Annotated in this window: 50 protein-coding genes and 1 tRNA gene (2 of these 51 cut by a window edge); 27 read left to right on the plus strand and 24 right to left on the minus strand. The window is 74.6% G+C overall.

The annotated features are described in order from the left end of the window. The 4 genes from ACIQI7_RS19880 to ACIQI7_RS19895 all read left to right on the plus strand — a co-directional run. Positions 1-739: the 3' portion of a PucR family transcriptional regulator gene (locus ACIQI7_RS19880; protein WP_401111531.1), read on the plus strand. The gene continues 377 nt to the left of window position 1, outside the view; 739 of the gene's 1116 nt are visible here — the last part of the coding sequence; its start codon lies beyond the left edge, outside the window; the stop codon is at positions 737-739. A gap of 206 nt (positions 740-945) precedes the next feature. Next, positions 946-1560 carry a hypothetical protein gene (locus tag ACIQI7_RS19885; RefSeq protein WP_401111534.1) on the plus strand — a complete coding sequence of 205 codons (615 nt, stop codon included), beginning with the start codon at positions 946-948 and terminating at the stop codon, positions 1558-1560. A 108-nt stretch (positions 1561-1668) separates the two neighbouring features. Continuing rightward, positions 1669-2523: a methyltransferase domain-containing protein gene (locus tag ACIQI7_RS19890; RefSeq protein WP_401111537.1), complete on the plus strand. Its 855-nt coding sequence runs from the start codon at positions 1669-1671 to the stop codon at positions 2521-2523. Positions 2524-2530: 7 nt separating this feature from the next. Beyond that, positions 2531-3583 carry an aromatic ring-hydroxylating dioxygenase subunit alpha gene (locus ACIQI7_RS19895; RefSeq protein WP_401111539.1) on the plus strand — a complete coding sequence of 351 codons (1053 nt, stop codon included), beginning with the start codon at positions 2531-2533 and terminating at the stop codon, positions 3581-3583. A gap of 505 nt (positions 3584-4088) precedes the next feature. Here the strand turns inward: ACIQI7_RS19895 and ACIQI7_RS19900 are convergent. From ACIQI7_RS19900 to ACIQI7_RS19930, 7 genes are all read right to left on the minus strand, one after another. Further along, positions 4089-5783, minus strand: a complete 1695-nt coding sequence (locus ACIQI7_RS19900; protein WP_401111542.1) for an FAD-dependent oxidoreductase — start codon at positions 5781-5783, stop codon at positions 4089-4091. 61 nt (positions 5784-5844) lie between these two features. Beyond that, positions 5845-6756, minus strand: a complete 912-nt coding sequence (locus ACIQI7_RS19905; RefSeq protein WP_401111544.1) for a diiron oxygenase — start codon at positions 6754-6756, stop codon at positions 5845-5847. A 227-nt stretch (positions 6757-6983) separates the two neighbouring features. Next, positions 6984-8246, minus strand: coding sequence for an RNA polymerase sigma factor (locus ACIQI7_RS19910; RefSeq protein ID WP_401111547.1), 1263 nt, complete (start codon positions 8244-8246; stop codon positions 6984-6986). After that, positions 8243-8620: a YciI family protein gene (locus ACIQI7_RS19915; RefSeq protein WP_387757890.1), complete on the minus strand. Its 378-nt coding sequence runs from the start codon at positions 8618-8620 to the stop codon at positions 8243-8245. Before ACIQI7_RS19915 ends, ACIQI7_RS19910 begins: the two co-directional genes overlap by 4 nt. Positions 8621-8774: 154 nt before the next feature. Further along, positions 8775-9797, minus strand: a complete 1023-nt coding sequence (locus tag ACIQI7_RS19920; protein WP_401111550.1) for an RNA ligase family protein — start codon at positions 9795-9797, stop codon at positions 8775-8777. A 100-nt stretch (positions 9798-9897) separates the two neighbouring features. Further along, positions 9898-11145: a 3-phosphoshikimate 1-carboxyvinyltransferase gene (aroA, locus tag ACIQI7_RS19925; protein ID WP_401111552.1), complete on the minus strand. Its 1248-nt coding sequence runs from the start codon at positions 11143-11145 to the stop codon at positions 9898-9900. A gap of 206 nt (positions 11146-11351) precedes the next feature. Beyond that, the gene (locus tag ACIQI7_RS19930) at positions 11352-11981 is read right to left on the minus strand and encodes a TetR/AcrR family transcriptional regulator (RefSeq protein WP_401111555.1); all 630 of its coding nucleotides are present in this window, start codon (positions 11979-11981) and stop codon (positions 11352-11354) included. A 122-nt stretch (positions 11982-12103) separates the two neighbouring features. Between ACIQI7_RS19930 and ACIQI7_RS19935 the strand changes: the two genes are divergently transcribed. Next, positions 12104-13516 (plus strand): amidase, encoded by a 1413-nt coding sequence (locus tag ACIQI7_RS19935; protein WP_401111557.1) that lies wholly within the window; start codon positions 12104-12106, stop codon positions 13514-13516. 53 nt (positions 13517-13569) lie between these two features. On the opposite strand, the gene ACIQI7_RS19940 is transcribed toward ACIQI7_RS19935, so the two are convergent. Together ACIQI7_RS19940 and ACIQI7_RS19945 are read right to left on the minus strand one after the other, a co-directional pair. Next, positions 13570-14217, minus strand: coding sequence for a response regulator (locus tag ACIQI7_RS19940; RefSeq protein ID WP_401111745.1), 648 nt, complete (start codon positions 14215-14217; stop codon positions 13570-13572). A gap of 107 nt (positions 14218-14324) precedes the next feature. Further along, a complete protein-coding gene (locus ACIQI7_RS19945; RefSeq protein ID WP_401111560.1) occupies positions 14325-15545 on the minus strand; it encodes a sensor histidine kinase in 1221 nt (406 codons plus the stop codon). A 210-nt stretch (positions 15546-15755) separates the two neighbouring features. Between ACIQI7_RS19945 and ACIQI7_RS19950 the strand changes: the two genes are divergently transcribed. Both ACIQI7_RS19950 and ACIQI7_RS19955 read left to right on the plus strand, forming a co-directional pair. Continuing rightward, complete coding sequence (locus ACIQI7_RS19950; protein WP_401111562.1) at positions 15756-15995, plus strand: hypothetical protein; 240 nt, start codon at positions 15756-15758, stop codon at positions 15993-15995. Positions 15996-16284: 289 nt separating this feature from the next. Then, positions 16285-17532: a hypothetical protein gene (locus ACIQI7_RS19955; RefSeq protein WP_401111565.1), complete on the plus strand. Its 1248-nt coding sequence runs from the start codon at positions 16285-16287 to the stop codon at positions 17530-17532. A gap of 48 nt (positions 17533-17580) precedes the next feature. On the opposite strand, the gene ACIQI7_RS19960 is transcribed toward ACIQI7_RS19955, so the two are convergent. After that, positions 17581-20424 carry an AAA family ATPase gene (locus ACIQI7_RS19960; protein WP_401111566.1) on the minus strand — a complete coding sequence of 948 codons (2844 nt, stop codon included), beginning with the start codon at positions 20422-20424 and terminating at the stop codon, positions 17581-17583. Between the two features lie 331 nt (positions 20425-20755). Between ACIQI7_RS19960 and ACIQI7_RS19965 the strand changes: the two genes are divergently transcribed. The 3 genes from ACIQI7_RS19965 (at position 20756) to ACIQI7_RS19975 (ending at position 25624) form a co-directional block, all read left to right on the plus strand. Beyond that, complete coding sequence (locus tag ACIQI7_RS19965) at positions 20756-21214, plus strand: peptidase inhibitor family I36 protein (RefSeq protein WP_401111569.1); 459 nt, start codon at positions 20756-20758, stop codon at positions 21212-21214. 140 nt (positions 21215-21354) lie between these two features. Beyond that, on the plus strand, positions 21355-25080 hold the full coding sequence (locus ACIQI7_RS19970) for an RICIN domain-containing protein (RefSeq protein ID WP_401111572.1): 3726 nt from the start codon (positions 21355-21357) through the stop codon (positions 25078-25080). A gap of 277 nt (positions 25081-25357) precedes the next feature. Further along, entirely contained in the window at positions 25358-25624 is a 267-nt protein-coding gene (locus ACIQI7_RS19975; RefSeq protein WP_401111575.1) for a hypothetical protein, read from the plus strand. 181 nt (positions 25625-25805) lie between these two features. Here ACIQI7_RS19975 and ACIQI7_RS19980 read toward each other — a convergent pair. From ACIQI7_RS19980 to ACIQI7_RS19990, 3 genes are all read right to left on the minus strand, one after another. Further along, positions 25806-25889 (minus strand) — tRNA-Leu (locus ACIQI7_RS19980). A 216-nt stretch (positions 25890-26105) separates the two neighbouring features. Beyond that, entirely contained in the window at positions 26106-26300 is a 195-nt protein-coding gene (locus tag ACIQI7_RS19985; protein ID WP_401111577.1) for a DUF397 domain-containing protein, read from the minus strand. Then, positions 26206-27153: a helix-turn-helix domain-containing protein gene (locus tag ACIQI7_RS19990; RefSeq protein WP_401111580.1), complete on the minus strand. Its 948-nt coding sequence runs from the start codon at positions 27151-27153 to the stop codon at positions 26206-26208. Before ACIQI7_RS19990 ends, ACIQI7_RS19985 begins: the two co-directional genes overlap by 95 nt. A gap of 162 nt (positions 27154-27315) precedes the next feature. Between ACIQI7_RS19990 and ACIQI7_RS19995 the strand changes: the two genes are divergently transcribed. The 3 genes from ACIQI7_RS19995 (at position 27316) to ACIQI7_RS20005 (ending at position 29248) form a co-directional block, all read left to right on the plus strand. Continuing rightward, positions 27316-27741: an ATP-binding protein gene (locus ACIQI7_RS19995; protein WP_401111583.1), complete on the plus strand. Its 426-nt coding sequence runs from the start codon at positions 27316-27318 to the stop codon at positions 27739-27741. Between the two features lie 14 nt (positions 27742-27755). Continuing rightward, positions 27756-28316, plus strand: a complete 561-nt coding sequence (locus ACIQI7_RS20000) for a hypothetical protein (protein WP_401111585.1) — start codon at positions 27756-27758, stop codon at positions 28314-28316. 62 nt (positions 28317-28378) lie between these two features. Next, positions 28379-29248 (plus strand): alpha/beta fold hydrolase, encoded by an 870-nt coding sequence (locus ACIQI7_RS20005; RefSeq protein ID WP_401111586.1) that lies wholly within the window; start codon positions 28379-28381, stop codon positions 29246-29248. 73 nt (positions 29249-29321) lie between these two features. On the opposite strand, the gene ACIQI7_RS20010 is transcribed toward ACIQI7_RS20005, so the two are convergent. Continuing rightward, entirely contained in the window at positions 29322-30233 is a 912-nt protein-coding gene (locus ACIQI7_RS20010; RefSeq protein WP_401111589.1) for a ribosome-inactivating family protein, read from the minus strand. Between the two features lie 225 nt (positions 30234-30458). Next, positions 30459-31175, minus strand: a complete 717-nt coding sequence (locus tag ACIQI7_RS20015) for an alpha/beta fold hydrolase (protein ID WP_401111592.1) — start codon at positions 31173-31175, stop codon at positions 30459-30461. A gap of 164 nt (positions 31176-31339) precedes the next feature. Here ACIQI7_RS20015 and ACIQI7_RS20020 point away from each other — a divergent pair, with 164 nt between their 5' ends. Both ACIQI7_RS20020 and ACIQI7_RS20025 read left to right on the plus strand, forming a co-directional pair. Continuing rightward, positions 31340-31855, plus strand: coding sequence for a hypothetical protein (locus tag ACIQI7_RS20020; RefSeq protein WP_401111594.1), 516 nt, complete (start codon positions 31340-31342; stop codon positions 31853-31855). Positions 31856-32045: 190 nt separating this feature from the next. Further along, positions 32046-33599: an AMP-binding protein gene (locus ACIQI7_RS20025; RefSeq protein ID WP_401111596.1), complete on the plus strand. Its 1554-nt coding sequence runs from the start codon at positions 32046-32048 to the stop codon at positions 33597-33599. 140 nt (positions 33600-33739) lie between these two features. Here ACIQI7_RS20025 and ACIQI7_RS20030 read toward each other — a convergent pair whose 3' ends face one another. Next, positions 33740-34522, minus strand: a complete 783-nt coding sequence (locus tag ACIQI7_RS20030; RefSeq protein ID WP_401111599.1) for an alpha/beta fold hydrolase — start codon at positions 34520-34522, stop codon at positions 33740-33742. Positions 34523-34628: 106 nt separating this feature from the next. Beyond that, positions 34629-35591 carry a GlxA family transcriptional regulator gene (locus tag ACIQI7_RS20035; RefSeq protein WP_401111602.1) on the minus strand — a complete coding sequence of 321 codons (963 nt, stop codon included), beginning with the start codon at positions 35589-35591 and terminating at the stop codon, positions 34629-34631. A 101-nt stretch (positions 35592-35692) separates the two neighbouring features. On the opposite strand from ACIQI7_RS20035, the gene ACIQI7_RS20040 reads away from it, so the two are divergent. Then, positions 35693-36289, plus strand: a complete 597-nt coding sequence (locus ACIQI7_RS20040; RefSeq protein ID WP_401111605.1) for a cysteine hydrolase family protein — start codon at positions 35693-35695, stop codon at positions 36287-36289. On the opposite strand, the gene ACIQI7_RS20045 is transcribed toward ACIQI7_RS20040, so the two are convergent. Further along, positions 36279-36803, minus strand: coding sequence for a hypothetical protein (locus ACIQI7_RS20045; protein WP_401111606.1), 525 nt, complete (start codon positions 36801-36803; stop codon positions 36279-36281). The genes ACIQI7_RS20040 and ACIQI7_RS20045 overlap by 11 nt on opposite strands. Positions 36804-36920: 117 nt before the next feature. After that, complete coding sequence (locus ACIQI7_RS20050; RefSeq protein WP_401111609.1) at positions 36921-37703, minus strand: SDR family oxidoreductase; 783 nt, start codon at positions 37701-37703, stop codon at positions 36921-36923. A 103-nt stretch (positions 37704-37806) separates the two neighbouring features. Between ACIQI7_RS20050 and ACIQI7_RS20055 the strand changes: the two genes are divergently transcribed. Next, on the plus strand, positions 37807-38739 hold the full coding sequence (locus tag ACIQI7_RS20055) for a sigma-70 family RNA polymerase sigma factor (RefSeq protein ID WP_401111611.1): 933 nt from the start codon (positions 37807-37809) through the stop codon (positions 38737-38739). A 124-nt stretch (positions 38740-38863) separates the two neighbouring features. Here the strand turns inward: ACIQI7_RS20055 and ACIQI7_RS20060 are convergent, their stop codons facing one another. Further along, on the minus strand, positions 38864-39439 hold the full coding sequence (locus tag ACIQI7_RS20060; protein WP_387757848.1) for a nucleosidase: 576 nt from the start codon (positions 39437-39439) through the stop codon (positions 38864-38866). Between the two features lie 346 nt (positions 39440-39785). Between ACIQI7_RS20060 and ACIQI7_RS20065 the strand changes: the two genes are divergently transcribed. The 10 genes from ACIQI7_RS20065 (at position 39786) to ACIQI7_RS20110 (ending at position 53444) form a co-directional block, all read left to right on the plus strand. Next, entirely contained in the window at positions 39786-41330 is a 1545-nt protein-coding gene (locus ACIQI7_RS20065) for a hypothetical protein (RefSeq protein ID WP_401111614.1), read from the plus strand. A gap of 21 nt (positions 41331-41351) precedes the next feature. Next, positions 41352-42302, plus strand: a complete 951-nt coding sequence (locus tag ACIQI7_RS20070) for a glutamate ABC transporter substrate-binding protein (protein WP_401111617.1) — start codon at positions 41352-41354, stop codon at positions 42300-42302. Positions 42303-42586: 284 nt separating this feature from the next. Continuing rightward, positions 42587-43954 (plus strand): hypothetical protein, encoded by a 1368-nt coding sequence (locus tag ACIQI7_RS20075; protein WP_387757844.1) that lies wholly within the window; start codon positions 42587-42589, stop codon positions 43952-43954. A gap of 5 nt (positions 43955-43959) precedes the next feature. Then, positions 43960-46539 (plus strand): tetratricopeptide repeat protein, encoded by a 2580-nt coding sequence (locus ACIQI7_RS20080; RefSeq protein WP_401111618.1) that lies wholly within the window; start codon positions 43960-43962, stop codon positions 46537-46539. A gap of 3 nt (positions 46540-46542) precedes the next feature. Beyond that, a complete protein-coding gene (locus ACIQI7_RS20085) occupies positions 46543-47862 on the plus strand; it encodes a protein phosphatase 2C domain-containing protein (RefSeq protein ID WP_401111621.1) in 1320 nt (439 codons plus the stop codon). A 109-nt stretch (positions 47863-47971) separates the two neighbouring features. Continuing rightward, entirely contained in the window at positions 47972-49327 is a 1356-nt protein-coding gene (locus tag ACIQI7_RS20090) for a VWA domain-containing protein (RefSeq protein WP_401111624.1), read from the plus strand. 73 nt (positions 49328-49400) lie between these two features. Continuing rightward, on the plus strand, positions 49401-50669 hold the full coding sequence (locus ACIQI7_RS20095) for an FHA domain-containing protein (RefSeq protein ID WP_401111626.1): 1269 nt from the start codon (positions 49401-49403) through the stop codon (positions 50667-50669). Positions 50670-50868: 199 nt separating this feature from the next. Continuing rightward, the gene (locus tag ACIQI7_RS20100; protein WP_401111628.1) at positions 50869-51786 is read left to right on the plus strand and encodes an ABC transporter ATP-binding protein; all 918 of its coding nucleotides are present in this window, start codon (positions 50869-50871) and stop codon (positions 51784-51786) included. Further along, a complete protein-coding gene (locus ACIQI7_RS20105; protein WP_401111629.1) occupies positions 51783-52919 on the plus strand; it encodes an ABC transporter permease in 1137 nt (378 codons plus the stop codon). The genes ACIQI7_RS20100 and ACIQI7_RS20105 overlap by 4 nt, the downstream gene beginning before the upstream one ends. Positions 52920-53039: 120 nt before the next feature. Beyond that, positions 53040-53444 (plus strand): globin, encoded by a 405-nt coding sequence (locus ACIQI7_RS20110; RefSeq protein WP_387757836.1) that lies wholly within the window; start codon positions 53040-53042, stop codon positions 53442-53444. Between the two features lie 59 nt (positions 53445-53503). Here the strand turns inward: ACIQI7_RS20110 and ACIQI7_RS20115 are convergent, their stop codons facing one another. The 4 genes from ACIQI7_RS20115 to ACIQI7_RS20130 all read right to left on the minus strand — a co-directional run. After that, positions 53504-54196 (minus strand): hypothetical protein, encoded by a 693-nt coding sequence (locus tag ACIQI7_RS20115; protein ID WP_401111633.1) that lies wholly within the window; start codon positions 54194-54196, stop codon positions 53504-53506. 29 nt (positions 54197-54225) lie between these two features. Beyond that, a complete protein-coding gene (locus ACIQI7_RS20120; RefSeq protein ID WP_401111636.1) occupies positions 54226-54669 on the minus strand; it encodes an acyl-CoA thioesterase in 444 nt (147 codons plus the stop codon). A 129-nt stretch (positions 54670-54798) separates the two neighbouring features. Then, complete coding sequence (gene ettA, locus ACIQI7_RS20125) at positions 54799-56463, minus strand: energy-dependent translational throttle protein EttA (RefSeq protein WP_387757831.1); 1665 nt, start codon at positions 56461-56463, stop codon at positions 54799-54801. Positions 56464-56727: 264 nt separating this feature from the next. Further along, positions 56728-57005: the end of a Cys-Gln thioester bond-forming surface protein gene (locus ACIQI7_RS20130; RefSeq protein ID WP_401111639.1), read on the minus strand. Its footprint extends 1156 nt past the window's final position; the window shows 278 of its 1434 coding nt (coding positions 1157-1434); its start codon lies off the right edge, out of view; its stop codon occupies positions 56728-56730.

Raw genomic sequence — 57005 nt, forward strand, 5'->3', positions numbered from 1 at the left:
CCTGTTGTTCGGCCGCGGCGACCTCGGCCAGCTCGCCGAGCGCGCGGAGCGGTTCGGGCTGCGGCTGGCGGGCGCGTACACGGTGGCGGTCGCGGTCGGCGACGAGCCGTTCGCGGACGTGCGTCCGCTGGTGCACCGGGTGGAGCGGGAGCTGGCCGGACGGTTCGGCGAGCGGAACGTCCTGCTGGCGGGCAAGGACGGCCGGCTGGTGTGCGTCGCCCCGGACTCCGACCGGGCCGTGCTGGAGGCCTTCGCCGAGCTGACGCTGCGGCCCGGCGCCGGCGGCCAGCCGGTGCGGCGGGTGGCCACCGGCCGCCGGCACTCGGGCCCGAGCGGGGTGCCGCGCAGCTACGAGGAGGCGCTGGACGCGCTGGACTACGCGCAGCGGCTGAACCTGCCGGCCCGGCGGCTGCGGGCCGAGGAGCTGCTGGTCTTCCCGGTGCTGATGCGCGACCGGTCGGCCATGGCCGACCTGGTGCGCAGCGTGCTGGGCCCGCTGACCGAGGCCCGCGGCGGCGCCCGTCCGCTGCTGGACACCATCGCCGTGCAGGCGGAGGCCGGGTACGTGAACGCGGAGGCGGCGCGCCGGCTGGGGCTGAGCGTGCGCACCCTGGGCTACCGGCTGGAGCGGATCAAGGCGCTCACCGGCTACGACCCCTCGGACGCGCTCCAGCGCTTCACCCTGGAGACGGCGGCCATGGGCGCGCGGCTGCTGAACTGGCCGGAACGGCCGCTGTAGTCCCGCTGCGGCGCACCCGCGCGGTGCTGCCGGGACCGTCCGGGGGCCGTCCTGTTGCCGAGCCGTTGCAGTGTCACGCGGGACGCGCGTACCAGGGTGTCAAGAGGGCGTAAAGATTGCCGGATCCTGGCAATGTGCGGCGGGGCCCGGCACTGCCATGATCTCCCCGGCGCCGATGCGCGGTGCCGGGGGAAGGACGGGGGAGCGTGGCCGGGTTGGGGGGATTCTTCGCGGCCGCGCTGGCCTTCCCGACGGCGCTGTTCAGCTTCGCGCTGGTGGTGGTGGCCGGGTACTGGCTGCTGATGCTGCTGGGCGGCCTGGTGCCCGGCGCCGTGCACGGGGGGCACGGCGGCGGGCACCCCGTGGACGTCGGGCACGGGCACGTCGGACACGGGCACGTCGGACACGCGGGGCACGGTGCCGGGGGGCACGGTGCCGACGACGGGTCCGACCGGCACGGGGCCGGCCACCACGCGGGCGTGCTGGACGCGCTGGGGCTGGGCGGGGTGCCCGTGACGGTGGCGGTGTCGCTGCTGGTCGCGCTCGCCTGGTTCGTCAGCCTGGCCGGCACCGTCCTCACCTCGGGGGCGCCGGCGCGCGGCGGCGTGTTCGCCGTCGCGCTGGTCGCCTCCTGGGCGGGCACCCGGGTGCTCGTCCGGCCGCTGTCGCGGCTGTTCCCGCAGGACCGGCCGGTCACCCGGAGGGACTTCGTCGGCCGGGTCTGCGTGATCCGGACCGGCCGGGTGACGGCCGGCTTCGGGCAGGCCGAGGTCACCGCGGAGGACGGCTCCACCGCGCGCGCGGCCGTCCCGGTCGGCTGAAGAGCGCCGCCGCCGAGCCGCTTGCCCTACGACCCTACGATTCCCCTCATCGGGGGCATCCGCGCGGGGGCGGGGTAGGGGTGGCCGGGACTGGGTAACCCAGCCGGCATGGGCGCTCAGGGACTCGATCTGACCGGGTTGCGCAGGGTGTACGGGCGGGCGGGGAGCCGGTGGTTCTACACCCGGGTGGCGCGCAACGCACGGCACTGGGGGTGGACGGAGCCGGGGCAGTCGAAGTGGCGGCTGTGGCGGGCGCAGCGGCAGTTGCAGGACGTGCTGGGGCGCAAGCTGGCGCTGCCGGCCGGGGCGCGGGTGCTGGACGCCGGGTGCGGGGCCGGGGTGGTGGCGCGGGCGATGGCGGTGCGCTTCGGGCTGGCGGTGACCGGCGTCGACGTGCTGGACTTCCACCTCGCCGAGGCCCGCCGACTCAGCGCCCGGGCGCGGATGGGAGGGCGGACGGCGTTCCACTGGGGCGACTTCCACCGGCTGCCGTTCGGCGACGGGGAGTTCGACGGCGCGTACTCGATGGAGACCCTGGTCCACTCCTACGACCCGGCCCGGGCGCTGGCCGAGTTCCACCGGGTGCTGCGGCCGGGCGGGCGGCTGGTGCTGCTCGGCCCGATGAGCACCGGCCCGCTGGACGAACTTCCGCCCCGGGCACGGGCGTTGCTCGAACCGTACCTGGACGCGATGACGATGGTGGGCGCCAAGGTCTACCACGCCGGCAACCTGCCCCGGCTGCTGGGCGAGGCCGGGTTCGAGGTGGAGGAGGCGCTGGACGCGACCCGGTACTACCTGCCCACCTCGGAGGCGGTGTACGCGTACTTCCGGCTGCCCTGGGAGGTGCTGCGACGCTTCGGCGATCCGGCCAAATGGCTCAACCTCCGTTCCACGGTGGAGATGTACGCCGTGCGCGAGCACGTCGCCTGGTACGTTCACACGGCCGTCAAGCCATCGAGGTGACCCTGCCGTGGAGGACCGCTCCGCCCCGCTGCCGTACCCGGGCGGCTGGTTCTGCGTCGGCCGGGCCCGGGACCTGCCGCCCGGGCGGGTGCGCACCGCCCGGCTGATGGGCGAGGACGTGGTGCTGTACCGGACCCGCCGGGGCGCCGTACGGGCGGTCGGCCCGCACTGCCCGCACCTGGGCGCGCACTTCGGGGCGGGCGGGACGGTCCGGGGCGAGGAGCTGGTGTGCCCGTTCCACGGCTTCGCCTTCGGCCCGGACGGCTCGTGCACCGGTTCGCCGGACGGCGTGCGGTTCCGGGGCTCGTTGGCCGGGCGCCACCTGCGCGAGCGGGACGGCATGCTGTTCGTCTGGTGTGCTCCGGGCGGCGGCCCGGGCGGCGGCCCGCCCGCGTGGGAGCTGCCGCCGGCGGTCGGGGTGCGGCCGCTGGCGTGGTGGAGCGGGGAGGTGCTCTCCCACCCGCAGGAGGTAATGGAGAACAGCGTCGACTTCCGGCACGTCCGGGTGCTGCACGGCCTGGACACCCGGGAGACGGCCCCGCCGGAGCCGGCCGGCCCGCTGTTCACGGTCCACCAGCGCACCACGACCCGGTTCCCGGGGCTGGGCGCGGTGAGCCTGGAGCAGCCGGTGACGCTGGTCGGGCTCGGGATGATGCGGCTGGTGGCCGAACTGCCGCAGCTGGGCAGCAGCCTGCGGGTGTGGGTGCTGGCGACGCCGGTCGCGCCCTGGCGGACCAGGGTGCGCATGGCGGTGACCGCCACGGCGCCGGTGCCGGGGGTCGGCGCGGTGCGGGCCGTCGACCGGGCGGCCTCCTGGGCGGCGCTGCGGGCCTCGGTGCGGATCATCAAGCAGGACCGCCCGGTGCTGGCCCACAAGCGGTACCTGGCGCAGCCTCGGCTCGTCCCCGGGGAGCGCTCGATCGGGCTGTTCCGCCACTGGGCGCAGCAGTTCTACCCGGGGTTCCACCCGGAGCCCGCCGGCCCGGGGCGGACCGGGGGCGCCGGGCTCCACTCCGGGCCCCCGGCCGGACTGCGGCCCGGGCCGGACGCCGCCGGCTGAGCCCCGGCCGGAGCGGCCAGCGACTCCCAGACCGGGTCGGGCAGCCCGGGCACGGCGCGCCCCTCCGCCTGCCAGCGGCGGGCCAGTTCGGCGTAGATGGGCGCCTCCGGACCGGGCTCCGCCACCGACGGGCCGGGCGCCGTCGCGCGCGGGCCGGGCACCGCCGCGGGCGGACCGAGTGCCGCCGCGGGCGGACCAGGCGCCGCCACGGGCGGGCCGGGCACCGTCGCGGGCGGCAACGGCTGCTGCGGTCCGTCCTGAACGCCGCGCAGGATCGTTTCTTCACCCGGCTGTCGTCCGGACGCCGACTGCCTCCCAAAACCACTCACACCCACCCAACGCACCCCGCCCGCGCCGGGACACGGCCACGTCAACCGGGCACGCCGCAGGTCAACCCCCTGCGGGGACCGGCCGGGTGCGCAGGAAGTCGGCCCACCCGACTTCCTGCGCACGTCCTGTCGGCCCGGGGCTCCACCCCGGGCCCGCTCCGTCCCCGGCCGCCCCGCTACCGCCGGCGCCCCGCCGCCAGCAGCTCGGGCACGCTGGCGAGCTTCACCCGCGGCCGCCCCTCGGCCTCGCCCCGCTCGCGCTCCGCGCGGTCCACCGCCCGCAGCTCCCGCAGCCCGACCGCGTCCGGCCGCCGGTGCCGCACCAGCCGTTCGAAGTCCCGGCGGCCCGCCTCCGGGGCGGGCAGCGCCAGGGCGACGGCGTCGTCCAGCAGCGCGCCCACGGTCTCCCGCGCGCAGGCCCGGTTGGCGCCGATCCCGCCGGCCGGCCCGCGCTTGGCCCAGCCCACCACGTACGTCCCGGGCAGCGGCCGGCCGGTCGCCGGGTCGACGACCCGCCCGTTGCGGTGCGCGACCGTCCCGCTCCGCTCGTCGAACGGCAGCCCGGGCAGCGGCACGCCCCGGTGCCCGATCGAGCGCACCACCAGCCCGGCCCGCAGCACGTCCGTCGCCCCGGTGCCCTCGACCCGGCCGTCCGCCGCCAGGGCGGTCCGCTCGACGGTCAGGGCCTCGACCCGCCCGTCCCCGGACAGCTCGACCGGCGCCGACAGGAACCGCAGCACGATCCGCCGCCCCGGCCCGGGCTCCGCCGCCCCGTCGTACGGCACCAGCGGCAGCCCGGCCAGCAGCGCCGCCTGCGCCGCACCGGCCCCCGCCCCCGCGCCCGCGCCCGACCCGGCGTCCGCGCCCGCCGCCTCGATCGCCGCCCGCACCTCCGGATGGTCCGCCACCACCACCTCGACACCCGGCAGCTGCCGCAGCGCCAGGAACTCCGCCCTGGTCCACGCCGCCTGCTCCGGCCCCCGCCGGGCGAGCAGCACGACCTCCCGGACCCGGCTGCGGCGCAGCGCGGCCAGGGCGTGATCGGCGATGTCGGTGGCGGCGAGCCGGTCGGGGTCGGTGAGCAGGATGCGGGCGACGTCCACCGCGACGTTGCCGTTGCCGATCACCACCACGCGCTCCGCCGACAGCTCCACCGCGTCGGCGGGCACCGTCGGTTCGGCGTTGTACCAGCCGACGAAGGCGGTCGCGGGCAGGCTGCCCGGCAGGTCCTCGCCGGGAATGCCGAGCCGGCGGTCGGCGGCCGCGCCGACCGCGTACACCACCGCGTGGTGGTGCGCGGCGAGCTCCTGGTGGGTCACGTCCGTGCCGATCTCCACGTTGAGGTGCATCCGCAGCCGGGGGTCGTGGAAGACGCTCGCGAAGCTCTCCGCGATCCGCTTGGTGGACTGGTGGTCGGGCGCGACGCCGTGCCGCAGCAGCCCGCCGGTGACGGGCAGCCGGTCGACCATGGTGATCTCGGCGCTGGTGCTGCGCAGCAGTTCCTGCGCGGTGTACCCGGCGGACGGTCCGGTGCCGACGACGGCGATCCGCAGCTTCCCGAGTTCGCCCGGCAGGCTGCGCGGGAAGCTGGGCGCGCCCCAGGCGTGGTCGCTGGGGTGGTCGCGGAACCAGTCGCGGTTGAGGTCGCCGAACACGGTGTCCGGCCCGCGCAGCCGGTCGACCGGGAACACCGCGTCCACCGGGCAGGCGTCCGCGCAGGCGCCGCAGTCGATGCACGCCCGCGGGTCGATGTACAGCATGTCGGTGGTGCCGAACTCCGGCTCGTCCGGGGTCGGGTGGATGCAGTTGACCGGGCAGACTGACACGCACGAGGCGTCGTTGCAGCAGGTCTGGGTGATCGCGTAGGCCATGGCCGGGGTGGGTCCTCGCTGCGCGTGGGGGATGGGAGGCGGAGGGGCCGCTGACGGACCGTCAGAGCATGTGAACCCGGCGGTAGATGGCCGCCGAGCGGCTGGTGAGCAGCCCGGTCTCGGCGAGGAAGGCCATCAGGTGCCGGGAGCTGGTGCGCATCATCGCCTTGCGGTGCTCGTTGGCCCGCACCTCGGCGAGCGCCCGCGGTACGTCGAGCCCGGCGGCCTTGTACACGCCCGGGTGCACCATGCTGCTGACGATGACGTACGCGCCCGCGGCGATGCCGGCGGCCGAGGTGCGCCGCCGGGCCGGGCCGGCGTGGCGCATCCGCTCGCGGATCTCCTGCCGGGCGAACTTCATGTGCCGGGACTCTTCGACGACGTGGATCCGGGAGGTGCCGCGGACGATCTCCAGCACGTTCTCGCCGCGCATCCAGTCGCGCTGCATGACGTCGAGCACCTCTTCGGCCACCAGGATGCCGCCGTAGGCGAGTTCGCCCTTGGCGAGCGCCTTGAAGGCGCGCCCGGCCTGGGCGATCACCTTGTTCGGGCGGTAGGCGGGGACGCCCATCTTCTCGCAGGCCCGGGCGAACATGATCGAGTGGCGGCACTCGTCGGCGATCTCGGTGAGCGCGAACCGGAACTCGGCACTGGCGGGGTTCTTGAGGTACTGGTCGCGCAGCACCATCTGCTGGAGGATCATCTCGAACCAGATGCCGGTGTTCATGATCGAGCAGACCTCGTGCCGGGTGAGGGTGACCCGCTGGCGCTCGGTCATCTCGTCCCACAGCCGGGTGCCGTAGAGGGTGCTCCACTCCGGGTTGAGGCCGTAGTGGCCCTCCGGGAGGGGGGCGTCCCAGTCGATCTCGGCCGAGGGGTCGTAGGAGAGGGTGGCGGCCGATTCCAGCAGCCGCTTCGAGACGTCGTCGTCGGACTCGGTGTGGCCGTGCCCCGTCTGCCGGGTGAGAGCCATGGCTGCCTCCAGGTGCCTGCTCCTGCGGGCTCCCGCTCACCCGCTTATTAGACGGACAGTACAATAAGAGCCGGTCGCCGAGAACCCCCTGCGCGACGGTGAACCGGCGCGGACGACGGCGGCCTGGATCCCCGGATCCGGGAGTCCCCGACCGCCGCCCGCACCCTCTCCGCCCTTCCCCGGTGCCGCCGCCTACGCCCTCGCCCTGCCACCCGCTGCGCCCGGGCTCACCCCGCCACCCGCTGCGCCCGGGCCACCAGGTGGCGGCGCTCCGGAGCACTGGCCGTACGGGCCGCCGCCTCCCGGTAGGCGCGGGCGGCGCCCGCCGGGTCGGTGCCGAGCCGGTCCAGCAGGTGCGCCCGGACCGCGAGCAGCCGGTGGTGGCGGGCCAGGCGCTTGTCCTCGGCCAGCTCCGCGACGAGCGCGAGCCCGGCCGCCGTCCCGTGCACCATCGCGACCGCGACCGCCCGGTTGAGCGCGACCACCGGGTTCGGGTCGAGGCGCAGCAGCAGGTCGTACAGCACCAGGATCTGCGGCCAGTCGGTGTCCCGCGCCGTCACCGCCTCCCCGTGCACCGCGGCGATCGCCGCCTGCACCTGGTACGGCCCGGCCTGTCCGCGCGTCAGCACCGCGGCGATCAACTCCAGCCCTTGGTGCAGCAGTTCCTGGTCCCAGCGGCCGCGGTCCTGCTCCTCCAGCGGCACCAGCTCGCCGTGCGCCCCGGTGCGGGCGGGCCGGCGGGCGTCGGTGATCAGCATCAGCGCGAGCAGCCCCGCCGTCTCGGCGTCCCCGGGGGTGAGCCGCAGCAGCATCCGGGTCAGCCGGATCGCCTCGACGGACAGCTGCGGCGCGGTCAGCTCCTCGCCGCCGCTCGCCGTGTAGCCCTCGTTGAAGACCAGGTACAGCACGTGGCGGACCTCGGCCAGCCGTGCGGCGTCGCCCTCCGCGGCCGGCAGTGCCAGTCGCCCGCCGTCCGCCCCGGCCGCCGTCTTCAGCGTCTGCTTCGCCCGGCTGATCCGCTGCGCCATCGTCGACTCGGGCACCAGGAACGCGGCGGCGATCTGCGCGGTGGTCAGGCCGCCGACCGCGCGCAGGGTCAGCGCGATCCGGCTCGGCACGGACAGCGCCGGGTGGCAGCAGAGGAACAGCAGCGCGAGCGAGTCGTCCGCCGCCGGATCGGGCGCGTCGGCCGGCGGCGCGAGCAGCGCGGACTGCGGCGTGGCCAGCGCCGACGCCTCCTCCCGGCGGCGGCGCGCCGACTCGCTGCGCACCTGGTCCACCAGCCGCCGGTCCGCGACGGTCACCAGCCAGCCCCGCGGGTTGACCGGCGTCCCGCTCCGCGGCCACTGCGTCGCGGCGGCCAGCAGCGCCTCCTGCACCGCGTCCTCGCAGGCGTCGAACGCCCCGCCGTGCCGCCGCACCAGCACGCCGAGGACCTGCGGCGCCAGTTCGCGCAGCAGGCCCTCGACGGCGACGGTCGTGCCGCTCACTCGCGCCCCGGGAGCTCGCTCGCGGCGGACTCGTGCATGACCGGCCACAGCTCCACCGGCTCCACGTCCGCGAACGGCATGTCCGCCGCGATCTGCTGGGCCCGCTCCAGGCTCTCGCAGTCCAGCAGGTAGAAGCTGGCCAGGTACTCCTTGGTCTCCAGGTACGGGCCGTCGGTGACCACCGGCACCCCCTCCGCCCGCCGCACCAGCTGCGCCGCCGCCGCGTCCGCCAGCCCGTACGCGCCGACCAGCTCCCCGCTCTCCCGGTACCGCGTGTTGAACGCCTCCTGCTTGGCGATCGCCTCCGGCCACGCCTCGGCCGGGAAGGAGTCCCACTTGGCCTGGTTGCCGTAGATCATCGCGACGTACTTCATCTCGGGTGTCCCCTCCGCCTCGCGCGCCCCGTCGGCGCGTTGTCACCTCTCAGTCGGAGCGGCGGAACCCGGCCTCGACATCGGCCGGGAACTTCTCGGAGATTTCTTCTTCCGCGCCCCGGGAGCTGCAGACGATCAAGGTACGGCAGCCCGCTCAGCCGCGCCGGTCCGCCCCGTCGAAGGCCGCGAGCGAGCGCGCGCCCGGTTCCAGCGAGCGCCGCAGGGCGGCGAGCACGGCGGGCTCCAACCCGCCCACGGCTTCGGCGAGTTCGTCCGCGATGTCCGCCGTGATCTCGGCCGCGACGGCGTCCGCCGGGGTGCGCGGGCCGAGTTTGCCGACGGCCGCCGCGGCCCGGGCGGGGGTGAGCAGGGCGGCGGCCCGGACGAGGAGCCAGGCGGGCACGCCGGCCGCGCCCTCCGGCGGGGGGAGGTACGGGCGGGCGCCGTCGTAGCGGTCGTCCTCGGCGAAGGCCCGCTGCTTGACCTTCACCAGTGGCCGGGCCGGACCCGGCTCGCGCCACTCGCCGGCCGGCTTGAGGACGTACCCCTCGGCGAGGTTGTCCGGCAGTCCGGGCAGGCCGAACAGGGCGGGCACCCGGCTGGGGAAGCGCGCCGGCAGGTCATGCAGGGTGTTCAGCGGGCCGTGCCCGAGCAGCGGCACGCAGGTGAGCCCGGCGGCCCGAGCGGCGGCGCGCAGCGTGCGGTCGGCGATCCACCACCGGCCTCCGGGCGTCTCGACGGTGGCGTCGAACGGCAGCCAGCACAGGCCGGGGGCGTACCAGACGCCGGTCTGCACCGGGTCGACGCCGGGGGCGGCGGGCACGTCGGGGTGCGGGTAGCGGCCGCCGGCCAGTTCGCCGTAGACCGTCACCACGGCCGCGGCACCCCACGGCCCGCGCACCGCGGCGGCGAACCGGGCCGCCGCGACGGACAGGGCGGCCCAGATCCGGCTCACGCCGAAGAAGCCGTCCAGCCCCTCGTCGTCCAGCAGTTCACGCCGTTTCGCGGGCCGGACGGCCCCGCCCTCGCAGACCACGGCGAAGTGCGCCCCGTGCACCTTCTCCGCCGCGGTCCACTCACGGCCGCCGGGGCCGCCGGAGCGGCCGCGCGCGGGGATCTTGGGGTAGGGCCGCAGTCCGGGCCCGTCGGACTCCGTCTCGAACACCGTCTCGGACACGAACGGCATCCTCGCCGCGCGGCCCGCCGGCCGGCAACCGGGATTCCGGCGGACGACCGGCCGGCCCGGGGGCCGCCGGGCCGCCTTGCGCCGGGCGGGCTCAGACCCCCCACTCCGCGCGCAGCCGGGCGAAGGCCTCGTGGAAGCCCGGGAAGGTCTTCCGCACGCAGCCCGGGTCGTCGAAGGTGATGCCGGGGGTGCGCAGCGCGGTGACGGCGAAGGACATCACGATCCGGTGGTCGGAGTGGGTGGTGATCCCGACCGGGCGCGGGGTGCCGGGCCGGATCTCGATCCAGTCCTCCCCGGTGGCCACCGGGACGCCCATCGCGCGCAGGTTGTCGGCGCAGGCCTCCAGCCGGTCGCACTCCTTGACCCGGGTGTTGTGGACGTCCTCGATCCGCACCGGCCCGGTGGCGAACGGCGCGATGGCCGCGAGCGTGGGCATGGTGTCGGAGATGTCCCGCATGTTGACGGTGATCCCGCCGAGCGGGCCGTCGCCGGCCACCGTCGTGCGGTCGGGCCCGACGTCCACCCGGGCGCCCATCCGCCGCAGCACGTCCACGAACCGCAGGTCGCCCTGGAGCGCGTCCCGGCCGAGGCCGGGGACGGTGACCTCGCGGCCGGCCAGGGCCGCGGCGGCGAAGAAGTAACTGGCGGTGGAGGCGTCCGGCTCGACCGGGTAGTCGGCGGCCCGGTAGCCGCCGGAGGGCACCTCGAACACCTCGCCGGCGGGAGTCCGCTCCCGCTTCACCTCGACCCCGAAGGAGCGCATCATCGCCAGGGTGATGCCGATGTACGGGGCGGAGACCAGCCGGGTGACGGTGATCCGCAGGCCGTCCCGGGTGAGCGGGCCGAGCAGCAGTAGCGCGGTCAGGTACTGCGAGGACTGCCCGGCGTCCAGGGTGAGTTCACCGCCGCGGACGCCGTCCGCGACGACGGTCAGCGGGTGGTGGCCCTCGGCCTCCTCGTGCCGCAGGTCCACGCCCAGCTCGCGCAGCGCCCGGGTGAGCGGGGCGACCGGGCGGCGGCGCATCTGGGCGGAGGCGTCGAAACGGTAGGTGCCGTGGCCGGCGGCGGCCAGGGTGGGCAGGAAGCGCGCGGTGGTGGCGCCGTCCCGGCAGTACACCTCGGCGCTCGGCACGGCGGGCCCGGCCGGGCGGCCCGCCACCCGCCACGAGTCCGCCGTCCGCTCGACCCGGTACCCGAGGGTGTCCAGGCCCTCGGCGAAGCCCTCGGTGTCGTCCGAGGCCAGCGGGCGGCGCAGGGTGGTCACGCCCTCGGCGGCGGCGGCCAGGAACAGCGCCCGGGCGGTGATGGACTTGGATCCCGGGATCTCCACAGCAGTCACGGCAGGCTCTCCCAACACGGGTGTCCGACAGGTGTCTCCGGTGACGTCAGGGCCGATCCTGCCCCACCGGGCCGCCGCCTTCGGCGACCATCCACGGACTGGACGGTGGCCGGGGCGACAACGGCGGGCGAAGGCTCGGCGGCCTTCGACGGCATCCGCTAGGCAGCGGGCGGCGGGCGGACTCCCGAGGGGGCGGGGGCGACGGTTCAGCAGCGCGCCCAGAGGCCGGCCAGGTGCGCGTGCAGGACCTCCTCCGCCTCCGCCACCGTCCGGTGCCCGACCAGGACGTGCGCGGTGAGCCCGTCGGCGAGGGCGAGCAGCGCACGGGCCTCGGTGCGGGCCACCACCGCCCCGCCCGCGGCGGCCCCGCCGATCACCGAGCCGCCGACGACCTGCCCGCCGGCGGCCTCCGCGACCAGCCGCACCATCAGCTCCTCCAGTGCCGCGTAGCTGCTCCGCAGGGCCGCCGCCAGCCCCGGGTTGACGGCGGCGCCGGCGAGGAAGGCGAGCCAGATCCTGGCCTCGGCCCGGTGCTCCTCGCGCAGCAGCGCCACCTCGCCCGCCACCAGCCCCAGTTCACTGGCCGCCGACTGCGCCGGCCCGGCCGTGAGCCGGCCGCGCACCCGCTCGGTGACCCGCTCGCCGACATGGGTGAGGGCGAACAGGAGCATCTCCTCCTTGGTGCGGAAGCAGCGCTGGACGGCGCCCATCGAGACCTCCGCCCGGGTGGCGACGTCCCGCAGGGTGACGCCCTCCAGGCCGTGCTCGTCCACCAGCAGGCAGACGGCCTCGGCGATCCGCCGGCGCCGGCCCTCGTGGTCCACCTGTTTCGGCATCTCCGGCCTCCTCGTCCTGTCCTCGGATTTTCCGATGCGAGCGTATCGGTTCTCGGGCTAGGGTTCCGTACTGATGCGACCGCATCGGTACGAGGTCCAACGAGCCGCCGAGGAGAACCCCCATGCCCCTGTGGAGCAAGCCCGCCACCGAAATCGCCGCCGCCGTGCGCTCGGGCGCGGTGACGGCCCTGGACGTGGTGGACAGCCACCTGGACCGGATCGCCGAGGTCAACCCCGGCCTGAACGCCGTCACCCAGCTCCTCGCCGAGCGCGCCCGCGCCGACGCCCGGCAGCTCGACCGCCGCCGGGCCGCCGGTGAGGATCCCGGCCCGCTCGCGGGCGTGCCGTTCACCGTGAAGGAGTGCACCCCGATCGCCGGCGTGCCCACCACCTTCGGCACCCCGCGCTTGCGCGGCCACGTCGCCACCGCGGACGCCGTCCCGGTGGCCCGGCTGCGCGCGGCGGGGGCGATCCCGATCGGCCACAGCAACCTGCCGACCCTGATCCTCGCCGGGATGCACACCCGAAGCGAGCTGTACGGCGACACCCGCAACCCCTGGCACCCCGGCCGCACCCCCGGCGGCACCAGCGGTGGGGACGGCGTGGCCGTCGCCGCCGGGATGGCCACGCTCGGGCTCGGCAACGACTCCGGCGGCTCGGTCCGCATCCCGGCCTCCTTCTGCGGGGTCGCCGCCCTCAAGCCGACCACCGGCCGCTTCCCCGCCGACCAGCGCCTGATCGGCCCGGACGACCCGGGCCCGGCCTCCCAGCTCCTGGTCACCGACGGCCCGCTGGCCCGTACGGTCGCCGACCTGCGGCTCGCCTACGAGACGCTGGCGGGCACCGACCCGCGCGACCCGCGCGCCGTGCCCGCCCCGCTGGACGGGGAGCCGCTCGCCGGCCCGGTCCGGGTCGCCGTCGTCGCCGATCCGGGTGGCCACGGCGTCCACCCGACCGTCCGCCGCGCCGTCGGGACCGCCGCCGACGCGCTGCGCGACGCCGGGTACGACGTCCGGGAGGTCCCCGACGTCCCGCGGCTGGACGAGGCGCTCGACGCCTACCTCCGCCTCACCAACACCGAGTTCGCGCCGAGCTGGCCCGTCGTCCGGCAGCTGCTGGGCGAGGGCGGCGACCGCTACATCGACCTGACCATGCGCGTCGCCCCGCCCACGGACGCCCCCGGCCTGATCCGGCTGATGGGCACCTGGATGGGCATCCGCCGCTCCTGGACGGAGTTCCTGCAGGAGTACCCGCTGCTGCTGGGCCCGGTGTTCACCGAGCCGCCCGTCGAACCCGGCCTGGAGTCCCGGGACCAGGCGGGCCGCGACCGGGTCGCCGCCGCCATGCGGCTCTGCTCGGCGACCAGCTTCGTCGGCGTCCCGGCCGTCGCCGTCCCCACCGGCCTCGCCGCGGACGGCCTGCCCACCGGTGTCCAGCTGGTCGGCCGGGCGTTCCGGGAGGACCTCTGCCTGGCCGCCGCCCAGGCCGTCGAGGACCGCCTCGGCACGCTCACCCCGATCGACCCGAGGCCGTGAAGCCGTACAGCCGTACAGCGGTGGGGCCATGAGGGACCGTGAGGCCGGAACCCCTAGACCCCCGGCAGCCCCGGCACCACCAGCCCGCTCTCGTAGGCGATCACCACCGCGTGGGTCCGGTTCTGCGCGCCGAGCTTGCCCAGGACGTTGCCCACGTGGGTCTTGACGGTCTCCTGGCTCACCGCGAGGGCCTGGGCGATCTCCGGGTTGGACAGCCCGGTCGCCATCAGCCGCAGCACCCCCTCCTCCCGCCCGGTCAGCGCCGCCCGGGGCAGCGCCTCGACCGGATCCAGCGGCCGGGCCGCGACCATCCGGCGCAGCGCGGCGGGGAACAGCACCGCCTCCCCGGCCGCCGCCACCCGCACCGCCTCGGCGATCTGCGGGACGGGCCGCCGCTTGAGCACGAAGCCGCTGGCCCCGGCGCTCAGCGCGGCGGTGACGTAGGCGTCGTTCTCGAAGGTGGTGATCACCACGACCTTGGGGGGCTCGGCGTGCTCCCGCAGCAGTTCACGGGTCGCGTCGATGCCGTTGCGGCGCGGCATCCGCACGTCCATCAGCACCACGTCCGGCCGCAGCCGCCGGACCCGCTCGACCACCTCGACGCCGTCGGCGGCCGTCCCGACCACCGCGATGCCCGGCTGGGCGCCCAGCAGGGTGCCCAGCCCGCTGCGGGTGACGGCGTCGTCGTCGGCGATCAGCACGGTGACGTCGGGCGGAGTGCCCTCGTCGCGGCCGGGCGTGCCCGCGTCGGCGCCGGGCGCATCCGGGCCGGAGCCCGGGCGGGAGTCCGAGTCGGAGCCGGGCCCGCTCACGCCGACCACCGCATCGGCAGCCGGACCGCCAGCCGCCACTGCCGCTCCCCGTACGGCCCGGCCTCGAACTCGCCGTTCAGCAGCCGCACCCGTTCGGCCAGGCCGGGCAGGCCGTGGCCGGAGGTCGGGAAGCCGCCCGAGCCCGGCGCGGCGTGGCCGCCGCCCACCCCGTTGACCACGCTCAGCTCCAGCATCTGCGGCCCCGCCGCCACCAGCAGCTCGATCGGCCCGCCGGCGCCGTGCCGCAGCGCGTTGGTCAGCCCCTCCTGGACGATCCGGTAGGCGGCCCGGGAGAGCGTGCCCTGCACCTGCGCCAGGTCCCCGGTGGTGCGCGGTTCCACGACCGCGCCCGCGTGCCGCAGCCGGTCGATCAGTTCGGGCAGGTCGGTGAGGGTCCGGGTCGGGGCGGTGCCCGACTGCTCCTCGCGCAGCACGCCCAGCACGTAGTCGAGGTCCTCCAGCGCGGCCCGGGTGGACTCCTCGATGCTGCGCATCGCGGCCCGCGCCGCCGCCGGGTCGGCGGCGAGCACCTCGCCCGCGACGGCCGCCTGGATGGTCGCGGCGGTCAGGGTGTGCCCGATGGAGTCGTGCAGTTCGTGGGCCAGCCGGTTGCGTTCGGCCAGCTGCCGTTCCCGTTCGGCGGCCATCGCGAGCCGCTCGGCCGGCGAGGGCCCGAGCAGCCGGGGCGCCAGCGACCGCAGCGCACCCGACGCCCCGGCGAACAGCGCCGCCGCCAGGGCCAGGCTGAGCGCCGCCACCACCCAGCTCCAGACGCCCGTCACCTCGGCCGCCCAGCCGAAGAGGCTCACCCGCGCCTCACCGGACGTCCGCCGCCCCGGCAGCGTCAGCCCCATCACCAGCAGGGTGCTGCCGCCGACCAGCACCGTCCACCCGAGCGCCACGTGCGCCAGCAGGAAGACCGGTGTCCGCCACCGCTCCCCCGCGGCCCCCTTCACCGGGTCGGGCACCGCGACGCCCAGCAGCCGCCGCGCCACCTTCACCAGCACCCGGCGCACCACCGGGGGCAGCCCGGCCGCCGCCACCAGCACCGCCCACAGCGGCAGGGCCGCCCAGGCCGCGTCCGGCCGGCCCGACACCCCCAGCGTCGCCCCGAGCGCCACCATCGCCACGGGCAGCGACGCCAGCGCCCCGAGCACCGCGAACAGCACTCCCGTGTACGTCGACCTGCGCAGCAGCAACCGCATTCCCTTGATCATGCTGGTCAGTATCACCGGCCGTCCCGCCCCGGCCCTCCCCCGATCGAGGGAGGATCTCCGACGGCCTCCGGCAGCCCGTGACGGCCCCGACGGCCCCCGGCCGCCCCACCGTCGCCGCCGTCCCGGATTCGGCCGGAACGCGACCACTCGTTCGCATGAATGCGGCGCGAAGCAGCCTCCCCGCCTCCGGAGTTCCAGATCATCGCAGCAATGACGATCAATCAGAAGCTGTTCAGGCAAGGCCTGTTGGCGACCGCCGCCTCCACCCTCACCGCCCTGGCCGCGGCGACCGCCCAGGCCGCACCCGCCCAGCGGAACGACGGCCCGCACCTCTGCAGGGTCTCCGTCCGGGCCACCGGGGCCTGGGCGCCCCCTCCCGGCCTGGCCTCCTTCACCGTGCGCGTCGGGGGCACCGGCGGCGGAGGCGACCCGGGAGGCCCCGACCGGTAGCGCGGCCCAACACAGGCCGACGACCGGTGCGCGAACGAGCCGACGGGATCCGGCCGTTCCGCAGATCCGCCTGCCAACGAACGGACGGTGGGCGAGACTTGGCCCTCGGATCGGGCGCCCGACCAGCCCAAGTATCCGACGGAACAGCAACTGCCTTGATTCACGCGATCGTTGATGAGACAGGAGTTTCCGGATGGCTGGTTCCCCCATGCCGCGAAGAGCCACCCCAGGCCGAGCCGCGCCCCGTCCGTACCCGACTCCCCACCCCGACGAGCCAGGAGCCCACCGCATGACCGGCTTACGCGCCCGCCGCCCCGCCGCCCTCGGCGCCGCCACGACGGCCGCCGCCCTCCTGCTCGGCCTCGCCCCCACCGCAGCGGCCATCCCCGCCGCGACAGCGGCCACCCCGGCCGCGGCATCCGCCCCGCTGCCCACCCCGCGGTTCCTGCCGACCCCGCCGGACACCGCCTGGAGCCTGGTGTGGGGCCTGGGCCGCGACGGCGCCGTCGTCGGCGAGTACTACCGGAGCACCCCCGGTGGAACCGGCCCGCACGCCATCCGCTGGCATCCCGACCACCTCGGCTACACCGACCTGGCAGCACTGCCCGGCGACCTGTCCAGCCGCCCGGCCGGGTTCGACGACACGGGCACCGTGGTCGGGGCGTCCTACCGCGCGCTGGGCGACAACCACCCGGTCCGCTGGGCCCCGGACGGCACTCCGACCGCCCTGGAACTGCCGGCCGGGGCCCGCGGCGGCGGCGCGAGCGCGGTCAACAACGCCGGTGTGGTGGTCGGTGGTTGGTACGACGCCGTGTACCAGTCCAAGCCGTTGAAGTGGCAGCCCGACGGCACCAGGGTCGACCTGCCGGTGCTGCCCGGCGACACCATGGGCTCGGCCGTCTCGGTCACCGACGCGGGCGTCGTCGCCGGCACCTCCGAGCGGCGCCTCGCCGACGGCCGCTACGAGGAGACCCCGGTGCTCTGGAACCCGGCGGGCGCCGTGACCGCGCTCCCGCTGCCGCCGGGGGTCGACGGGGCCAGGGTGGCCCGGATGACCGACGGCGGCGTGGTGCTCGGACAGGGCCGGCGCGCGGGCGGCACGGAGTTCGACCGGGTGCTGGTCTGGACGCCCGACGGCACCGTCCGGGACGCCGGGACCGGCCGGACGAGGGCCGTCAACGGCGCGGGCACCGTCGTCGGGGCGGCCTTCGACACCGCCCGCTCCACGCTCGCCGCCCGCTGGAACCCGGACGGCACGCGGACCCTGCTCGACGGCCCGGCGGGCCGGCAGAGCGAGGCGATGGCCGTCAACAGCGCGGGCACCGCGGTCGGCGTCGCGCAGGGGCCGGACTGGAACCGGACCACGGCGCTGCTGTGGCGGCCCGACGGGACGGCCGTGCCGCTCCCGCCGTCCCCGCTCGGCCCGTACGCCGACGCCAAGTTCATCAACGACGACGGGGTGGTCGCCGGGACCGCCGTCGAACTGGACGCGGCCGGTGAACCGGTCTCGGCCCGCCCGGTCGTCTGGACCCGCTGACGGCGCCCCGCCGGACGGCCGGTCGGTCCGCGGACCGACCGGCCGTCCTCAGTTCCGCCCCGGCTCGCGCGGGCCGAGGGCGTCGCGCAGCATGGCGCGCGAGGTGATGCCGAGCTTCTCGTAGATCTGGTACAGGTGCGCGCCGACCGTCCGGTGCGAGATGAACAGCCGTTCGGCGATCTGCTTGTTGGTGAGGCCGGAGGCGGCGAGGTGGGCGATCTCCAGCTTCTGGGCGCTCAGCCCGTGGGTGTTCGAGTCGTCGGGCCGCGGCCGGTTCCAGCCCGCCGCCCGCAGTTCGTTCCTGGTCCGCTCGACCCACGGCAGGGCGTCCAGTTCCTCGAAGACGGCCAGCGCCGCGCCGAGTCGGGCCCTGGCCTCGGCCATGGCCCGGGCCCTGCGCAGCCGTTCGCCGTACGCGAGCAGGACCCGGGCGTGGTCGAAGCGCCACCGGTCGCCGCCGGGGGTGTCCAGCGCGCGGGCGAAGCCGCGCAGCGCCTCCGGGTCGTCGTCGGTGCACAGGGCGGCCGACGCCTCCAGCAGCATGGCGTGCCGGGAGGACACCGCGCCCAGGCCGGCCTCGCGCATCGCCCGGACGTGCGCGGCGGCCTCCTCGCGCCGGTCGCCGCGGACGGCGGCCTCCACCAGGTGCGCGGCCACCCACAGCGCGTGGGGGACGTGGGAGGCCAGGGTGCCGGCCGGGCTGACGGCCTCGGCGTGCCGGTAGGCGAGCGCGTGGTCCCCGCGGCCGAGCGCCGCCACGGCGGCGGCGTGGTGGGCGTAGTGGGCGGCGCAGGGGGCGCCGTGGCGCGCGGCCCAGTCGATGACGTACCCGGCCGTCGCGAGGCTCTCGTCCGTGTGTCCCCGGGCGCCGAGGACGATGGCCCTGATGAACAGGAAGTACCAGGCGAAGGCGCGGTACCCGTGGTCCTCGCAGGCCTGCAGCCCCTCTCCCGCGAGGTCGAGCGCCTCGTCCCAGCGTCCGGTGAGGTAGTCCTCCAGGCACAGGTGGATGAGCGCGGAGAGGTAGCGCCTGGCCGGGCCGCCGTCGCGGCCGGACCGCACCACCTGCCAGGCCGCGTCGCGGATCTCGCCGAGGCGGTCGAGGTAGAGGGCCCCGGTGCCGACGCGGGTGACCAGCACCGGGTCGGCCTCCTCGCCGGCCAGGGCCAACGAGTCCATGAGGGCGTCGAGTCGGCCGTGCGCCGCGGCCCCGGTGCGGGCCGGGTCGGAGAAGGTGCGGCCCAGGACGGTGAGGATGGCCGGCGGCTCGGGGGTGAGGCGTTCGACGGCCTGGTCGTAGGACCGCCACAGGTCGGGCCGGGCGCCGAAGAAGCAGACCACCGCGAGGACGTGCAGCGCGTCCACGAGCGCCCTGTCGTCGGCCCGGTAGCCGTGGACGCCGGCCGCGGACTCGATGGCGGTGGTCAGCAGCCGGTGCGCGGTGGCCACGTCGTCGCCCCCACCGGGCGGGTTCCCGTCCGGCGGGTTCCCGCCCCCGCCCCCGTTGAGCACGAGCAGCGCCGACGCGGTGGCCGAGTGCAGCGAGTCCTCGGCCTCCGGGGCGGCCTGGCGCGCGTCGTCCAGGAGCTTGCGGACGCTGGACAGCGCCCCGGTGGACTCGGCCCCCAGGTAGGCCGCCTCGGCGAGCCTGCGGGCGCGGTTCGGCCCCTCCGGGGAGAGCGAGGCCGCCCGGATCAGGGTCCGCATGGCCCCGGCGGCGTCGCCGCGCCGCAGGGTGAGGCCGGCCGCGTGCTCCAGCAGCGCGGCGACCTCCTCGTCGGGCTCCAGGGTGGCCTCGCCCAGGTGCCAGGCGCGGCGTTCCGGCCGGTCGGCCAGGGCGTGGGCGAGCGCCGCGTGCGCGGCGCGCCGTTCGCCGCTCAGCGCGTGGAGCACCATGGCCGAGCGGATGAGCGGGTGCCGGAACCGCAGCCGCTGCTCGCCCTCCTCGATCTCCACCAGCCGGTCGCGCTCGACCGGGGCGAGGTCGTCCAGGCCGTACCCGGCCCCGGCCTGGCGGGCGGCCGCCTGCAGCACGCCCAGGTCGCCGGTGCCCTCCAGGGCCGCGAGCAGCAGCAGGTGGCGGGAGCCGGCCGGCAGCCGGGCGATCCGGGCCCCGAACAGCGTCTCCAGCCGGCTGCTGAGCGGCGGCACCGCCGGGCAGTCGGCGGAGGCCGCCGGCGGCACGACGGTCGGCAGTTCCAGCAGGGCCAGCGGGTTGCCGCCCGCCTCGACGAGCAGCCGTCGGCGCACGCCGCGCCCCAGGCCGGGGAACCGGTCGGCGAGCAGCCGGGCCGCCGACTCGTCGTCGAGGGGCGGGAGTTCGTACGTGGGGAAGGCTCCGGCCTCCCGCGGGCCCAGCTCGCCGGAGCGGGCGGCCGCCACGAAGCCCACGCCCAGGCCGGTCACCCTCCGGGCGACGAAGCCGAGCACGGCGGTGCTGGCCGGGTCGACCCAGTGCAGGTCGTCGACGGCGAGCAGCAGCGGCCGCCCGTCGGCGACGGTCTGGAGCAGCCGCAGGACGGCGTTGGAGACGAGGAGCTGCTCGGGCGGCGGGCCGCTCTCGAAGCCGAGTACGACGCGCAGGGCGTCGCGCTGCGCGGCGTCGAGCTGCTCCAGGGCGCCCAGGTGGGGGAAGAGGACCTGGTGGAGGCCGGAGTAGCCGCAGTCGGCTTCGAACTCCACCCCCGAGGCCCTGAGCACCCGGGCGCCGTCCGCGAGCACGGCCGCGGCGACCGTGTCCAGGACTGCGCTCTTGCCGATGCCGGCCTGGCCGGACAGCAGCAGCGCCCCGCCGCCGGCCCCGATGCCGAGCCGGTCCCGGACCAGCCGCAGATCGCCGTCCCTGCCGACCAGCGGCCCGCCCCCGAGCACGCCGGTCCCCACCCCGCCCACCACTACCGTTCCCCTCCCGCGCAATTCCGGCCACCGTCACGCGCGCCGAGGCCGGATCTCCTCGGCGGGAAATCCCTTCGGCACGGCCGTGAACAGCCTGGCCGCACACCATTATGGCGGTAGACGGTCGGTCATTTTCCCGACTTTCCCGGCCATTTCCGGCCGCTCGCCGCGCCGTATGACCTACGTCTCGACCTGCGAGGATGCGATCGGTCGTCCGCTCCACGCAGTCGAATGACCGATGCGCCGACGTCGTCCGGTCGAACACAGTTGCACCGCAGGTTCCCGTCCGCATCGGCGATACCGGCCGACCCCGAAAGCGAGTTCCACCATGGCCCTGAAATCCCTCCGGCTGAAGACCGCAGCCGTGGCGAGCGCGCTCGCCGGCGCGACGCTGTTCGCCGTGGCGGCCCCGGCGACGCCGGCGGCCGCGGCGAACGCCCCCTACGACGGCTGCCCGGCGTGGGCGCTCTGCCTCTACCAGCACGAGGGCGGGACGGGTTCGAAGGCGATCGTCACGCCGCCCCCGGCCGGCGGCAACGCGGCGATCGTGCGGCTCCACTCGGTCCACTTCCTGAACGGCGAGATCGCCGACAACCAGGTGTCCTCCTGGATCAACAACTCGCAGTGCTCGGCCAAGTTCATGGACGACCCCTACGGCGAGCTCCACCCGTCCGACCTGGACTACACGGAGACCTGGCACTGGGGCGCGAAGGGCGACTACGGCGCCGGCACCTCCAAGTCCTACGTCAACGACCGGGTCTCCTCCATCCACTTCTACTGCCCGTAGCGACCGACCCGGTCCGAGGGTGCGGCCTCCGGTCCACCCCGCCGCCCCCGGCACCCGTGAAGGGGCCGGGGGCGTCGCCGTGCCCCCTGCCGACTCCCCGGTCCGCGACCGGACCGTCCGATGACACGGAAGGAAGTCCCATGAGACGTCTACGACCAGCGGCCGCGCTCCTGTCCGGCCTGCTGCTCTCCGCCGCACTGCCCGTCCTCGCGGAGGCCGCGCCCGCCTCCGCGGCGGCCCCCTCGGCCCCCTCGGCCGCCGCCGCGGTGACCGCCGGCCCCGGCGCCGAGGGCCCGGACCTCACCCACGCCAACCGCACCTCCCCGGCCGCCGGCATGCCGGACTGGTCCCGGGTCGGCTTCCGGGGCGGCCAGGAGCTGCCCGACGACGGCGACCTGACCGACGACCCCGGCTGCCGCATCACCCCCGACGTGCTCGCCGCCAGGTACGGGGTGAAGGCGAACGACGGCGCCGACGACACCACCGGCCTGCAGAAGGCCGTCGACGACGTCAAGGCCAACTGCTCGCCGAACGCCAGCTTCAACCGGCTCTCGCTGATCTCCCTACCGGCGGGCCGGATCGACGTCTCCCGGCAGGTCTACGTCGACGCCGACTACCTGGTCCTGCGCGGCCAGGGCTCCGGCGACGGCGGCACCCGGCTGGTGTTCCGGCCGGACGTCAACACCCGCTACGACACCCTGGTCAACGGCCGCTGGGACCAGGACGGCATGAAGGCCGGCAGCGGCAGCGACGTCGGCACCGGTGGCTGGATCTGGCCGGGCCGCGGCATGTTCCGGGTGCAGACCCGGGACATCGCGGAGCGCTACCAGGACGACTGGGCGGCGTCCCCGGCCAACCGCAAGGACATCTTCGAGGGCAGCGTCAACCAGCACTGGGCCTCCGGCATCAAGGTGGCCGCCCGGGCCGACGACCCCGGCTACGCGGCCCGGGAGGGGCAGAGCACCGTCCAGCTGGACGCCAAGGCCGACATGAAGAAGTTCTCCCCGGGCGGCTACGTCTGGGTCGGCGCGGCCAACAGCGTCAAGTTCTACGAGCAGCAGGGCGTCTCCGACCGCAGCCAGATGGACAACCTGCACATGCGCCAGCAGATGTTCCGGGTCACCGGCTTCGACGGCACCGCGAAGACCGTCAACCTGGACCGCCCGCTGGAGTGGGACGTTCCGGTCGACTCCACCTCGGACGGCTCCCCCGCGCTCGGCGACAAGCCGTACGCCAGCAAGGTCACCCCGCTGAAGGTGGTCCAGGGCGTCGGCTTCGAGGACTTCGCCTTCACCCAGGACATGGCCGGCCTGCCCAAGCTGGGCGGCGGCACCTACGACCTGACCCCCGCCCAGGCCGTCCACAACTACGGCAACATGGCGCCCGAGTACGCGATGCACGGCATCGTCTTCAAGTGGACCGCCAACGACTGGGCGCGCGGCCTTAAGGCCGAGATGACGGGCTCGCACCCGATCGTCACCGAGGACGCCCGCAACCTGCAGATCGAGCGCAACAGCTTCGACGGCGCCTGGAACAAGGGCAAGGGCGGCAACGGCTACCTGCGCGGCAGCCGCGTCTGGGACTCGCTGTACGCCTACAACCTCAGCCGCAACCTGCGCCACTTCACCTTCCAGTGGTCGGCCAGCGGCAACGTCGCCTTCCGCAACGACCTCGACTCGGACCTGAACCTGCACGGCGGCTGGGAGCACGACAACCTGTTCGAGCAGAACACCCTGCGGGTCCCGTACGAGCACCGCTCCGGCAACTGCCAGGCCAACTGCGGCGGTGAGGGCGGCGAGGTCGACACCGGCACCTGGTACCCGGTGTGGTGGGCGGCCGGCCCCAAGGCGGTCAAGTGGTCCGGCTCCTCGGGCCCGCAGAACGTCTTCTACAACAACACGATGGTCAAGCAGGCCACGCCCGGCGGCCCGTTCGAGCCGTACACGCCGTACGGCAGCCAGGCCGGCACCGCCTACCAGTTCGGCTCCGCGAACGGCGCCCCCGGCCGGTTCCAGCCGCTGGCGCAGGGCGGCCAGAACATCCCCGACTGGACCGGCCGGGAGACCCTCGACTACACCGGCCAGGGCGTGGTGCCGGTCGACCTGGGCAAGCGCCCCTCGCTCTTCCTCGCGGACACCGGCGGTCTCGAACCGCGCAGCGCCAACGAGCGCAAGGTCGCCACCTGGAACATGCAGGGCGCGAACACCGCCGACGCCAACGGCAACAAGTACGCCAACGACCTGCCCCAGCTGTTCGGGCGCGGCAGCCGGCAGGGCGGTGCCGACGTCATCTCGCTGCAGGAGGCCGGCGCCCCGCCCGGCGGTGCCACCTTCCAGCAGAACATCGACACCCCCAACATCCACTACTGGACGAACGACGGCCTCCACACCATCCCGGTCCAGGAGTACCGGTTGGGAAGCAGGAGCCGCCCGACGGGCTGGCTGTACTGGCTGCGCACGGACACCAGCAACGGCGAGTACGGACGCGTCAACCTGGCCATCTACAGCCGCACCCGGGTCGACCGGAACGACGTCTACGTCGCCCGGGAAGGCATCATCACCGACGGCGACGACTCACGGCCCGCGCTGGGCATCAACGTCGACGGCGTCGTGTACTTCACGGTGCACGGCTGGTCCGGCAGCGGCAACGACGACCCCATGCTGCTGCGCAACATCCAGGACCAGATGTCCCAGGCACACCTGCCCTGGATCGCCCTGGGCGACTACAACCGCGCCCCGGACAGCCTGCGCGCGGCGATCGGCACCGACCTCTCCGTCCACGCCCAGGACCGGCCCACGCACCCCACGGACCGGATCGGCAGCGGCACCCCGCGGGTCCTGGACTACGCCGTCGCGCCCAACAACAGCCCCCAGCAGCCCCGCGTCGTCGACATCGAGCGGGCCAACATCAACACGTCGGACCACTACCCCGTCGTGTACACCCTCGACAACCTGCCGGCCCGGCCGTCGGCCACCCCGTCGCCGACGCCGAGCCTGTCGAGGCACGTCGTGCTGCGCAGCGCCACCAGCACCAACGCGGCCTCGCCGACCCGCACCAGCCACGTGGTCACCGACCAGCCGGTCAACCGGGCCACCATCGCGACGCAGGTGTACTCGGTCGAACCCGACCCGGAGTACACCGGCTACTACCGCCTGGTCAACAACAGCGCGCCCTACTACGGCCACTACCTCGGCCAGGAGGGCGGCGCCCGCGACGCCCGGGCGGTGGTGTGGCCGAGCCCGGCCGAGGACCAGCTCTGGGCGCCGGTCCCCCAGGGCGACGGCACCTGGACCCTGCAGAACTACGTCACCCGGCAGTTCCTCACCGCGGCGAGCCCGGGGCAGGCGCCGGCGGGCCGCGACTACAACGGCTCGCCCGACCAGCGCTGGTTCCTCCAGGACCCGCGGGAGGCCGCGGACCTGAGCGAGATCGTCTCGCAGGAGAGCGGGTCCGGGGCCTCCGCGCTCTCCGTCGAGGACCACGCGCCGGCGCCCCGCCCGGTGGTCCTGTCCCCGAACACGCACCTGGGCACCCAGCAGTTCGGCGTCGTCTCCGCGGGCCGGAGCGGCTCCGACAACTGCTTCTACCTGATCAACCAGGGGCAGTACGTCAACTCGACGGCGACCAGTCCGGGGAACCCGTCGAACGGCAGCGCCGTCACCATGGGCGGCTACCGTCCCAATGACGACGGCTACCTGTGGTGCGCCACACCCGACGGCGCGAACGGGACGCTCCTGACCAACCACACGACGCCCGAGGAGCACCTGAACCTCGGCGACGGCGTGTTCAACCACACGACGACGGTCACCGTCCCCACTTCGGGTGCCGCCTGGCTCCACTGGATCTTCCGGACGGCCACCCAGTGACCCGCCCCGTACGGTGAGCCCCGGCGGCCGGTCGATCCTCGGATCGGCCGGCCGCCTCCGTGCTGTCGGGCCCGGGGCCTGCTCCGCCCGAACGACCTCGCGCGACGATCACCCGATCGGCCATCTCCGCAGGTCGGCACGGTGTTTCCGGCGGGTCGCGGGGTCCGTTCGGATGGCGGCGTCGATTGCGGGGGGTGGCGGCCCGTGTCTGGCTGGAGTCCGGCGGGCCGATCGGCGCCGCCGCCTCTGATCTCGAAACTCCACGGAGAGAACCATCATGGGTGCTGTCAAACGTGTCCTGACCATCGCCGCCTTCACCGCCCCGCTCGTGATCGGCTGCGCCGGGCTGGCCTCGGCCCAGGGCGTGGACGCGTCCTACGGCCAGGGCTACTTCACCGCCAACCAGAACGGCGCCGGCTTCGGGATCAACGAATCCTCCGTCGGTCCCGACGGCGTCTCCCACGTCAAGGCCTGGACCTGGGCCGACGACAACGGCGTCAGCGGCGGGTACACCGCCTCGGGCGCGACGATCGTGACCGAGTGACGAACCCCTCACCACCGGAGGCGTGAGACTCCCAGCCGACGCAGGGACGGGGCGGGAGCCGCCACGACCCACGCCTCCGGGCACCGGAACGGCCGTCCTCACGGCCCTCCCCGCGCGAGCGGAACGGAGAACCGGAAAACAGAACGGCCGGTCGATCCGAAGATCGACCGGCCGTTCGCTGTGCGCGAGGGGGGAGTTGAACCCCCACGCCCTTTCGGGCACTGGAACCTGAATCCAGCGCGTCTGCCTATTCCGCCACCCGCGCATCTGGGTGATGAGGAAAACTATAGACCATCCGGAGGGGTGCCTCCGACCACCCCCCGGCGAACGGTCGGGAGCCGCTCCTCCCGCCCGGCACCCGAAGGCCGCGCCCCTCCCGGAAGTACTCGGAGCCTTGCCCCCTCAGGACGAACGCCCTCGGGGCGGGGCGCCGGGTCGGCGCCCCGCCCCGAGGGCGTCGAGGTGGGAGGTGGGAGGTGGATCAGCCTTCAAGGGGCAGGTCGCCGGTCCGGACGGCGTCGACGAAGGCTTCCCAGGCGGCGGCCGGGAAAACGAGCGCCGGGCCGTGGGGGTCCTTGGAGTCACGCACCGGAACGAGGCCGGGGAACCCGGGGGCCACCTCGACGCAGTTGCCGCCGTTGCTTCCGCTGTAGCTGCTCTTGCGCCAGGCGGTCACGTCGAGCTCGTTCCTCGTCATTTCTGAACCCTTCCAGCGCATCGGCGATCAGCGCGAGCGACTCGGCAACCGACAGTGCCGTCCCATGGAGCAGATCATAGCTGCGGCGATGCCGGGCTACGGTGGCGGGATCATCGCTGGAATGTCCTCGATCGAGGCTCTCGGAGTAGACCGAAGTACGACCATCCGGCATGTCGAGCAACACCATGGAGGTATTGCCGACGGCCGGCCTGCAAGAGAACGGCACGACCTGGATAATCACGTTCGGGAGTTCAGCAACAGCCAGCAGGTGCTCCATCTGACGCCTCATCACGCCTGGGCCGCCGTAGACCGTGCGGATGGCGCTCTCGTCAAGCATCACCAGCAGGAGGGGCCCACCAGGCTCCAAGAACCGCTTCTGCCTCGCGAGTCGAGCCGCCGTCCGCTCCTCGATCACCTCGGCCGTGCCGGGCTCATTACTGATCGAAAACACAGCCTGCGCGTATTCACGGCACTGCAATAGCCCATTAATCACCGCGACTTCGAAGGCCTTGACAGCCAGGGCCTCGGCCTCCATGTCGACATGGCTCTGGAACCAGTCCGGGTGTTCATTCTGCGCATACCAGTCCACTCTCCCCCACAGCCGCTTCAGTGCGCCGCCGGTGTTGAGTAGTTCATCAGCCTTCTCCACCAGTTCAGGCGGCATGCGCCGCTGCCCCGTCTCGTACCGGGTGATGTTCGTCCGGCTGCAGTGCAGCAACTTGCCCAGCTCATCCTGGGTGTAACCGACCAGTTCCCGGTAGAACCGCAGCTCTTCGCCGAACAGTTCGGCCGAACTTGCCGTCAACTCCCGCTTGAACCGCCGATGTGCCACAGCTGGCCCCCTCACGCACCACGTGCCCCTGGCACCTGATTTCGGCCATCACCGTACCTCCGGATCCCCGACCATTGAGACCAGAACGCAATCATCCGCATGCGCAGCGTGATTGCGCACTACCCGTTGCACGCCCCCCTCCGCCCCCTGAGGTACTCCCCCATGCTCACCGCCCGTCTCCCCCGCTTGTTCGTCGCACGGCTCGACTCCCGTGTCGAATCCACGCCCCTGGCCCGGTACCTGCTCCGCGCCTACCTCTCCGGCCTCCCCACCGGCGACCACTACCGCGACACCGCCGAACTGCTCCTCGGCGAACTCTTCGCCAACGCCGTCCAGCACTCCGACGCCCCCGACGACCGCCACATCGAGGTCCGCTTCACCCTCACCCCCGACCACCTGCTGCGCCTCGAAGTCCACGACGCCGGCACCCGCCACCCCGTCCTCAACTCCCCCACCCCCGACGGCGAACACGGCCGAGGCCTGTTCCTCGTCAACGAACTCGCCGAACACTGGGGCTGCACCGACCGACCCGGCGGCATCGGCAAACTTGTCTGGGCCCTCGTCTCCCCCGCCCCCGTCACCGCCTGAAAGCCCGAACCCCCATGCACCTCACCACCCTCGCCCGCCACACCCTCTCCCGCGGCGCCACCCCCGCCACCACCTACGCCCTCATCGCCCGCCTCGGCCACCAGCCCCTCCCCTGCGCCCGAGCCGTCTGCCTCGCCCTCGACATCCCCCTCGCCGAGACCACCCGCCGCCTCGACGACTGCTACCACGCCCTCCTCGCCAACCCCCGCCCCGGCTCCGAACACGACACCGGCGAACTCCTCGAAGCCCTCGGCGTCTTCGACATCCCCGCCACCCTCACCCCCACCCAGACCACCGTCGTCAACCTCCTCCTGACCGCCGTCGACGCCATGGGCGGCATCCGCCCCGGCCACCACCACGGCCTCAGCCGCTGGTTCACCACCGGCAACCTCACCGCCGCCTACCTCTCCCTCGCCGCCACCCACCCCCTCCCCCGCACCGGCGACCCCGCCACCTACTGGACCACCCTCACCACCGCCGGCGAACTCCTCACCGCCACCGACCCCGACCCCCGCCTCAAGAACGCCCTCACCCACTGCCGCACCCGGACCCAGGAACCCACCGCCCACACCTGAGTTCCCACCCGGCCCATCGGTTCGATCTTGTTTCGAAGATCGTTCTGCTGGAGGCTGGGGCCATGCAGAACCAACCCACCTTCGTACTCGTCCACGGGGCCTTCGCGAACTCGTTCTCGTTCGCGCCGCTGCAGGCCGAACTCGCCCTGCTCGGGCACCGGTCCGTCGCGGTCGACCTTCCGGGGCACGGCTTCGAGGCGACCTACCCCGCGCCGTACCAGGCCCCCCAGGACCTCGACGCGCTCGCCGGGGAGCCCGGGGGCATCAAGGGGGTCACGCTCGCCGACAACGCCGCCCGGGTGATCGGGGTCCTCGAACGGGCCAAGGAGAACGGGCCCACCGTCCTCGTCTCCCACAGCAGGGGCGGCATCACGGCGACCGCCGTCGCCAACGCCCGGCCCGAGCTGGTCGACCGGCTCGTCTACGTCTCCGCCTGGTGCCCCGTCGACCTGGACGTGAACGACTACTACGCCCAGCCGGAGATGGCGGGCGTCGACCCGGGGGCCTTCGCCGCGTCGCTCGTCGGGAACCCGGCCGAACTCGGCCTGCTGCGGGTCAACTTCCGCACCGCCGACCCGGCGGCGCTCGCCGCGTTCAAGCAGGCGTTCGCCGCCGACCTCACCGACGACGAGTTCCGGACCTTCCTGAACACCTTCCAGCCCGACGAGAACCTCGACGTCGGCACCTCCACCGACCGGGCGCAGGCCGCCACCTGGGGGCGCGTCCCCAGGACGTACGTCCGGCTGGCCGACGACGCCAGCATCCCGCCCGCCATGCAGGACCGCCTGATCCGCGAGGGCGACGCCCTCACCCCCGGCAACCGCTTCGACGTCCGGACGGTCGAGGGGAGCCACCTGCGCTGGCTCGTCCACCCGGCCCCGGCCGCCCGGGTCCTGGCGGACCTCGCCGCGCTCGTGCCCACCGGGGCCTGAGCCGACACCGGCCCCATGCCACTGCGCAGGAAGTCGGCGGGGCCGACTTCCTGCGCACCCGGGTGAGGAGTGACTACCTGGGGCGGGAGCCGCTGAAGAGGTCCATGTAGGACACGTACTGCATCAGCTGCGGCAGCGTGTAGAACGTGCGCTGGAAGACCCCGGTGCCGATGACGTAGGGGGACGTACCGGCGTTGTTCATGACGCGGTACACCCAGTTCGAGAGCCCGCCCCAGTTCGTCTCCAGGTTGACGTTCTCCACGCCGATCTGGGCGAGGCCGTGGTCGCGGATGTTGCCGCGGACGTTGTCGAAGATCCGCCCGAAGCGCGCCGCCTCCGAGGTGGCCTGGATCATCATGACGAGGGAGTCCGCCAGGACGGCGCGCCCGCTGCCGCTGTTCTGGAGAGCGGCGATCTGATGGACCTGCTGCAGGGCGTTGCTGAGCCGCGGTCCGTTGATCTGCTGGCTCGCCCTGCCGCCGCCACCGGGGATGTTGTTGTAGTTGCTGGACCAGGGGAGGGTGCTCGCCTGGACGCCCAGGACCCGGTTGAAGCGGTTCCTGGCCGTGAGGCCGTCGTCGAAGACCCAGTGGGTGCCCCCGGCCTGGTAGAAGCCGGCCAGGTACAGGCTGTGCGGCCAGAAGTACAGCGCCCCCAGGTAGGTGCCGCTCCGGTGCAGGCTGATCTGGACGAGCTGGTCGTTGTCCGCCACCACGGTCTCGTCCAGGTCGGTCCTGAACCAGTCGTGGCTGCTGAGCGAGTGGAGCCGGGAGATCACGTCCCAGTACCGCTGGTGCGCCGAAGCGCCGCCGCCGTTCAGGTCGCTGATGTCCCAGTCGATGTTGGTGAGGCGCTCGCCGGTGTCGGCGCGCGCCGAGGTCGGCGTCATGCCCATGAGCCCGACCGCCAGCGTGAGGGCGATCAGTATGCCGGCCAGTCGCCGGCGCACCCGCGCCAGTGCGCCGGGTCCGTTCATCGTTAGCATGCGGGGGATTCCTCGGTGATCAGGGAACGGGTCGTCAGCGCGCCAGGCGTCGCCACTCGCCCTGCGGGTAGGCATGCATGACGCGCCGTCCGCAGGCTAGGCGGGCACGCCGTCCCCGCCTGTGCCGCCAGGGACCGAGAACTTGATCATCAGTGCACACCACCACCGGTCCGGCTCCTGCACGAGAAGCCGACTCCACCGACTTCCTGCGCAGCGCGCCCAGGGCTACCGTGCCGCCCGGTACGCCTCCAGGCGTTCGGCCAGCTCCCGCGGGTGGCCGAGCATGGGCAGGTGGTCGCCGGGCATCTCGTCCGGACGGAAGCCGAGCCGCTCCTCGACGTGCCGCCGCAGGAACGCGGGCGGGAAGAACCGGTCCCCGGTGGCCAGCAGGAACCTGGTCGGCACCGCCGGCCAGGCCTTCAGCGGCCACGGCGTCCCGAGCGGGGTCGCCGACTGCCGTCGCCGGTGGTCCGCGAGGAGTCCGTCGGCCAGCGCGGCCGGGGTGTCGTGCAGGAACAGGGCGCGCTCGTCCTCCTCCGCGCCCTCCGCCACGCCCCTGCGGCGGTCGGACTCGCGGCGGGCCGGCCCGTACCCGGTGTTCTCCCACCACTCCCCCGGCGTCTCCCCGGGAGCCGGTACCTGGGCCTGGAGCATGACCAGCAGGTCCGCCGACAGCCGCTCGCACACCAGCGGGCCGGTGAAGCCGCCGAACGAGTGCGCGACGACCATGGGCCGGCCCGCCCGGTCGCCACCCGCCCCGGCGGCTGCCGCGGCCACCGCGCCCACCACCGTGTCCGCGTACTCGGCGAGCCCGGCCGCGTCGTCGTCGCAGGGCAGGTCCGGGGTGACCACCGCATGGCCCCGCCCGCGCAGCTCGGCCGCCAGCGGCTCCCAGCACCAGGCATCGGTGGCCGCGCCGTGGATCAGCACGTACGTCGTCATGGATCACTCCCCGGCAGGAACGGACCGCGCCCCGCGACGTGCGCCGTGCCTCGCGCGTCCCGCGTCGCGCGCGAGCCTACCGGCCGGTCCGCCCCCGAACCGTCGGGCCGCACCCGCATACTCGTCCCAACGGCCATCCACGTACCGCCCGTTGGGGGAAGCTCTTGTTCCACGACACCCGCCCGCGCGGCATCCGCATACCCAGCCACCGGGAGACCGCCGAGGAGTGGGGCGAGCAGGTCGCCGCGCTGCGCGCCGCTCCGCCAGGGTGGTCGTTCCTGCTGGGGCGGCTCTCCTCCGACGGCTTCCTCTGCCACCTCGACCTCAACTACCACCTGGACGGCGAACCCGTCGCCGTCGTCCAGACCTCGCGGCCCGTCCCGGCCGGCCACCGGGTGGGTTCCCTCACCACCCCGCAGTCCCAACTCGCCACCTTCCTGGCCACCTCGGGACGCCTCGACCCGCGCACCCACCTCGCCCCGCCCGACGGCCCGCCGACCCCGGGCCAGGTCCTGCTGCACGGCGTCCCCGTCCCCGTCGAGGTGCACCACAGCCAGGGCTGCCGCAGCGCCCTGATCCCGCTGCCCCCCTCCCAGCGGGGCTACGCGATCGTCACCGCCGGCGCCGCCCACTGGGCCACCGCCACCGACCTCGCCCTCCGGCCGCCGGCGGCGTTCTGAGCGGAGCCGTACCGCACCCCGCGATTCACTCGTACGAGGGGGCGCAGTCGGGCCACAGAGGTTGATGCACCGTCATGATCGCGCCGAAGACGGCCTGTTCAGGCCAAATACCGGCCGGGCGCCCCCGGTACGGCGGTGCGGGCGGGGTTAGCCTGTGGCCATGGTTGCAAACCGCAAGGAAGAAGTAGCCGTGCGTGACGCGGAGTTCGTCAGCGGCCCCCTGCTGATCCTCCGGTCCCTAGCGTCCGGCCCCGACCGGACGGCCGTCGTCACCGCCGACGGCGCCAGGATCACCGCCGGCGACTTCGCCGCCGCCACCTACCGCCTCGCCCACGAGCTGGTCGCCCGGGGCGTCACCCGGGGCACCACCGTGACCCTGCTGACCGGCAACACCCCCGAGGCCCTCAGCGCCCGGTACGCGGCGGGCCTCGCGGGCGCCCGGGTGGTGAACCTGTACGACGGCATGAGCACCCCGGTCCTGGCCGAGATCACGGCCAGCGTGGACACCACCGTGCTGCTCGTGGACGCCGAACGGTACGCCACCGCCCCCGAGTTGCTCCCGCTGATCGACGTGCCGACGGTCCTCGCCCTCGGCCCCGGCCCGGCCGGCGGCGCCGTCCCGGCCATCGGCGAGGACGTCGTCGCCGCCTCCGCCCACCGCCCCGCCGAGCCCCCGGACGTCCGGGTCGGGCCGGAGGACGACCTCAGCATCCGCCACACCGGCGGCACCACCGGCATCCCCAAGGGCGTCCTCAGCCTGCACGGCCCGTACCGCCGCGTCTTCGACGCCCCGGTCGGCAGCGACCCCGCCGACGGGGTGCCCCGCCTGCTCGCCGCCACCCCGCTCGCCCACCTCGCCGGGATCATGTCCGACCTGGTCCTCCAGCGCGGCGGCACCGTCGTCCTCCAGCGCTCCTTCGAGCCCGGCGCGGTCCTGGCCGCCATCGAGCGCGAACGCATCACCGACCTCTGGCTGCTGCCGCCGCTGCTCCACCAGTTGCTCGACCACCCCACGATCGGCCGCACCGACCTGTCCAGCCTGCGGCACGTCCTGTACGGGGGCAGCGCCGCCTCGGCGACCCGGATCCGCGAGGCCCTCAAGGTCATCGGACCGGTCCTGTTCGGGGTCTACGGGATGTCGGAGGCGCAGCTGATCTCCCTGCTCACCCCGCAGGAGCACGACCGGATCGGCCCGGGCGGCCAGGTCCCGGTCGGCCGGCCCGCCCCGGGCGTCGAGGTGGCGGTCCGCTCGCCCGACGGCACCGACCTGCCGACCGGCGAGCAGGGCGAGGTCCACCTGCGCTCCTCCGCCGTCATGGCCGGGTACTGGAAGCAGCCCGACCTCACCGCGGCTGTTCTGCGGGACGGCTGGCTGAACACCGGCGACGTCGGCTACTTCGACGAGGACGGCTACCTCTACCTCTCCGACCGGGCCAAGGACCTGATCATCGTGGTCGGCGGTCACGTCTACCCGTCCGAGGTGGAGGACCTCCTCGTCACCCACCCGGCGGTCGCCCGCTGCGCGGTCTTCGGGGTCCGCGACGACCAGGAGACGGAACACGTCCACGTCGCCGTCGTACCCGCCCCGGGACAGCAGCCGCGGCTGGACGACCTCCGCGCCTTCGTCACCGACCGCAAGGGGCGGATCTACGCGCCCGAGGCCCTGCACCTCGTGGACGAGATCCCGCTGACGCCCGTCGGCAAGCCGGACAAGAAGCGCCTGCGCGAGGCCGCCACGGCCTGAGTCCCCACCCGCATCAAGGCCCGGCCCCCGGCCCCGGGACGGGCCGACTTCACCCCAACGTGGGGTTTGGCTCAACGAACCACGGCCTCCGTGCCGAGAAGCCAACGGGGTGGCGGCGCTGAGGGCCGCCACCCCTCCGCTCACAGCGCGGCCAGGAACCCGCGGACCGTCCGAGCCAGTTCGTCGGCGGCCGTGACCGGCAGCAGGTGGTCACCGGCCAGCTCCACCAGGACCGTGCCCGGGCGCCGGGCGGCCATCTCCGCCGCCTGCCCGGCCGGGACCACCCCCTCGGTGCCGCGCACCACCAGCGCGGGGCAGCCGCTCGCCGTCCAGTCCGCCCAGTGGTCCCCGTGCACGAGCTCCTCCGAGTCGTACATGTCCTTCGGGTGGAACGGCAGGCGCCACCCGCCGTCCGCGTTCCGCCGCAGCCGGTCCGCGAAGTACGGCGCGGCGGGGCCCAGCGCGGCCACCAGCTCCTCCCGGCTCGGGGCCTCGTACGGCAGCCCCAGCAGGAACGCCAGCGGGTTCGGCCCGTCCAGCCCGAGCACCACCGGCGCCTCCACGTCGATCACCGCCTCGACCCGCTCGGGTTGCCGCGCCGCGAACTGGTACGCGTTGATCCCCCCGAGCGAGTGCCCCAGCAGCACCGCCTTCTCCAGCCCCAGGTGGTCCAGCAGCGCCTCGACGTCCGCCAGGTACCCCGCCCGCGTGTAGTCCCCGGCCCGCTCCGACTCCCCCTGACCCCGCTGGTCCGGCGCCACCACCCGCCACTGGCCTGCCAGTTCGGCCGCCAGCCGTCCCCACACCGCCCCCTCGGACAGGTGCCCGTGGAGCGCCACCACCGTCCGGCCCGGGCCTCCGAAGTCCAGGTACGACAACCGGCGTCCGTCGATGGCCAGTTCGTCACGCTTCGCGTCGTTCATCCTCGGTTCCCCCTCGTCAATCGGTTGATGGGATAACCATACGCACGTCTTGCACGTCTGTGCAATACAAATGTCCAAGACGATTGTCCAAAGCCGCTGGCCGTCGTCAGCCCTCGTCGCGGCCGCGGAAGGCGCGGCGGTACTCGCGCGGGGCGACGCCCACGCGGGCGGTGAAGACCGGTCGCAGGGAGACGGCGGAGGCGAAGCCGCAGTGGGTGGCGACGGCGTCGACGGGGAGGTCGGTCTCCTCCAGGAGGCGCTGGGCGGTGAGGACGCGCTGGTCGAGGAGCCAGCGCACCGGGGTGGTGCCGGTGGTGGCGGTGAAGCGACGGGCGAAGGTGCGTTCGGACATCAGGACGGCGGCGGCCATCCGGCGGACCGTCCACGGGGTGTCGAGGGAGGCCAGGACCTCGGCGCGCAGGCGGGCCAGCGGGTCGTCGTCGGTGGCGGCGTCCGGGACCGGCGTGGGGATGAACTGGGCCTGGCCGCCCGCCCGGAACGGGGCGGTGACCATCGCGCGGGCGATGGTGGCGGCGGCCTGCTGGCCGTGGGCGGTGCGGACCAGGTGGAGGCAGAGGTCGATGCCCGCCGCGACGCCGGCCGAGGTCCACAGGCCGTCGCCGCCGGTGAACAGCACCTCGGGCCGGACCGTCACCGCCGGGAAGCGGCGGGCGAGTTCGGGGGCCAGCGCCCAGTGGGTGGTGGCCTCCCGGCCGTCCAGCAGACCGGCCTCGCCGAGGACGAAGGCGCCCGCGCAGAGCGAGGCGATCGGGACACCGGCGGCGGCGACGGCCCGCAGGGCCGCCAGGACCTCGGGGCTCCGCCGCGCGGCCGCGTCCTCGACGCCCGGCACCACCACCAGGTCGCAGTCGGCCAGCGCCGCCGGCCCGTGGTCGGGGACGCGTTCCAGCCCGCCGCCCAGCCGCACCCGGGCGCCCTCCGGCCCGCAGATCCGCAGGTCGAAGACCGGCAGACCGGGCCGGGAGCTCCGGTTCGCCCACACCTCGCCGATCACCGCGTAGTCGAAAGCCCGGACACCGTCGAAGATCAGGCAACCCACCGTTCGCATGGCAGGAAACCTAGAGCAGGAACACCCATGGCAGGAATCTATCGATGGGTGGCTTCTCTGCCCATCACACCTCCCCCGCCCCGCCGACCACCATGGAGGGCATGACGAACACCGACGCCTTCGACGCCCCGCTCACCCTCGACGACGACGCCGTCCTGCTGCTCATCGACGTCCAGAAGGGCTTCGAGGACACCGCCTTCTGGGGCCCCCGCGACAACCCGCAGGCCGAGCAGCGGATGGCCGAGCTGATCGCCGCCTGGCAGGCCACCGGCCGCCCGGTCGTCACCGTGCAGCACGCCTCCGCGCGCGGCCCGCTGGTCGAGGGCACCCCGGGGTACGAGCTGAAGGACTTCGTCGCCGAGGTCACCCCCGAGCTGCACATCACCAAGACCGTCAACAGCGCCTTCTACGGCACCCCGGACCTGCACGCCTGGCTCCAGGAGCGCGGCGCCCGGCAGCTCGTGGTCACCGGGATCATCACCAACGTGTGCAACGAGACCACCGCCCGGATGGCCGGCAACCTCGGCTACGACGCGATCTTCCCCACCGACGCCATGCACTCCTTCGACATGACCGGCCCCGACGGCACCACCGTCCCCGCCGCCGACCTCGCGCGCGCCACCGCCACCACCCTGCACGCGATGCGCTTCGCCAAGGTGGTGACGACGGACCAGGTGCTCCAGGCCGCTAAGGCCTGAGCAGCGGCCGGTACGCGTTCCCCTCCTCCGCGTTGAGCAGCACGTACGAGGCCCCGAGGCCCAGCGCGAGCTCCCGCAGCCGCGCCAGGGCCTCGGCCGTGGAGGGGACGTCGAGCCCGAGCGCGGCGGCCGCCGCGTCCCGCTCGGCGAGCAGGCCGGGCTCGTCCTCCAGGTACTCCTCGGCCGCCTCCAGGCTCTCCCCGACCGTCAGCCGCGGGCAGTCCCGCCACCACGGCACCGCCAGCAGCAGCCGGACCAGCTCCGGCACCCCGACGGCCAGCAGCGCCGCGCCGCCCTCGGAGTCGGCGTACAGCACCGGCCGCTCCTCGCCGCCCTCGCCGCAGAGGAAGTAGGTGCCGCCCGCGCCGTCCTTGGCCACCGGCTCCAGGGCCGCGCCCGAGGCGAGGACGACCTCCTCGACGTGCCGGTAGCTGCGGGAGGGGTCGAACTCGCCGGGCCAGGCCAGGAAGTCGGCGGCGGCGGAGTCGGCGCGGATCGCATCGAGGAGGGACATGACCGCACCCTACGGCGCGCCACGGACAGCCCGGACGGCCGGACGGGCCGGACGGCCCCGGCGGCCCGGACCGTCCGGACCGGACCCGCGGCACCACGGCACCACGGCGCCGCGGCCTCAGGCCGCCAGCCGCTCCGCCAGGTACTCCTCCCAGGTCCGCCGCCCGTGCTCGGCCCCCGTCAGGGTCAGGTTGTCCCCCGCCCGGTACGCCCGCCCGACCTTGCCCGGCACCCGGACCGGCAGCTGCCGGCGGCTGCGGCCGCGCGCCGCGAGGTAGCCGCGGGTCAGCTCGCGCATCTCGTACACCGTGGGACCGGCCAGGTCGGGCACCATCCCGGCCGGTTCGTCGAGCGCCAACTCCACCAGCCGGGCGGCGACTTCCCGCACGTCCACCGGCTGCCAGCGCACCCCGCCGGGGGCCGGCACGAGCGGCAGCTTGGCCATCTTCTCGGCCACCGTGAACGCCAGGTCGTGGAACTGCGCGGCCCGCAGGATCGTGTACGGCAGGCCCGAGTCGGCGACCGCCCGCTCGGCGGCGTGCTTGGCCCGGAAGTAACCGAGCGGCAGCCGGTCGGCGCCGATCACCGAGATGTACACCAGGTGCCGCACCCCGGCCCGCTGGGCGGCGGCGACCAGCAGCCGGGTGGCGACGTCGTCGCCCTTGGGGCCGCCCGCCAGGTGCAGCACGGTGTCCACGCCCGCCAGCGCCTCGTCCAGCCGCCCGGCCGCCGTCGCCGCGTCCCCGAGCAGGTCGCCGCGCACGTACGCCACGCCGTCGGCGGCCGGGCGCTCCTGCCGGCTGAGCACGCGCACCGGCAGCCCGGCCGCGCGCAGCAGCGGGACCACCTGCCGGCCCAGGGTGCCGGTACCGCCGGTGACCAGCACGGTCCGCTTCGTCATGATCGTCTCCGATTCGTCCCGGGAGGGGAGTTGATCTCCCCGCCGCAGCCGTTGTTGGGTGACTCCTGCTGCCCTGACCCCTGGCGACGAAGGAATGTGACACGTGGACGAGAAGGCGGACGAGAAATCTGCCCGAGCCCTGCTCTTCGAGGAGCACCGCCCGCACCTGCGCGCGGTCGCGTACCGGATGCTCGGCTCGATCAGCGAGGCCGAGGACGCCCTCCAGGAGGCCTGGCTCCGCTACGACCGCACCGACACCGCCGACGTGGCCAACCTCGGCGGCTGGCTGACCACGGTGGTCTCGCGGGTCTGCCTGAACCTGTTGCGCGCCCGCGCCCAGCGCCGCGAGGAGCCGCTGGAGCCCGCCGGGCCGGACGGCGAGCCGGGCCCGCCGCGCATCCCCGACCCGCTGCTGCGGCGCGAGGACGTGGTGGACCCGGAGCAGGAGGTGATGCTCGCGGACTCGGTCGGGCTGGCGCTGATGGTGGTGATGGAGTCGCTGTCGCCCGCCGAACGGGTCGCCTTCGTGCTGCACGACCTGTTCGCGGTGCCGTTCGAGGAGATCGCCCCGCTGATCGAGAAGACCGCCGCCGCCACCCGCCAGCTGGCCAGCCGGGCCCGCCGCAAGGTCCAGGGGCAGGCTCCCGCGCCCGACCCGGACCTCGGCCGGCAGCGGGTGGCCGTGGACGCGTTCTTCGCCGCCGCCCGTAACGGCGACCTGGACGCGCTGCTCGCCGTCCTCGACCCGGACGTGGTGCTGCGCTCGGACGGCGGCACGGCGATGGCCCGGCACACGGTGGTGCTCTCCGGCGCCGGCACGGTGGCCGGCCAGGCCGTCCTGTGGGGCACCCTGTCGCCGTTCGCCCGCCCGGCGCTGGTCAACGGCACCGCGGGCGCGGTGGTCATCGGCGGCAACGGGCGGGCGCTGTCGATCATGGCGTTCACCGTGGTGGACGGCGCGATCGTCGCGATCGACGTGCTCACCGACCCGGACCGGCTGGCGGCCCTGGACCTCTCGGCCTTCCGGGACCGGTAGGACGCCCCGGAAGCGTCGACGGAACGGGGTGGGGAGGCAGCGGCGCCTCCCCACCCCGTTCCGTCGTTCTTCCGCCGTTCCGCCGCCCTCGGCGCCCGACGGCGCCGCCCGGCCGCGCGCGGCGTCACCAGCCCTGCGCGACCACCCAGTCCGCGAGGTGCCGGGCGCACCCGTCGACCGCTTCCTTCCAGGTGTGCCCCGCGCCGTCCCCGGCCTCGTCGCTGACGTGCTTGACCAGCCGCACCGGCACCCCGGCCCGGTGCGCGACGGTGGCGACGGCGTAGCCCTCCATGTCCACCAGGTCGGCGTGCTCGGCGAGCCGGTCGCGGGCGTCCGTGTCGGAGACGAAGAGGTCGCCGGTGGCCAGCACCGGCCCGTCGCCCTTGCCGATCACCAGCGGGGCGCCGTACTCGCGCCCGGTGAGCGCGTGCAGGGCGGCGGTGTCGAGGTCGTGCTGGATCACCTGGACCACGTGGTGGGTGCCCTCCCAGCCGGGGCGCAGCGCGCCGGCCGTACCGAGGTTGATCACCTCGGAGGGCTTCTCGCCCTGGGCGAGCACGGTGGCCAGCGCGACGGCGGCGTTGACCTTCCCGATCCCGGTGAGCAGCACGGGCAGGCGGTCGTCCAGGTGGGCGGCCTCCTCGCGCACGGCGACGACGAGCAGCGGACGGTCGGGCGAGATCGTTCCAAGCAGGCGCATGCCCCCATCGTACGGAGCGAGGGGGTGCCGTACCCGGGATTGCCCGCCGGTGAACGGACCCCCGCGTTCCGCCCGGCCGGGGAACCGCGTAGGGTGCGGGCCGCGTCGGACGGTTCGCCACCTCGCGGGGCGACGGGCGGGAGCGGCGGGAACGGCGGGAGCGGTACGGCCCGTACCGGCGGCCCGGGCAGCACCGGCCGCACCAGCGGCACGAGCCGTCCCGGGGAGCGTGCACGACATGCTCAAGTCCGGCGCAAGTCGGGTGTGGTCGGGGGGAGTCACGGCCATACTGCTGCCATCGGTCGGGCCCCGGGAACGGGCCGGGCCACAGGGGAGGATGAGGCGGGTGGCAACACCAGTAGGCAACGGCACCCCCGGCGCCGCGTTCCCGGCACGGCCGGGCCAGCCGCCGGGCGCCGCGGGCGCGGCAGGCGCTGTGGGCACGGCCGGGCCGACGACGGCCGGTTCGGGGGCCCCGGCCGTCCCCGGAGCGGCCCCGCTCGCGGAGTCCGGCGGCGCCGCCCCGGCGCCCGGACCCGGCGGGGCGCCCGCGAAGCGCCCCCCGGCGGCCGTCGCCACCGGCGTGCGCGCCCGGCTCGCACAGGCCACCCGCACGCCGCCCGGTCGGCTGCGCCTGGCCGGAGTGCTGCTCGCCGTGCTCGCCGTCGCCTTCGGCGGGCTCACCGCCTGGCAGTTGGAGACCAGGGCGCAGGCCGCCGACCGGGTGGTCTCGTACAGCCAGCCGCTCAGCCGGGACGCCGCCGAGATCCACCGCAACCTGGCCGACGCCGCCACCACCGCGGCGAGCGGATTCCTGCTGGCCGGCGCCGAGCCCGAGGCGGTCCGCGGCCGCTACGAGCAGGACGTCGCCACCGCCGCCAAGCTGATCGCCCAGGCCGCCGCCCGGACCACGGCGACCTCCCCCGCGCAGGGCTCGCTCGCCCGGCTGAACCAGCAACTCCCGGCCTACGCCGGCCTGGTAGAGACGGCTCGGGCCGACAACCGGCAGGGCATCCCGCTCGGCGGCGCCTACCTGCGGTACGCCTCCGAGCAGATGCAGACCGTGCTGCTGCCGGCCGCCGCCGAACTGGCCGCCGTGGAGGACCGGGAGCTGGCCGACGACTACGCCGAGGCCAGGGCGGTGCCGTGGGCGGCGTACGGCCTGGCGGTGGTCACCCTGGCCGCGCTGGCCTGGGTGCAGCTGACGCTGTTCCGCCGCACCAACCGGGTGTTCAACATCGGGCTGCTGGGCGCCACCGCCGCCGTCCTGTCCGGCGCGTTGTGGCTGACCGTCACCGGACTGGCCACCAATTCGGCCCTCCAGCAGAGCAGGCGCGAGGGCGCGGCCCCGCTGCGGGCGCTCAACTCCGCCCGGGTGGACGTGCTGACCGCCCGGCTGGCGGAGAACCTGCACTTCGTCGCCCGCGGCTCGACCACCCGGTACGCCGAACAGTGGACGAAGGCCACCGGGCACCTGGCCGGCTCCGAGGGCCTCCCGCCGGACCGCTCCGACGGCTCGCTGCCGGAGGCCGCCCGACTGGCGCCGTCGGCCGCCGTGGCGAGCGTCCGGGACGCCGCGCAGCAGTTCGACGAGTGGCGCCGGCGGCACGACGCGGCCCGGACGCAGGAGGTCGAGAACGCCGACTACCAGGGCGCGCTGGAGGCCACCGTGACGGCCGGGGGCGACGCGGCCACCGCCGACGCCGCCTTCGACGCCACCGACAAGGCGCTCGCCCGGGCCGCCGACATCGAGCAGGACCGCTTCACGCAGGCCGCCGAGGGCACCGGCGGGGACCTGCGCGCCGCCGCCGTCGCCACCGCGCTGCTCGGCCTGATGGCCGCGGCCGCCGCGCTGCGGGGCCTGGGCCGGCGACTGGCCGAGTACCGGTAACGGGCGAGGGGAGACCGACCGATGCGCAACAGGGGTTCCAGGAGAACGACCAGGCCCGCCGCCGCGCTGGCCCTGCTGGCGGCCGGCGCGGCCGTGCTCGCCGGGGGCGGGCCGGTCGGCGCCGCGCCGACGGCCGCGACCGCGCCGCCGGCCGTCCAGCAGGAGCAGCAGGAGCAGGCCGACGGCTGCGACGTGTACCGGAGCGTGCCGCCGAGCAGCGAGGACGGACCGGCCGTGAAGGCCGTCAAGGACAAGCGCAGCCTGGTGATCGGGGTGGACCAGAACAGCTACCGCTGGGGCGCCCGCAACCCGAACACCGGCCAGATCGAGGGCTTCGACATCGACCTCGCCCGGGCGATCGGCGCGGCCGTCATGGGCGACCCGGAGAAGGTGGTGCTCAAGCCGGTGGCCACGGCCGACCGGATCGACGCCATCAAGAAGCGCCGGGTCGACCTGATCGTCCGCACCATGACGATCAACTGCAAGCGGATGGAGGACGTCGCCTTCTCCAAGCCGTACTTCAACATCAGCCAGCGCGTCCTGGTGCCGAAGACGTCACCGGCGAAGAACATCGACGACGCGGTCAGGGACCGGAGGGTCTGCGCCGCCGACGGCTCCACCGCGCTGAGCATCGTCAAGGAGAAGAACACCGCCCGACAGGTCGTCACGGTGGAGAACCAGCTGGACTGCCTGGTCCTGATGCAGCTCGGCAAGGTCGACGCCGTCATGACCGACAACGGGCTGGCGGCCGGTCAGGCCGCGCAGGACCAGACCGTGCGGATCGTGGACGGCGAGGCCCAGCCGGAGGTGATCGGCGTCGCCATGGCGAAGGACAGCACCGATCTGACCGCCCGGGTGAACCAGGTGCTGGCCGACTACTACGCGCGCGGCGACTGGGCCCGTTCGTACGAGCACTGGCTCAAGCCGTACATGCTCAACGAGCCCGACCACTACTGGCCGGGCACCCGCTGAGCCGGCCGGCGGCGACCGGGCGCGCGGCCCCGCGGGCAGCCCGGAGGACGGCCCGCGGGGACGGACCGACGGGCGACGCGGAGGACGGCGCGGGAGAGGTAGCGCACGCGCCGTCAGCGGGGCGTTGACGGCAGGTGGACGCCCCCGCGCCCGTTCCGCCCGAACGGCCACCGGCTAGGGTTCGGGACGATCACCGCGGGGAGACCGGTGGTGGACACGGGGGTTGTCGTGGGACCGCACGTCAGGCACGTCGGGATCGCACGCGAGGAAGGAAGGACACCGCGGTGGCGGCATCGGCTGGCCCGGTACTGAGCCGGGAGGAGGTCGACCGCGCGCTCGCCCGCCTCGGCGCGGAGCGGGACGCGGTCGAGTCGGCGCTGCTCGCCCTCCAGGACCACGCGGGCCTGCGGCTGCTGGACGGCGCCGAGCTGTCCGGACGCACCCTGGAGCGCTGGTCGGTGGCCGGCCGGGGCCTGCCGCTGCTCTGGGCGCTGTTCGACCGCTACTCCGAGGCGCTGGCCTCGGCCCGCGCCGTCCGGGCCCGCAAGGCCAAGCCCGGCGCGCCCGAACTCGCCGAGCTGAGCGAACTGCTGACCGGCGACGCGGTGACCGTCCCGGGCGGGGTGGCGCCGGACGGCCCGCAGGTCCTCGGCGCGCCCGCGAAGCTGGTCGAACGGATCAGCCTGGACGCGCTGATGGCCCGGATGAACTCCTGGTACGCCACCGTGCTGGAGGTGGTCAGCGCCGCCGACGCGGTCTGGTCGGCCCTGCCGGCCCGGATCGACCTGCTGCTGGCCGAGCTCCAGCGGGTGCGCACCCTGGCCGCCTCGCTCGGCGTGCGCACCGGCGGCCACCCGCTGGCCGACGACCTGGCCGGGATCGAGAAGGACCTCACCGCGCTGCGCGCCGAGGTGCGCGGGGACCCGCTGGCGCTGTGGCGCCCGGCCCGGGTGCCCGCCCAGCGCGGCACGGTCCCGGAGGGCTCGGCCTTCGCCGGGCCGGCCGGGGTGGTGGACACCGAGCGGTTCGACCGGGCCGGGCGGGCGCTGGACGGCGTCCGGCTGGAGCTGGAGGACCTGCTGCGGCTGCGCGACGAGGCCGAGGAGCGCCTCCAGGGCGTCGGCGACCTGCTCCAGCGGGCCGACGCCACGCTGGCCGAGGCCCGCCGGGCGCGCGGCGAGGTGCTGGCGAAGATAGCGTCCAGCGACGTCCCGGCGGTGCCCGGACCGGCCTCGGCGCTGCGCGAGCGGATCGTCGCCGCGCTGGACCTGCGCCAGGCCGGGCAGTGGGGCCGGCTGGCGCCGATGCTGGACGCGCTGGAGGACGCCGCCGCCAAGGAGCTGGGCCGGGCCCGGCAGTCGCTCACCGAGGTGACCCAGCCGCTGGCCGTCCGGGCCGAACTGCGCGGCCGGCTGGACGCCTACAAGGCGATGGCGGCCCGGCTGCGGGTCGCCGAGGACCCGGAAGTGATCGAGCGGTACGAGAAGGCGCGCTGGCTGCTGTGGAGCGCGCCCTGCGACCTGCGGGCGGCGGCCGCCGCGGTGGCCCGGTTCCAGCAGTCGCTGCGGCCGGCCCCCACCGAGGCCGGGCCCGGGCAGGCTCAGGAGGGGGCCGGCCAGCCGCCGGCCGACGGACAGGTCCAGGGGGGCTGAGGGTGATGGGCGGGACGTGCGAACGGCCGGAGTGCTCCGGCAGCGGCAGGATCGACGCCGACGGCTACTGCGACGAGTGCGGGCTCGCCCCGGCCGGCCGGACCACCCCGACGCCCCCGGCGGCCGGGACCGCCGCGCCGCCCCAGGCGTCCGGGTCGCTCCGGGCGTCCGGGACGTCCGGCTTCCGGGCCACGGCGGCCGGCCCCGGTTCGCCCTGCCCGCGCGACTGCTCCGGCACCGTCGACCCGGACGGCTACTGCGACGAGTGCGGCCTGACCCCGCCCGCCGGCGACACCGGCGCCACCCAGCCCCACGTCCCCTCCGCCCGGGTCTCCCCCGGCTCCGGCCCGCACGGCCCGGCCCGCTCGGCGTCGACCCGCACCGGCTCGGCCCGCTCGATGTCCGGCCGCTCCCGCTCGCACCGCTCCACCCGCACCGGCAGCGGCCGCTCGCTCTCGGTCCGCTCCACCCGGGGCGGCGTCAGCGCGGGCACCCGCAGCCGGCTGGGCGCCGGCCTGGTCACCGTGCCCACCGTCGAGGCGGCCGACCCGGCCCGGGCGGTGCTGGCCGACCCGGAGGTGCCCGAGCGCAAGCGGTTCTGCTCCAAGTGCGACGCCCCGGTGGGCCGGGAGAAGAACGGCCGCCCCGGCCGCCCGGACGGCTTCTGCACCAAGTGCGGAACGCCGTACTCGTTCACGCCCAAGCTGCGCCGCGGCGACCTGGTCGGCGGGCAGTACGAGGTGGTGGGCTGCCTGGCGCACGGCGGGCTCGGCTGGATCTACCTGGCGGTGGACCGGCGGGTCAACGACAAGTGGGTGGTGCTCAAGGGCCTGTTGGACACCGGGGACGAGGACGCGCTCGCGGTGGCCGTCGCCGAGCGGCGCTTCCTGGCCGAGGTGGACCACCCGAACATCGTCCGGATCATCAACTTCGCCGAGCACCCGGACCTGCGCACCGGCTCCACCGACGGCTACATCGTGATGGAGTACGTCGGCGGGAAGTCGCTCAAGGACATCGCCAACGAGCGCCGCACCCAGGACGGCCGGCGCGAGCCGCTGCCGGTCGAGCAGGCGATCGCGTACGCGCTGGAGGCGCTGCCCGCCCTGGGCTACCTGCACGGCCGGGGGCTGGTGTACTGCGACTTCAAGATCGACAACGTGATCCAGAGCGGCGACGCGCTCAAGATCATAGACATGGGCGCGGTCCGCCGACTCGACGACGACGGCCCGATCTACGGCACCATCGGCTACCAGGCCCCGGAGATCGCCACCGACGGCCCGTCCGTCGCCTCCGACCTGTACACCGTGGCCCGCACCCTCGCGGTGCTCACCTTCGACTTCCAGGGCTACAGCGGCACCTACCGCGACTCGCTGCCCGGCCCCGAGCAGGTCGAGGTCTTCGCCCGGTACGAGTCGTACTACCGCTTCCTGGTCCGCGCCACCGACCCGGACCCGGCCCGCCGCTTCGCCTCCGCCGAGGAGATGGCCGACCAGCTCACCGGCGTGCTGCGCGAGGTCCTGGCCCTCCAGGACGACCGGCCCCGGCCCGCGCCGTCCACCCTGTTCGGGCCCGAACTACGCGTCGTGGACACCGAGTTGGTCCTGCCCACCGAGCAGCCCGGGCAGCTGCGGGTGGCCCCGCTGGACCCGGCCGCCGCCGCCCTCGCGCTGCCCGTCCCCCGGGTCGACCCCGACGACCCCAACGCCGGGTTCCTGGCCGTCCTGGTCACCCCCGACCCCGGGGAGACCCTCGCCGCGCTGGCCGCCGCACCCGCCGTCTCGCTGGAGAGCCGGCTGCGCGAACTGCGCGCCCTGCTCGAACTCGGCCGCCACGACGAGGCGGTGGGCCGCCTCGCCGAGCTGGAGCGGGACCAGCCGGACGACTGGCGGGTGGTCTGGTACCGCGGCCTGACCGCACTGGTCGGCGGCTCGTCCGACACGCGCCGGGCCGAGGGGCGCGCCGACGCCCTGCGGGTCGCCGCCGAGGCCTTCGACGCGGTCTACGACGCCTTCCCCGGCGAGGCCGCCCCCAAGCTGGCCCTCGCCGTCTGCGCCGAACTGCTCGGCGACGGCGGCGACGCGGCCGAGTTCTACCGGCTGGTGTGGGCCACCGACCACGCCTACCTGAGCGCCGCCTTCGGGCTGGCCCGGGTCCGGCTGGCCGGGGAGGACCGGACCGGCGCGGTCCGCGTCCTGGAGACCGTCCCGGCCACCTCCAGCCAGTACACCGCCGCCCGGATCGCCGCCGTCCGGGCCCGGCTGCGCGAGCGCCGGCCCACCGACGACCTGGCCGCCGACCTCGGCGCGAGCTCCGCGCAGCTGACCGCGCTGCGGCTGGACGCCCGCCGCCGCGAGGAGCTCGCCGTCGAGGTGCTCGACGCGGCCCTCGGCTGGGTCGGCGCCGAGGCGGCCGCCGGCCGGCGGGCCACCGACCTGGTGGTACTGGGACGTCCCGCACAGGAGCGGGAACTGCGCTTCGCCCTGGAACAGTCCTACCGGGTACTCGCCCGGTTGGCCGACCGGGCGGAGACCAGGATCGAGATGGTGGAACGGGCCAACCGTGCCCGTCCCAGGACGTGGGTGTAGCAGATGCCGCAGCAGACCGAGTGCCCGAGCTGTTCGGAGCCGATGGACCCGGAGGACGCCTACTGCGGCTCCTGCGGGACCGGCCGGGACGGCCGGGCGGCCCCCGGCTCGATGCCGACCAGCTGGGCCGCCGCGCGCGGCGAGGCCGTACCGTCGCCGCGCGGTCCGGTCTGCGTGCACTGCGGGCAGCCGCAGGTCACCGCGGACGGCTACTGCGAGGGCTGCGGCGGCGCCCAGCCGCGCCCGCGCGACCACATGGAGAAGTCGCTCGGCGGCGTCGCCGGGGTCAGCGACCGCGGCGTGCGCCACCACCGCAACGAGGACTCCTTCACCGTCGCCGCGACCTCGCTGCCCGGCGGCGAGCCGGTCGTGGTCGCCGTGGTGTGCGACGGCGTCTCCTCCTCCGACCGTCCGGACGAGGCCTCGGAGACGGCCGTGGACGCCGCCTCCGAGTCGCTGCTGACCGCCCTGGAGGCCGGCCGGGACGCGAACCAGGCGATGCGCCAGGCCATCGCCGACGCCGCGCGGGCCGTCGCCGACCTCGCCACCGACGGCGCCGGCCCCACCCGGCCCGACCTCAACGCGCCCGCCTGCACCTACGTCAGCGCGATAGCCGCGGGCGGGCGGGTCACCATCGGGTGGGTCGGCGACACCCGGGCGTACTGGATCCCGGACGACCGCGCCGCCGCCGAGCCGTTCCGGCTCACCCAGGACGACTCCTGGGCGGCCCGGATGGTCGAGGCCGGGCTGATGGGCGAGGCCGAGGCCTACGCCGACCCGCGCGCGCACGCGATCACCGGCTGGCTGGGCGCCGACGCCGAGGAGGTCGTGCCGCACACCCTCGACTTCACCCCGCACGTCCCCGGGGTGGTGCTGATCTGCACCGACGGGCTGTGGAACTACGCCGAGGCGGCCACCGACCTGGCGTACTACGTGCGCCCGGACGCCCGCACCGAGCCGCTCGCCACGGCACAGACCCTGGTGAAGTTCGCCGTCGCGGCCGGCGGCCACGACAACATCACCGTCGCCGTGCTGCCGATCGACCCGCCGGCCGCCGCCGTGGCGGAGGCCGAGCAGAGCCCGACCGCGCTGGACCTGCCGGTGGTCGTCCCCCGGCCCGCCGGTCCGCCGGCCGCGGAGGACGACGAGGCCTACGAGCCGACCCTGCCGGACATCCCGGTGATCGGCTCCCCCGCCGCCCCGCTGCCCCCGGCCCCGCCCGCGCCCCAGGCTCCGCCCGTCCCGCCGACCGCCCCCGCCGCTCCCGCCCCGCCCGCCGTACCGCCCGTCCCGCCGCAGCCGCCGCACCCGCCGACGGCCTGACCGACCACCCCGCCGGACGCTCCGGCACCACGGCCCGCCGGCCCGTCCGGCGGGCCGCCCCACCGTCCTGAGCACGTCCACCCCTCACCCGACGGGAGCCGACCGCCCCATGGCAACACTGGCGAAGCCGAACCTGCCCAGGTTCGACGTGGAGATCTTCCAGAACGAGTACCTGGCGGACGGCGCCCGCGAGGTCAACGCCATCGTCACCGTCACCGCGACCGGCGGCGGCACCTCCGGCGGCCGGCCGCTCGGCTTCGCCGACGCCACCCCGGCGGGCGCCGGCGCCGCGGCGGCCGTGGTCATCCTGGTGGACTGCTCGGGCTCGATGGACTACCCCAAGAGCAAGCTGAACGGCGCCCGCGAGGCCACCGCCGCCGCCATCGACGCGCTGCGCGACGGGACCGCCTTCGCCGTGGTCGCCGGCACCCACGAGGCCCGCGACATCTACCCCGGCGACGGCACCCTCGCCACCGCCTCGGCCGCCACCCGCGAGCAGGCCAAGGAGTCGCTGCGCCGGCTCACCGCGGCCGGCGGCACCGCGATGGGCACCTGGCTGGCCAAGGCCGACACGCTCTTCCTCACCCGCCGCGACATCGCCATCCGGCACGCCGTCCTGCTCACCGACGGCAACAACGAGCACGAGTCGGCCGAGGACCTGGCCCGCACCATCGAGCGGGTGACCGGCCACTTCACCGCCGACTGCCGCGGCGTGGGCACCGACTGGCGGATCGACGAGCTGCGCCGGATCTCCTCGGCGCTGCTCGGCACCACCGACATCGTCGCCGAGCCCTCCGGCCTGGCCGAGGACTTCCGCTCGATGATGGCCGGCGCGATGGGCAAGCAGGTCGCCGACGTCGCGCTGCGGATCTGGACCCCGGCCAACGCCACGGTCAGGTTCGTCAAGCAGGTCGCCCCCGCGGTCGAGGACCTGACCTCCCGGCGCACCGACGCCGGCCCGCGGGCCGGCGACTACCCCACCGGCTCCTGGGGCGACGAGAGCCGCGACTACCACGTCTGCGTCGAGGTGCCGGCCGCCGCGGTCGGCAACGAGATGCTGGCCGCCCGGGTCAGCCTGGTGCTGCCCGAACAGGTCGCCGGCGGCACCCCCGATGTGCTCACCCAGGGACTGGTCAAGGCGGTCTGGACCGACGACCTGGCCTCCTCCACCCGGATCAGCCCGCAGGTCGCCCACTACACCGGGCAGGCCGAGCTCGCCTCCTCCATCCAGGAGGGCCTGGAGGCCCACCGGGCCGGGGACGTCGACCGCGCGACCGCCAAGCTGGGCGCCGCCGTCCGGATCGCCCACGCGACCGGGAACGACGGCACCTACAAGCTGCTCCAGAAGGTGGTGGACGTGGTGGACCCGAAGGAGGGTACGGTTCGGTTCCGTAAGAACGTGAGCGAGGCCGACTCGATGACCCTTGAGACCCGGTCGACCAAGACGGTACGTGTGAAGAAGTGACCGCTGAAGACGTGACCGGGCCGGCGCCCCGGCGCGACGCCGCACCGAGCCGGCCGGAAACGAGGGGGACCTGATGCCGATCTGCCCGAGGGGCCACGAGTCGCAGGCCGAGGACTGGTGCGACTTCTGCGGCTTCCCGATGACTCCGCCGGCCCCCGCACCGGGGGCGCACGGCGGCTACCCGGGGGCGCCCGGGGCCGACCCCGCGCCCGGCGCGCACCCCGGATACCCGGGGCACGGCAGCGCCTCCTTCGGCGCGCCTCCGCCCCCACCGCCGATGCCGCCGGGGGCCGTCCCGCCGCCCGGGGCGCCCCTGCCGCCCCCCGGCACCGTGCCGCCCCCGCCGCCGCACGGCGGCATGCCCCCGCACGGAGCCGTCCCGCCGCAGGCCGGGCCGCAGGGCCTCACCGCGGGCCTGGTCGTCTGCCCGATCTGCCGCAGCCCGCAGACCGGACGGTTCTGCGAGGAGTGCGGCTACGACTACGAGCTCTCCACGCCCTCGCGCCGCCAGGTGCCCGGCGCCGGCCACACCCCGCCCGGCCCGGCCCAGCAGCCGCCGCTGAACATCCCGGCGTCGTACGGCGGCACCCCGCCGCACGACCCGGCCGGCCAGCCCCCGTACGGGCAGCCGCCGTACGGGCAGCCGCCGGCCGCCCAGCAGGCCGTCGCCCCGCCCGTGCCGCAGCAGCCGCAGGCCCCGGCGCACCAGCACACCTACGGCTACCCGCCCGCCCAGCCCGCCGGCGGCCCGGAGGGGTCCGCGCCGGAGGGCGCGTTCCCCGACGCCCCGGTGCGCGAGGACTCCGGCCCGGTGTACGCCCAGCCGGCCGGCCCCGGCCCCAACAGCCGCGGCGGCGACTTCGGCACCTCCTTCCACCTGGCCCCGCCGCAGCACCAGCAGCCCCAGGAACCCGCCGCGGCCGAGCCGGTGCGGGCCAACTGGATCGCCGTGGTCTCGGCCGACCGGGACTACTTCACCGAGATGATGGCCCGCAGCGGCCCCGAGGCGGCCGGCCTGTTCTTCCCGCCGTACTGCCCCGAGCGCCGGATCCCGCTGACCGGCCGCGGCCAGCTGCGGATCGGACGGCGCAGCCAGCACCGCGGCACGGTGCCGGAGATCGACCTGTCCGTCCCGCCGGAGGACCCGGGCGCCTCGCACCAGCACGCGCTGCTCGCCGAACAGGCGGACGGCAGCTGGGTGCTGGTGGACCAGGACTCGACCAACGGCACCACCATGAACGGCGGCGCGGAGCCGGTCACCCCGCACACCGCGGTGCTGCTGAACGACGGCGACCGGATCCACATCGGCGCCTGGACCACCATCACCGTGCACCGGGGCTGAACGGGCGGCCGGCTGAAACGGCGTCCGCTGAAAGTCCGTCGGAGATTTTTCTGACGGCCGGTCAGTGGCAACTCCGGCCGGGCCGGGCGGAATTAGACATCCGCCCGGCCCGGCTTTGTTTCCCCGTTCCTCAAAATATCCGCAAATTCGTCGGATCCGACGTGCACAGGAGGCTTCACAACCCCTAGGCTCAGGGCACATGACTGCTGCTATATCCGCTGACGGCATCCGCCAGCGGTACGGGGATGTGCAGGCTGTCGACGGGGTGTCCTTCACCGTCGAGGCCGGCGAGTTCTACGGGATCCTGGGCCCCAACGGGGCCGGGAAGACCACCACGATGGAGATCCTGGAAGGCGTTCGGAAGCCTGACGAGGGCCGGATCCAGCTGCTGGGCATGGAGCCCTGGCCGCGCAATCCGAAACTGCTGCCGCGAATCGGCGTGCAGTTCCAGGCGACCGCTTTCTTCCGGAAACTGACGGCCCGGGAGACCATCCGCACCTTCGCGTCGTTCTACGGGGTCGGCCCCAAGCGGGCCGACGCGATGCTGGAGCGGGTCGGCCTCTCCGAGAAGGCCGAGACCCACACCGACAAGATGTCCGGCGGCCAGGCCCAGCGGCTGTCGATCGCCTGCGCACTGGCCCACGACCCGGAGCTCGTCTTCCTGGACGAGCCCACCACCGGTCTGGACCCGCAGTCCCGGCGCAACCTCTGGGACCTCCTGCGGGACATCAACGCCGAGGGCCGCACGGTCGTGCTGACCACGCACTACCTGGACGAGGCCGAGGTGCTCTGCGACCGGGTCTCGATCATGGACCACGGCAAGATCCTCCACACCGGCGCCCCGGCGGCGCTGATCCGCGAGATCGACGACACCGTCCGGATCAGCGTGGCCTCCGGCCAGCTCCCGCTGGACCGGGCCCGGGAGCTGCTCACCGCGGCCGGCGCGGACATCGCCACCCTGGAGGACGACACCGTCTCGCTCTCCGTCTCCACCCGCCTTCCGGCCCCGGTGCTCAGCGTTCTGGCCGAGCAGAACGCGCTGCGCGGCCTGGAAGTGCGCGGCGCCACCCTGGAGGACGTCTTCCTCCAGCTGACCGGACGGGAGTTCCGCGCATGACCGTCAACACCCCCACCGAGCCGCAGGCCCCCGCCCGGCGCGGCGGCCCGGCCACCGGCGAGCGGGAGCGGGTCAGCGCGTTCTGGAGCCTGTCCCGCGCCATGCTGCTCGGGATGAAGCGCGACCGCACCGCGACCTTCTTCATCCTGCTGTTCCCGCTGGTGTTCCTGGTGTTCTTCGGCGCCGTGACCAAGGGCTCCGGCAGCCCGCACGCCAAGGTGGCGCAGGTCGGCGCGGTGAAGCTGTTCGACTCGATCCAGGGCGAGGACCGCGCCGGGCTGGAGAAGGTCCTCACCATCACGAGGACCGACGACGAGGCCGCCACGCTGGAGAAGGTCCGCAAGGGCGACTACGACGCGCTGATCAAGCAGGGCCCGGACGGCAAGGTCGAGCTGCGCTACACCGCCGCCGACCAGGTCCGCGCCGGCGCGCTCCAGGGCATCCTCAACTCGGTGGTCCAGAGCGCCAACCAGGCGGCCACCGGCCAGAAGCCGGCCTTCGTGCTGGACTCCCAGCAGGTCGAGGACAAGTCGCTCAAGCCGATCCAGTTCCTCACCCCCGGCCTGCTCGGCTGGGCCGTCGCCACCGGCGCGGTGTTCGGCGCGGCGCTGACGCTGGTCAACTGGCGCAAGACCAAGGTGCTGCGCCGGCTGCGGCTGGCCCCGGTCAGCGCCGGAACCGTGGTCAGCTCCCGGATCCTGGTCTCGCTGCTGACCGCTTTCCTGCAGACCGCCGTCTTCCTGGTGGTCGCGACCAGCTTCTTCGGGCTCAAGCTCACCGGGAACTGGTGGCTGATCATCCCGCTGGTGGCCTGCGCGACGCTCGCCTTCATGTCGATCGGCCTGCTGGCCGGTTCGGTCGCCAAGACCGAGGAGGCGGCCAACGGCATCTCGCAGATCATCGTGCTGCCGATGTCGTTCCTGTCCGGCTCGTTCTTCCCGATGGACGGCGCCCCGGACTGGCTGCAGGCCGTCTCCAAGGTCATGCCGCTGCACTACCTGGTCGACTCCGCCCAGTCGGTGCTCACCCGCGGCGGCGGCGTCATGGACGCCGTGCCGACCATGGGCGGCCTGCTGCTCTTCGCGGCCGTGCTGACCGGCATCTCCTGGAAGCTGTTCCGCTGGGAGGACTGACCCTCCTCCGCTGACGTCCCGGCCGATGCCCTCGGCCGGCGTCCGCCGGTCCGGTCCCGACGGGGTCGTACGCCTTTGGTCCCGGTGTACGACCCCGTCGGCGTCTGCGACCATGGTCGGGTGAGAGAGATCCGGCGAGGCACGTTGAGCGAGGAGACCTTCTACGACCAGGTCGGCGGTGAGCCGACCTTCCGGCGGCTGGCCCACCGGTTCTACGAAGGCATCGCCGAGGACGAGTTGCTGCGGCCGATGTACCCCGAGGACGACCTCGGGCCGGCCGAGGAGCGGATGGCCCTCTTCCTGATGCAGTACTGGGGCGGCCCGCGCACCTACAGCGACCGGCGCGGCCATCCGCGACTGCGGATGCGGCACGCGCCGTTCAAGGTCGACAAGGCCGCGCACGACGCCTGGCTCACCCACATGCGGGCGGCCGTGGCGAGCCTGGAGCTGCCGGCCGAGCACGAGCAGCAGCTGCTCGAGTACCTGACCTACGCCGCCGCCTCGATGATCAACACCCCGGGCTGAGCCCTCCCGGGTACCCGGGGTCACCACCCCGGGCCGAGCCCAAGCCGGGCCCCCCGGGGTCACCGGACCGGGCTGAGCCCCAGCCCCGCGCCCGGCGCGGCCGTGGTGCGCACCGCCACCGAGCCCGCCGGGGCGCTCAACCGCAGCCAGCCGCCCGCCCGGTGCACGGTCAGCGGGGCGCCGGGCTTCAGGAAGCCGACCACGTACGCGGCGTGCGGCGCCCGCAGCGGCAGCTCGGGCAGCACGGTGACCGGACGGGACCAGATCTCGTCGGCCAGGGCGTCCAGCACCGCGCGGGTCCGGTGGTGCGCCGGGACGGCCTCGCTGCGCTCCCGGAACTCCCGCACCCCGGCCATGAGTTCGGGGTACACCTCGGCCACCGGCGGGGCGCCGACCGGCCGCCAGCCGGTGCGCGGCGGCAGCAGCCCGGCCCAGGCCGGGCCGGTCACCGGCGCGGGCAGCGCGACGGCGCCCGCCTCGGCGTCCACGCCGTCCAGCAGCTGACCCGCCGAGACGGTCAGGTCCACCGGCTCGTCCAGTCCGTCCAGCCGCACGGTGCGGATCGCCAGCGCGCCCGAACCGCCCAGCGGCAGCCGCCCGAAGACCGCCAGCACGCCGTCCCCCTCGCCCGGGCCCACCGCCTGGAGCCGGACGGCCGCCGCCCGGTCGAAGCGCAGCAGGCGCAGCAGGAAGGCGGAGAGGTCGGCGGCCTCCCCGGTGTCGGTCAGGGCGAGACGGGCGGTGATGGTCACAGCGGTTCAGTCCGAATCGTCAGGTGGGGTCAGACGGTGGCGACTACCGGCTCTTCGTCCATGAAGCGGCCGAGGAACTCCCGCTCCACCGGCGAGATCCGGCGCGGCCGGCCCTCGGCCAGGTCGTAGGGGACGACCACGGTGGACGCCCGGACGTACACGATGTCCTCGCCGTCCTCGGTGACGTCCTTGATCTCGTACGAGACGGTCAGCGAGGCGCCGCCGATCTTCGTCACCCAGGTCTCGATGGTGACCGGCTCGGGCCGGCGCACCAGCGGGCGCTTGTAGTCGATCTCGTGGCGGGCCACCACCGAGCCGCCCGCGAACTCCCCGGCACCGGCCGCGGCGGCCTGGGTGAACATGAAGTCGATCCGGGCCTCCTCCAGGTAGCGCAGGAAGACCACGTTGTTGACGTGCCCGAAGGCGTCCATGTCGGACCAGCGCAGCGGGCAGGCGTAGATGTGGCGAGCCACGGGAGTTCTCCTCGGTGTCCGGTCGCCCGCCGTCCGCCGCACCGCCGGTGCGGCGGACGGCGGCGACGGGCCGCGGGGGCGGCCGGCCCCCCCGGGGGGGGGGCGCCGGGCCGTCGTGACGGCTGGGTCTCAGCCTCGGGTCAGCTTCTTGTAGGTGGCCCGGTGCGGACGGGCGGCGTCGGCGCCGAGCCGCTCGATCTTGTTCTTCTCGTACGACTCGAAGTTGCCCTCGAACCAGAACCACTTGCTCTCGCCCTCGTAGGCGAGGATGTGGGTGGCCACCCGGTCCAGGAACCAGCGGTCGTGGGAGATGACCACGGCGCAGCCGGGGAACTCCAGCAGGGCGTTCTCCAGCGAGGAGAGCGTCTCGACGTCGAGGTCGTTGGTGGGCTCGTCGAGGAGCAGCAGGTTGCCACCCTGCTTGAGGGTGAGCGCCAGGTTCAGACGGTTGCGCTCACCGCCGGAGAGCACGCCGGCCGGCTTCTGCTGGTCCGGGCCCTTGAAGCCGAAGGCCGACACGTAGGCGCGGGACGGCATCTCGACCTGGCCGACGTTGATCCAGTCCAGGCCGTCGGAGACGACCTCCCAGAGGGTCTTCTTCGGGTCGATGTTGGCGCGGCTCTGGTCGACGTAGCTGATCTTGACCGTCTCGCCGACCTTGACCGTGCCGCTGTCCGGGGTCTCCAGGTCCTGGAGCATCTTGAACAGGGTGGTCTTGCCGGCGCCGTTCGGGCCGATGACGCCGACGATGCCGTTGCGCGGCAGGGTGAAGCTCAGGTCGTCGATCAGGACCTTCTCACCGAAGGCCTTGTTGAGGTTCTCGACCTCGATGACGACGCTGCCCAGACGCGGGCCCGGCGGGATCTGGATCTCCTCGAAGTCCAGCTTCCGCATCTTGTCCGCCTCGGCCGCCATCTCCTCGTAGCGGGCCAGACGGGCCTTGGACTTCGCCTGGCGGCCCTTGGCGTTGGAGCGGACCCACTCCAGCTCCTCCTTGAGCCGCTTGGCGCGCTTGGCGTCCTTCTGGCCCTCGACCTTGAGACGCGACTGCTTGGTCTCCAGGTAGGTGGAGTAGTTGCCCTCGTACGGGTAGGCGCGGCCGCGGTCGAGCTCCAGGATCCACTCGGCGACGTTGTCCAGGAAGTACCGGTCGTGGGTGACGGCCACGACGGTGCCCTTGTACTTCTCCAGGTGCTGCTCCAGCCAGTTCACCGACTCGGCGTCCAGGTGGTTGGTGGGCTCGTCGAGCAGCAGCAGGTCGGGGGCCTCCAGCAGCAGCTTGCAGAGCGCGACGCGGCGCTTCTCGCCACCGGAGAGCTTGGTGACCGGCCAGTCGCCGGGCGGGCAGCCCAGGGCGTCCATGGCCTGCTCCAGCTGGGCGTCCAGGTCCCAGGCCTCGGCGTGGTCCAGGTCCTCCTGGAGCTTGCCCATCTCGTCCAGCAGGGCGTCCGAGTAGTCGGTCGCCATCAGCTCGGCGATCTCGTTGAAGCGGTTGAGCTTCCCCTTGATCTCCTTGACGCCGTCCTCGACGTTCTCCAGGACGGTCTTGGACTCGTCGAGCGGCGGCTCCTGGAGGAGCATGCCGACGGTGAAGCCGGGCGAGAGGAAGGCGTCGCCGTTGGAGGGGTGCTCCAGGCCGGCCATCATCTTCAGCACGGTCGACTTACCGGCGCCGTTGGGGCCCACGACGCCGATCTTCGCTCCGGGGAGGAAGCTGAGCGTCACGTCGTCAAGGATGACCTTGTCTCCGTGAGCCTTGCGCACCTTGCGCATCGTGTAGATGTATTCCGCCACGTGAGATCGCTCCGGCGTCGTCGGGAGTATTCGGCTTGCAGCCTTCCATTGTGCCGCACCCGGCCCGGAGCCCCGAATCGTCCAGGTGACCCCGCGGGGGTATCCGCGACCGCTCCCGCCCGCCCGGCCCGTCCTCCCCGCCCCCGCGCCGGAACGGCGACGGCCCGGCTCCCCGCAGCGGGTGCGGGGAGCCGGGCCGTCTCGGCCGCGCTCAGGGCGTCGGGAGGTCACTGCCTCCCGGCCCGGTAGGGCGGTTCAGCCGGTTCAGGCGGTGCTGCGGCCGTGGCGGCCGCGGCGGCGCAGGACGAAGACGGCGGCGCCACCGGCCACGACCAGGCCACCGGCGACGGCGGCGAGGATCGGGGTGGAGTCATTGGCACCGGTCTGGGCCAGGCCACCGGTGCCCGGGGCGGCGCTGGTGGTCGCCGGGGCCGGCTGGCCGGCCGCGTTGCTCGGGGTGCTCGACGCGGTCGCGGTCGGGGTGCCGGACGGCTTGCCGGTCGCGGCCGGGGTGGTCGGGGCCGGGGTCGGCGTCACGCCGA

The organism is Kitasatospora sp. NPDC092039 (genome assembly GCF_044756065.1).
Lineage (GTDB): Bacteria > Actinomycetota > Actinomycetes > Streptomycetales > Streptomycetaceae > Kitasatospora.

Excerpts from the sequence above, each read along its gene's own strand:
- ACIQI7_RS19890 (WP_401111537.1), top strand. The coding sequence starts at position 1,669 with ATGGGCGCTCAGGGACTCGATCTGACCGGGTTGCGCAGGGTGTACGGG.
- ACIQI7_RS19900 (WP_401111542.1), bottom strand. The coding sequence starts at position 5,783 with ATGGCCTACGCGATCACCCAGACCTGCTGCAACGACGCCTCGTGCGTG.
- ACIQI7_RS19905 (WP_401111544.1), bottom strand. The coding sequence starts at position 6,756 with ATGGCTCTCACCCGGCAGACGGGGCACGGCCACACCGAGTCCGACGAC.
- ACIQI7_RS19915 (WP_387757890.1), bottom strand. The coding sequence starts at position 8,620 with ATGAAGTACGTCGCGATGATCTACGGCAACCAGGCCAAGTGGGACTCC.
- ACIQI7_RS19930 (WP_401111555.1), bottom strand. The coding sequence starts at position 11,981 with ATGCCGAAACAGGTGGACCACGAGGGCCGGCGCCGGCGGATCGCCGAG.
- ACIQI7_RS19935 (WP_401111557.1), top strand. The coding sequence starts at position 12,104 with ATGCCCCTGTGGAGCAAGCCCGCCACCGAAATCGCCGCCGCCGTGCGC.
- ACIQI7_RS19945 (WP_401111560.1), bottom strand. The coding sequence starts at position 15,545 with ATGATCAAGGGAATGCGGTTGCTGCTGCGCAGGTCGACGTACACGGGA.
- ACIQI7_RS19950 (WP_401111562.1), top strand. The coding sequence starts at position 15,756 with ATGACGATCAATCAGAAGCTGTTCAGGCAAGGCCTGTTGGCGACCGCC.
- ACIQI7_RS19955 (WP_401111565.1), top strand. The coding sequence starts at position 16,285 with ATGACCGGCTTACGCGCCCGCCGCCCCGCCGCCCTCGGCGCCGCCACG.
- ACIQI7_RS19965 (WP_401111569.1), top strand. The coding sequence starts at position 20,756 with ATGGCCCTGAAATCCCTCCGGCTGAAGACCGCAGCCGTGGCGAGCGCG.
- ACIQI7_RS19970 (WP_401111572.1), top strand. The coding sequence starts at position 21,355 with ATGAGACGTCTACGACCAGCGGCCGCGCTCCTGTCCGGCCTGCTGCTC.
- ACIQI7_RS19975 (WP_401111575.1), top strand. The coding sequence starts at position 25,358 with ATGGGTGCTGTCAAACGTGTCCTGACCATCGCCGCCTTCACCGCCCCG.
- ACIQI7_RS19995 (WP_401111583.1), top strand. The coding sequence starts at position 27,316 with ATGCTCACCGCCCGTCTCCCCCGCTTGTTCGTCGCACGGCTCGACTCC.
- ACIQI7_RS20000 (WP_401111585.1), top strand. The coding sequence starts at position 27,756 with ATGCACCTCACCACCCTCGCCCGCCACACCCTCTCCCGCGGCGCCACC.
- ACIQI7_RS20005 (WP_401111586.1), top strand. The coding sequence starts at position 28,379 with ATGCAGAACCAACCCACCTTCGTACTCGTCCACGGGGCCTTCGCGAAC.
- ACIQI7_RS20010 (WP_401111589.1), bottom strand. The coding sequence starts at position 30,233 with ATGCTAACGATGAACGGACCCGGCGCACTGGCGCGGGTGCGCCGGCGA.
- ACIQI7_RS20015 (WP_401111592.1), bottom strand. The coding sequence starts at position 31,175 with ATGACGACGTACGTGCTGATCCACGGCGCGGCCACCGATGCCTGGTGC.
- ACIQI7_RS20030 (WP_401111599.1), bottom strand. The coding sequence starts at position 34,522 with ATGAACGACGCGAAGCGTGACGAACTGGCCATCGACGGACGCCGGTTG.
- ACIQI7_RS20035 (WP_401111602.1), bottom strand. The coding sequence starts at position 35,591 with ATGCGAACGGTGGGTTGCCTGATCTTCGACGGTGTCCGGGCTTTCGAC.
- ACIQI7_RS20040 (WP_401111605.1), top strand. The coding sequence starts at position 35,693 with ATGACGAACACCGACGCCTTCGACGCCCCGCTCACCCTCGACGACGAC.
- ACIQI7_RS20045 (WP_401111606.1), bottom strand. The coding sequence starts at position 36,803 with ATGTCCCTCCTCGATGCGATCCGCGCCGACTCCGCCGCCGCCGACTTC.
- ACIQI7_RS20050 (WP_401111609.1), bottom strand. The coding sequence starts at position 37,703 with ATGACGAAGCGGACCGTGCTGGTCACCGGCGGTACCGGCACCCTGGGC.
- ACIQI7_RS20060 (WP_387757848.1), bottom strand. The coding sequence starts at position 39,439 with ATGCGCCTGCTTGGAACGATCTCGCCCGACCGTCCGCTGCTCGTCGTC.
- ACIQI7_RS20070 (WP_401111617.1), top strand. The coding sequence starts at position 41,352 with ATGCGCAACAGGGGTTCCAGGAGAACGACCAGGCCCGCCGCCGCGCTG.
- ACIQI7_RS20080 (WP_401111618.1), top strand. The coding sequence starts at position 43,960 with ATGGGCGGGACGTGCGAACGGCCGGAGTGCTCCGGCAGCGGCAGGATC.
- ACIQI7_RS20085 (WP_401111621.1), top strand. The coding sequence starts at position 46,543 with ATGCCGCAGCAGACCGAGTGCCCGAGCTGTTCGGAGCCGATGGACCCG.
- ACIQI7_RS20090 (WP_401111624.1), top strand. The coding sequence starts at position 47,972 with ATGGCAACACTGGCGAAGCCGAACCTGCCCAGGTTCGACGTGGAGATC.
- ACIQI7_RS20095 (WP_401111626.1), top strand. The coding sequence starts at position 49,401 with ATGCCGATCTGCCCGAGGGGCCACGAGTCGCAGGCCGAGGACTGGTGC.
- ACIQI7_RS20100 (WP_401111628.1), top strand. The coding sequence starts at position 50,869 with ATGACTGCTGCTATATCCGCTGACGGCATCCGCCAGCGGTACGGGGAT.
- ACIQI7_RS20105 (WP_401111629.1), top strand. The coding sequence starts at position 51,783 with ATGACCGTCAACACCCCCACCGAGCCGCAGGCCCCCGCCCGGCGCGGC.